Here is a 57186-nt window from a genome sequence, read left to right as displayed (position 1 = left end):
TCCCGATTGCCGTGCTGCTGATCGTGCCGATGGGCGTGCTGGGTGCGGTGTTGTTTTCGATGCTGCGCGGGCTTTCGGCCGACGTCTATTTCAACGTCGGGTTGATCACGATCATCGGTCTGGCCGCCAAGAACGCGATCCTGATCGTCGAATTCGCGATCGAGGAGGAAGAGCGCGGCGAGAGCCCGCTGGATGCCGTCCGGTCGGCGGCACGGCTGCGGCTGCGGCCGATCATCATGACCTCGCTCGCCTTTGCGATGGGGATGGTGCCGTTGGTGCTGGCGAGCGGTGCGGGTGCGGCGAGCCGCATTGCGGTGGGCACCGGTGTGCTGGGCGGGATGGTTGCCGCGACGGTGCTTGGCATCTTCCTGATCCCGCTGCTCTACCTGATGGTGCGCCGCCTTGGCCGCGGCAAGCGCAAGGACAAGCCCGAGGAACCCCTGCTCCCGCATGATCCGCAACACGGCGGGGAGCCTGCCCAATGAAGCGCCTCATCACTCTTGCGCTGGCATCGACCATGCTGGCCGGCTGCGTCAATCTGGCGCCCGATCACACCCGCCCGGAGCTGGCGACTGCGCCCGCCTTTGATCCTGCCTACCGCCCGGACGGCACGGTGGTCGCATCCCAGCTGTCCTATCAGGAGTGGTATCGCGACCCGCGCCTGCAAGACCTGATCGCCAGCGCGCTCGCCAACAACCGTGATCTGATGGCGGCGACCGCCCGGATCGAGCAGGCGCGCGCGAGCTTCCGCATCGAGAACAGCCGCCGCTTGCCGAGTGTTGTGGCAACCGCCAGCGGCACGCGCACGCGGCAGGCCACGGCGGGCAACCCGGCAATCGCGGCGGGGGGCGGCAATCTGCCCGCGTCCTTCACCTTCAACCGTTATGACATCGGCGTCGGGGTGAGTTCATTCGAGCTCGATTTCTGGGGCCGGGTCAAGAACCTGAGCGAAGCGGGCCGGGCGAGCTACCTCGCCTCGGTCGCGACGCAGCGGGCGTTCTACCTGTCACTGATCGCCGATACCGCCACGACCTATTTCGAGATCGTCGAGACCGAAGAGCAGATCGTTCTGGCCGAAGCAACGGCGGCGAGCCGCCGGGAGGGCTTGAAGATTGCCAAGCTGCGGCTGGATGCCGGGGTGACGTCGGCGCTGCCGTATCGGCAGGCGGAAACGCTGCTGACACAGGCCGAACAACAGATCGCCAGCGAGCGATTGGCGCTGGCGCAGTTGCGCAACCAGCTCGCGGTGCTGGTGGGCGGGACTGTGCCGGACAATCTGCCGCAAGGCCTCTCGCTCGCGGCGCAGGCGGATGGGCGGCGGCTGGCGGCGGGCTTGCCGTCCGAGCTGCTGCTGGCTCGGCCCGACATTATCGCGGCCGAGGAACAATTGCGCGCCGCCCGCGCCAATATCGGCGCAGCGCGCGCGGCCTTCTTCCCGTCGATTTCGCTGACCAGCAATATCGGCCTGACCTCCACCAGCCTCGGCAACCTGTTCGATGGCGATGGCTTGGGCTGGAGCTTCGGGCCTTCGATCTCCCTCCCGATCTTCGATTTCGGCCAACGCGAGGCCAGCCTCGATCTGGCCAAGGCACGGGAGGTCGAACAGGTGGCGACCTATGACCGCACCGTGCAGCAGGCTTTCCGCGAAGTGTCCGATGCGCTGGCCGGGCGCGAATATCTCGCCCAGCAGATCGCGACCTTGGAACGGGCGCGGGCGGCGCAAGTCGAAATCGCTCGCATCGCGCGGGCGCGGTATCGCGAGGGCGTGGCCGATTACCTCGAAGTGCTGGACGCCGAACGCAACCTGTTCAGTGCCGAGCAGCAGTTGCTGGCGACCCGCCGCGCATGGTTGCAGAACGGCGCGACGCTGTTCGTGTCGCTGGGTGGCGGCGCGGGATCGGGCGAGCAGGGCGATTGACACGCCTGTCAGGCGCGCATCCCGAGCCTGCCGAGCCATTCCAGCGTTTGCCGGGCTGAGCCGGGCGGGGTCGTGCCGGCCAGTTCCAGAGTGACCGCGCCGTGCAAGGTCGACCAGATCAGCAGTTCCAGTGCCCGCGCTTCGGCTTCCGCCATGCCGCTGCCGATCAACCCGTCGCCATAGACCGATAGCGTCGCCCGCGCCCGCGCGACGGCGCGGCCCAGCGCGCTGTCGCTCCCGTCCTCCTGCTGATGCTGTTCGAACATCAGGCGATAGGTGTTGGCGTTGCTGAGCGCGAAATCGAGATAGGCGCGCCCGGCCGCAGCGGCTTTGGCTGCGGCATCGCCCGGAGTTGCGGCATAGGCGGCCTCCAGCTGATCGGCGAAACGTTCGAAGCCGCGGATGCGCACAGCAGCGAGGATATCGTCGCGGCTGGCGAAGTAGCGATAGGGCGTCATCGGGCTGACCCCGAGCGCGGCGGCGATCTGCCGCATCGAGACCTGCTCGGCCCCGCGCTCGGCAAACATCACCTCGGCCACATCGCACAGCTGCGCCTGAAAGCGGGCAAGGTCATCATCGGTCAGCGCGCGGGACAAAGGGGATCTCCGTATCAGGGCTGAGCATAGCGTGGCGCGCTTGACTTCTCAATCTTACAGTGTAAATTTACAGTGTAAATGAATTGCGAGAAGGGGCTTGCCATGACCACCATCGAAACCGACTACCTGATCATCGGCGGCGGCGCGGTCGGCATGGCGTTTGCCGATACGATCATCGCCGAGACCGACGCGCACGTCACCATTGTCGACCGGCAGGCCAAGCCCGGCGGGCACTGGAACGATGCCTATGGCTTTGTGGCGTTGCACCAGCCCTCGGCGTTCTACGGGGTGAATTCCTTGCCCTTGGGAGAGAACCGCAAGGACACCCACGGCGCGAATGCGGGGCTCTACGAACTGGCATCCGGCGCGGAGGTGAGCGGCTATTACGACAAGGTTATGCGCCAGCGACTGCTGCCATCAGGGCAGGTCACCTATCTGCCGTTGAGCGAGTATCGCGGGGACGGCCGTATTGTTGCGCTGATGTCGGGCGAGGAAACACAGGTGACGGTGCGCCGCAAGACGGTGGATGCGGCCTATAACAGCCCGACCATCCCCGCCAATCACACCCCGCGCTTTGCCGTGGGGGAGGGCGTGCAAGTGGTGCCCCCCGGTGCGCTGCTGCGCCTGTGGCGCAAACCGGAGCGGCCCTCGCGCTTCGTTGTGCTCGGAGCCGGCAAGACCGCGATGGATGCGGTCGGCTGGCTGCTCGCAATGGGCACGCCGCCGGATGCGATCCAGTGGGTCAAGCCGCGGGAGAGCTGGCTGATCAACCGCACCTGCACCCAGCCCGGCGCGGAGTTCTTCGATTCGGTGTTCGGCGGGCAGCTGGCGCAGATGCAGGCCTTTGCGGAAGGCACTTCGCCGGACGACGTGTTCGCGCGGCTCGAAGCGGCGGGCATGATGCTGCGGATCGACTCTGACGTCACGCCCACCATGTTCCACTACGCCACGATTTCGATCGGCGAGGTCGAGCAATTGCGCCGCGTCACCAATGTCGTGCGCAAGGGCCGCGTCAAGGCCATCACCGCCGCAACGATTGAACTGGACCAAGGCAGCGAACCGGCGGCGGCGGATGCTCTCTACATCGATTGCACCGCCTCGGCGGTCGAAGTGCGCGCGCCGGTTCCGATCTTTCAGGGTGACCGGATCGTGCCGCAACTGGTGCGGGTGCCGCAGCCGTGCTTCTCGGCAGCCCTGATCGCCTTTGTCGAGGCGCATTATCCCGATGATGCCGCCAAGAACGCGCTGTGCCGCACGGTGCCGTTCCCGCATGATCTGACCAGCTATTGCACCACCAACATCGTCAACCTGATGAATCAGGGCGCATGGTTCGGGGACGAACGGCTGGGGGCGTGGATCCGTCAGAGCCGGCTCGACGGTTTCGGCAAGATCGCCGCCAGCGTTGACCGCAGCGATAGTGCGCGGGTGGCAGTGCTTCAGCAGCTGCGTCAAATGGGCCCGCTGGCGGTGCAGAACCTGATGCGCTTGGCGAGCGCCGCGGCCTAGAGCGGCAACCGCTCTAACGGCCTCTGCGGCTGTTTTCGCGGCGGCTCTTGCGCACCAGTTCGGCCATGCGGATGCTGGCGCCCGCCACAGTCATGCGCGCATGATCCGCGCCGACCGATGCCGCGGTCGCAGCGGCCTCGGCAAACAGGCGGCCGCCCACCGACACCACGGTCGGATGATTGGCCGGGACCAAACGGCTGTGCTCGACCGCGCTGCGCAGGCGGTCCAGCGATTGCTGGCGGAACAGGGCATCGGACAGGCCGATGTCGATCGCATCGGGCTTTTGCGCGCCGAGCTGGTTGAGCAAGGCTTCCTCGGTGTCGGGGAACGCCATCTCCACCTGCCAGCCTGCATCGGTGAACTGGTCGGCCAAGAGCGCCGTGCCCAGCATGTGCGGCTCCCCCGGCGCGGTGGCCAGCAGGATGCTGTAACGGCTGCTGCGGATCCCCTGCGGGGCTGTTTCATACCGCACCGCGTGCCCTGCCATCTGCAACATGCTGATGGCGATCGTCAGTTCGAGCTCGGTGCAATCATCGGCCAGCCAGGCATCGCCGAGCGCGCGAGCCGCAGGCTCGATCAGCAGGCTGAGCACCGCATCGCTCGTCCAGCCCTGTTCGGCGAGCGCTGCCATCAACCCATTGAGGCCGATATCATCGCCATCAAGCGACATCCGCACGGCCTTGCCAACATGATCGGCCACGGCGGGCGGCAAGTCGAACTGGCCGCCGACCGGATCGGGAATGCGGCTGACGTTGCTGCTGAGGAACATGTCCCAGCCCGTGAACAACCGGGTCGGGGCCATGTGCTTGCTGAGCACCTCGATGTCGCTGTGACGCTGATCCCGGGCAACCGACGACCAGATGGCTTCCAAGCCTTCGGGCGGGCCTTCGAGGGTCTGGAGAAACCGGCCTTCTTCGAACAACAGCATCCCGGTGACGCCGACGCTGCGATTGCGCGCGCGGGCTTGCCGGGCGAGCGATTGCAGCTCGGTTGCGTCAGGAATTTTGGTCGCGGTGCTCTGATAGGTCAGGCACCCGATCCAATTGTCTTGCGCGCCTTGAAGGTTGTCCGTCCCGGCCATTCACCCATCCCCACTGCACCTGTACGAAAGGGTCAGTCGAGCATCGCGGAGAACGAAGTCCGCACAGGCCCGGCGCGATCCCTCCGCCGCCTCATGTCTTGCCCTGGCAAGCGGTCCGGCATCTTGCGCACCGGTCGTTCCGCACCTGGGTTGCCGCTTAGCCAATGAGGCCGGGCGACTTCGGCGTGCCCGTATGATCATGCGGCGCCCACACATTGTGTGCAGAAAGCTGCGGTCGGCCTACAGGCAGACCGTGCTGCCGTAGCGGGATCATCAGGAGGGCCGGTAGTTTCGTCAAGTGATATATCCCGCACCCCCTTGCCCGATCGCGCAACAATCGCGGCTTTCCGCGGTATTGCACCCTCAGATTGACCGATGGTCCCGCTCTGCCGGGAGCCTCGGAGCGCGGACATCGCCTGCGATCCACCGCGACGGGCCCTGCACAAGCCTGAGTCGGACCCACACTGTGAGCGCAACATAGGTGATGGTGAATAGTCACTGACCTGCCAGTCAGGGCCGGGCCGAGGCCGTCCCGCGCATCGCTGCCTGGCAGCGCCAAGATGTCGGACCGGACCATTCCTCGGCCAGGAGACAAGCAATGAACCTTATTATTGTCATAATCGTCGGCGGCATTCTCGGCTGGCTCGCCAGCATCGTGATGCGGACCAACGCACAGCAGGGCATTTTCCTCAACATCGTGGTCGGCATTGTCGGCGCGTTGCTTGCCGGGTTCCTGATCTCGCCCTTGCTCGGCGTTGCGCCGATCACTTCGGGGGCATTCGATATCAGCGCATTGCTGGTTTCCTTCCTTGGCGCGCTGATCCTGCTCGCCATCGTCAATCTCGTTCGCCGCGGTTCGGTGCGTTGAACAAAACAAAGGAGCACGTCACATGAAGAAGATCATTACTATCGCCGCGCTTGGCGCATCGGCCCTCGCCCTCGCCGCCTGTGCGGAGAGCAAGCAGGAAGAGGCGCTCGAAGCCCAGGCCGACGACATCCGCGAAGCGGGCGAACAGACCGCCGATCAGATGGAAGACCGTGCCGACACGCTCGACCAGACGGTCGACGGGGTGGATTCGAAAGCCGAGCAGAACCTTGAGAACAAGGCGGATGCCGTGCGCGACACCACCGAAGCCAAGGCTGACGCGCTTGAGGAAAAGGCCGACAACCTTCCCCAGTAAAGCCCTTGGGCTTTAGACGGCGCTGATTGCGAGGCACATCCGCAGCGCCAGCTGTGGGCGGGCCTGTCCAGTGGACAGGCCCGCCCATGATCAGGCCTCGGGCAAGGCGTTCGCGCCGTCGATGATTGCCCGGATCGCCGCGCGGCCGCGATTGATGCGGCTCTTGACGGTGCCGATCTTGCAATCGGTCTTGATGGCCGCCTCCTCATAACTCATTCCCGCCCCCGCGATCAGCATCAGCATTTCGCGCTGCGGATTGGGCAATTGGCCCAGAGCCACCTCGATATCTTCAAGATGCAGCCCTTCTTCCTGATCGGGCTGCTGGATCAGGATCCGCTCAGCGGCCTCAGGGTCCCACGGGGTCAGCCGGCTGCGCTTGCGCGCGGCGCTGTAGAACTGGTTGCGCAGGATCGTGAATACCCAAGGACGGAACTTGCTGCCCGGCTGGAAGGTATGGCGCGATGACCAGGCGCGAACCATCGTGTCCTGCACCAGATCGTCGGCCATATCGCGCTGACGGCACAGCGACTGCGCAAAGCGCCGCAGCGCCGGGAGCGATGCGGTCATTTCATCGCTGAAGGCGAAGGCAGGGTTTTCACAGGAACTGGTCGGGGCTGGCTTGTGCATGGCACCTTTCCGTCATGTTTCTCTCCCCTGCCTCTCTTGGGCCACCTTCCGTCCTTTTTCCCTATACTCGGCAAGGATTTGCGCGCCCCGGACGCGTGCGAAGCGCTAAACCGGGTCACTGGCCTATGTGAGTTCGTCCCCCGGTCTCGCGTCCTATCAGTGGCAGCCTCCCGCCGCGTGCGCGGCTGATGTGAAAGGATGGACCATGCGTATCCCATTGCTCATCGTCGCCAGCCTGCTGGCGACGGCCTGTGACAGCCCCGGCTCTGACGAAAACATGGCAGCCAGCGGTGTCGGCCAAGCTGAAAACGACGCCGACAACGCCTTGTCCGAAGAAGCCCCCACATCGCTGGCCTTCGTGCAGGCCGCCGCCATGTCGAACCTCTATGAAATCGCCGCTGCCAACATCGCGCTCGACAAGGCCGAAGCCGGGTCGGTGCGCGATTTTGCGCAGATGATGGTCGCTGAACATTCGAAGGCGCTGGAGACGCTTGAGGATGCCGTGGGAAGTTCGGGCCAGACGCTCGCATTGCCGATCAAGCTTGACGCCGATCATCAGGCCAAGGTCGACATTCTTCAAAGCCTTCAGGGCGCCGCCTTCGACCGCGAATATCTGAGCCAGCAAATGACCGCGCACCGCGAGGCGCTGACCTTGCTCAAGGCCTATGGCGGGGAAGGCGAGCTTGCGGAGCTGCGCCAGTTTGCCCAAGGCGCGATCCCGACCGTGCAGAAGCACCATGACTGGCTTGAGAAGAACACCCCGCAGCCGGGCACGGCGATGGCAGGCGGCCAAACCACACCGACGCCTTGACGAGATCGCCCGTCCGACAAAGCACACCCCGTGTGGCGGCGCGCCGCACGGGGTTTTGCTTGCGGGTCTTCAATCGGCGTTGACGGCTTTGGGCAGCAGGCGCGCGGCGGGCTTTGGTCCGGCCTCTTCCAGCGCAGCCAGGAAGGTCTTCGACCACCAGTGAACGTCCTGTTTGACGATGCAGTCGAACATCGCCTTGTGCCGCTCCTGCCGTTCGGCAAGCGGCATGGAAAGCGCGCGGGCGATGCCATCGGCCATGTCTTCGCTGCTGTGCGGATTGACGATGACCGCGCCTTCCAGCTGCGCGGCAGCCCCGGCAAAGCGTGACAGCACCAGCACACCGGGATCGGCGGGATCCTGCGCAGCGACATATTCCTTGGCGACCAGGTTCATCCCGTCCCGCAAGGGCGTCACCAACCCGACCCGCGCCGCGCGGTAGATGCCGAACAGTTTCTCCCGCGCGTAGCCGTGATTGACGTAACGGATTGGCACCCAGTCAATCGTTGCGAATTCGCCATTGATGCTGCCCGACAGCGCATTCAGTTCCGCGCGGATCTGTTGGTAGCTCGGCACATCCCCGCGGGATGGCGGTGCGATCTGAAGCAGCGACACCTTTTCGCGCAATTCCGGGTGGTTGGTGAGGAACTGCTGGTAGGCAATGAAGCGCTCCTGCAAGCCCTTCGAATAATCGAGCCGGTCGACACCCACGATCATGTCGCGTCCGACCGCGCTGACCATCAGCTGGGTCTGCGCCTGCTTGGCCACCAAGGTGTGGGCGGCGCTGCAGAAATCGGCGGTGTCCAGCCCGATCGGGCAGACGAGCGCTCGCGTGCGCCGCTCTCCGAAACTGACGAACTCGCCGTCAATCTCGGCATCAAGATGGGCAGTGACATAGTCCATGAAGGCCTGCCGCCATTCGTCCGACTGGAACCCTACCACATCGTAATCGAGCAGGCTTTCGACCAGCTCGCGGTGATTGGGCAGCGATATCAGCAGGCTTGGCGGCGGCCAGGGGATGTGGAGGAAGAAGCCGATCCGATTGCGAAAGCCACGCTCGCGCAGCTGCTGGCCGAGCGGCAGGAGATGGTAGTCATGCACCCAGACGAGATCGTCCGGCTCGATGAGCGGGGCGACCGTCTCGGCAAAGCGGTGATTGACCCGCGCATAGCCGCCGGCAAAATCGCGCGCGATCTCGGTGAGGTCGAGCCGATAGTGGAACAGCGGCCACAAGGTGCGATTGGCAAAGCCGTTGTAATACTCCTCGATGTCCTGCGCTTCGAGATCGATGGTCGCTGTGGCGACGCCATTGGCGCGGCGAAAGGTGATCTGGCCGGTGAACTCGTCGGTTTGTTCACCCGACCAGCCGAACCAGATGCCGTTGCTGGCGCGCAGACCTGCCGCCAAGGCGACGGCCAACCCGCCGCGATTGGCGGTCTCGCCTTCGGTTTCGATCTGCACGCGGTTAGAAATGGCAATCAGGCGAGGCATCGGCGACCCTCCGTTATGGGGCACGGCCGCAGCGGGTGCGACCTGGCAGGGGTAAAGCCGGGGCGAACGGAGTCCGCGAAGTCCAGCGACCGTGCGACCCTTGCCCGAACCGGGCAAACCAAAAAATGGCCTATGTGGTAAATTTGGCCGAGGGCCGGTTACGCCAGCAATTTGCGGATGTGGCGCATCACTTCGGCGGGTCCAGCCAGCACGTCATCGGCGTGCGCGGCGATCTTCTGCCCCACCGCAATCCCGCGCCCGCCCAACTTGCGGGCGGCAATGATGGCCGGAATGTCTGTCAGGTCGTCACCGATATAGACCGGACAACTTCCGGCAAAGCGCCTTCGGTCCATGATCTGGCGCACGGCCTCGCCCTTGTTTGCGCCGGGCAAGAGCAGTTCGAACACCATATCGCCGGGCTGGATCGCAAGGCGATGATCCTCAGCGCATTCCCTGGCCCAATCATGCACTGCCTCGCGCAGCGTAGGCGCGAGGCGGTAATGCAGGCCGAGGCCGAAGGTCTTGAGTTCGATCACCACGCCCTTGTGCGCGCCAAAGCGCTTGTGGGTCTCGCGCGCCAGTCGAGCGAACAGCGCCGAGTGTTCGGGCGCGCTCAGCAGGCCGTCGCTGCGCAATTCGAGCCCGTGGCTGGCGGCGACCGTGACGCCGCTCAGGCTCTCCCCCCACAGCGCATCGAGCTGTTCGAGCGAGCGGCCGGAAATGATCGCGACGCGCCCGTCCAACCGTGCCATCGCCTCGGCCATCAAGGCGCGCAGATCGTCACTTACCGCGATGGCATCGGGCGTGGCAGTGATCGGCACCAGCGTGCCATCGAAGTCGAGCAGCAGGGCGAGGGGGTGCGGGTGCATTATTGCGCCTGCTCAGGTGCATGCCGGGGTCTCCGGTTTGGCTCTGATGCGGTATCGGCGCGGATACCTGCGAGCACGGGTGCGGCACTGAGGCCATGGACCAGGGCGGAGAGCGCAATCGCCACCAGCACGATCAGCCACAAGTCGGCCAGCCCCGGCAAGGGCGCCGCGCTGGCGGCAAAGGCGAGGTAGTAGAGGCTTCCGATCCCGCGCACGCCAAAGGCGGCGGTGACAAAGCGTTCGCGCGGCGGCAAGCCCGATCCGCCCAGCGCGACCCACCCGCTCAACGGGCGGACAAGGAAGATGAGGCTTGCCGCGATAGCGATGTGCGTCCACTCCACCCTCGCTGCATAGGTGCCGAGGGCCGCCCCCGTCATCAGCAGCAAAACCGCTGTCAGTGCGTGTTCAATGGCGAGGTTGAAGAGGTGGAGATTGCTGTGGAAGCTGTGCTTGGCCTCGACCCGGCGGAACGCCATCCCGCCCACGAAGCAAGCGATAAAGCCGTAGCCGTGGATGAACTCGGCCGCGCCGTAGCATACCAGCACGCCCGCCAGTGCGAGGACGCCTGACCCGGTTTCGGCGAGGATATTGCCCATCGGCCAGCGAAACACCACCTGCCCGAGCAGCCACCCGGTCAAACCGCCGCTGACCGTGCCCACTGCGATCCGGTAAGCGACATCATAGCTGAGCCAGTGGAACGCTTCGGTGCCCGAAATCCCGCCCAGCCCTGCAATGGCGAGGTAGACGAAGGGGAAGGCCAGCCCGTCATTCAGCCCGGCTTCGGTGGTGAGCGCGAAGCGTACCGGATGCTCGCCGCCTTCGGTTGGCGGGCCGACCTGCAAATCGCCCGCCAGCACCGGATCAGTGGGCGCCAGCACAGCGCCCAGCAGCAGCGCGCTCGCCAGCGGCAGGCCGGCTGCCATGCCCGTCAGCACCATCGCGCCGATGGTCAGCGGCATCGCCACTGCCAGCAGCCGCCACGTCACCCGCCAGCGCGCAAAGGGACGCACCACATCGAGCCGCATGCCCGTGGCAAACAGCGCGACGATCACCGCCATTTCGCTCAACGTCTCCCACCATTGGGGATGGCTGATGGGGGTGAACAGCGGCGGCGCCTCATCGATCGCCAGCGCGCAGACAAAGCCGGCAAGGATCAACAGCGCCGACGCGGTCGGCTCGCGGCCCGACACGAACCGCGGCAGCCAGAATGCTGCCAGAATGGCCAGCCCGGCGAACAGCAGGAATTCGTGGTAGGACATGAATAGGTGACTGCCATTGGTCCCGCGGGAGGAGCGAGAGCCGAGGGCATGGCGTGGGCAACGGACCCGAACACTAACCGGGTATAGAAACCCTCCCGAGGCGACCCTGACGGTTCCCTCAAGCCGTGGCTGCGAAGCCCCCCAAAAAACCCCGCCCATCGCTGGGCGGGGAGTATATTGGGGCAATGACCGGGCCAAAAGAAAGCCGAACGCAGCCCGGGTCATCCGATGACCGGAAGGATCGGGACCTTCTGGTAACGTTATCTCTGCCCAGCCCACATACTGCACGCTCTAACCTAAATTGGACTCGTGCAAATTAGGGTGCCCGGACGGCGCTCGCGCTGCCATATCAGGCCTCTGCGCTGCGCATGGTGACAGATCCTCGTCTTTGTTTTCAGCCATCACGGAACAATATCGGTCAAACCGAATTGTGTCGTGTAGCCAGAGAGGCCACGTTGTGGGACTTTGCTTCGCCCAGTTTACCGATCAAGGTGGTTGTCCAAGTCAGTGTGCCGCTTTTTTCCGGTGAGCCGAACACAATTCGTCCCCCGACGTAACTTTTGAGTGAGAGAAGAAACGGCTAGTCAGGGATATTGCATATGACGCAACACTCCCGAGGAGGACGCCAGTGTCCAATGCTTTTTTACAACGCCTGACGCACGCGGCCGCACTCTCGGATGAGGAGCTGGCCGCTGTCGAAGAATTATGCCGGCAGCCCAAGGATATCGCGGCCAAGAAGTATCTCTCGCGCGATGGGGACGAGATGGTGTCCTTCCCCGTCGTGTTGAGCGGTTGGGCTGCGCGCTACCAGATCCTGCGCGATGGCGCGCGGCAGATCACGCGCTTGCTGCTGCCGGGTGATGCCTTCTATTTCGATTCGTCGCCCGATGGTGTCGCGATCGAGGAGGTCATCACTCTCAGCGCGTGTCGTATCGTCAACATTCTGCACGCCGATATGCGGCGGGTGATCGACCGTTTCCCGGCAGTGGGTGAAGCGATGCGCAGCTATGGCAGCATGGAAAATGCCGTGATGGCATCATGGGTGGTCAATGTCGGTCGCCGCGATGCACTGGAGCGGATGGCGCATCTGATTTGCGAAGCGCATTACCGGCTTTCGCTGGTCGATCCGAAGCTGGAGGAGCAGATGTTCTTCCCCCTGACGCAGGACGATCTGGCCGACGCGCTCGGCCTGACCCCGGTGCACATCAACCGCAAGCTGCAACAGTTGCGTCAGGATCAATTGATCACGCTGCGATCAAAGCAGCTGATCATTCATGACCTGCGGAGCCTGCAACAGGTCGCCGGGTTCGACAGCGCCTATCTCGCACCGCGCACTCAGACGCCGCGCAATCGCGAACCGCTGAAGGCGATCGCGGCGTAACGGTCCTCGGCGATGAGGGAATTGGTGAGCGCAGTGGGATCACTGCGCTCACCGCACATTGTGCTAACCCGCGCGTGTCGCAAGCCCCGCAATAACGCTGATGACCCGGTGAAGGTCGGCCGGCTTGCTGATGCAGACGCTGGCGGCAAGGTCATCAGGCAGCATCCCCGCATCATAACCGGTCAGGAAGGCAAACGGGATTGCCCGCGCCTGCAACTCGCGCGCGAAATCGAACGTGTGGCTATGGCCAAGGTTGATGTCGATCAGCGCCGCATCAATCGGCCCTTCGGCGAGCAGACTCGCTAGATCGGGCACGATCGCGGTGACGGCGACGACCTTGGCACCGGCTTGCTGGAGCATCTGCTTGCAATCTTGTGCCTGGTAGTAATCATCCTCGACGATGATGATGCGGCACCCGGAGAGCACTCTGTCAGTCATGGCAGCGCCCCAGTCAGGAACGGGTCTCGAGAATGCTGCCGGAATCCGTCAGCGGAAACTCCAGCTGCGCCAGCACGCCAGTGTCGTGAATATCGAAGCGTCCTTCGCCCTGCAATTCGTAGGGCACGCGCTCCTCGATCAGGCGCCGCCCGAAGCCCTTGCGATTGAACTTCGTTTTGCGCTGCGGGGCGGTTTCCTGCCAGCGCAAGGTCATCCAGGGCTTGCCGTTCTTTTCGAGAGTCGTCCACACGATCCGAATATAGCCGGTATCGCCCAGCGCGCCATATTTGATCGAGTTGGTTGCCAGTTCATGGACCGCGAGTGTGACAATCTCGGCGGCATGGGGCGACAGCGCGATGGGTGGTCCGTCCAGATGATACTGGTGCGGCTGGGCGGCGTGGACCAGCAATTCCTCGCGCACGAGCTCGGCCAGATCGACGTTGCGGCCGGGTGAGCGGGTGAGGGTGCTCTGGGTCCGGCCCATCGCCTGCAAGCGTCCGATCAGGTGATCGACATAGTCGCTGACATTGCGATGGCTGGGTGCCGACAACCGGGCAACCGAACGGACCATGCCGATCAGATTGCGCACGCGGTGCTGCAATTCGGCGACGAGCAGCCTTTGCCATTCCTCCTCGCGACGGCGCTGGGTGGTGTCGACCATGGCCCCGAGCATTCGCACCGGCTTGCCGTCGTCGTCAAACAGGAATCGGCCGCGCGCAGAGAGCCAGCGAACTTCACCGGTCGGATGGCACACGCGATATTCGTTGAGATATTCGCAACCGCTTTCCATCGCGTCCCTGATCTTGCCCTCGGTGGCGCTGCGATCGTCGGGATGCACGCGGTCCGACCAGATTTCATAGCTCGGCACGATCTCGCCCGGCTCGTACCCTTCCATGCGGAAATGTTCGTCAGACCAGGTCAATTCACCGGTTTCGACATTCCAGTCCCATAGCCCGACCTTGCCGATTTCGCTCGCCACCCGCAGCATTTCTGCGCCGTGGGACAGCTGCTGTTCGACCTGACGGCGGGCGGTGATGTCGGTGGCCATGCCGAACCATTCGGTGATCTCACCGTCGTCGCCCAGCACCGGGATCGCGCGCGATGAAAGCCAGCTGAGAGTGCCGTCGGCGGTCAGCACGCGGTGTTCGATCTTGATCGGCTGGCGGTTGCGGATCGCCTCGGCGAGCGCAGCTTCCACCATCGCCCGGTCGCTCTCGGGGACGAAGTCTTCAATCCAGTTACCCGCCGCGCCGCGATTGCCGAGCAGGTCCCGGCCGCCGACCTGCTCCATCTCCGTACCTTGCGGGTTCATGCGGAAAATCAGATCGGACGTCGCCTCGATCAGGGATTGCAGGCGACCTTCGCTGTGACGCAGGGCGATTTCCATCGTCTTGCGAGGGCCGATATTCTCGAACAGGATTCCGACCTGATAGGGCGCTTGCTCGCCAATCGGGAAAGCGAAGACGTCAAACCAGCGCCCCATGGCGGAGGATTCGCTCTCGAACCGCTTGGCCACCCCGCTCAAGGCGATGGCACCATAGGTTGCCGGCCAGTGATCCTCGATATCGGGCTGCATCGAGCGCATGGTACGACCGATCGGGTCGATCAGGCCGGTATGACCGACAAAAGCGTCATTGGCTTCAAGGAAGCGGTAATCGACCGCCTTGCCCTCGTCATCGAAGACGACCTCAATGATGCAGAAGCCCTCATCGATTGCGTCGAACAACAATTTGTAGCGGGCGTCAGCTTCGCGGCGCCCGGCACGGGCGACGTGTTCGCTGGTGATGTCACGGATTCGCACCATGATCGCACCGCGTTGGCCATGATTGATCGGGGTGAGTGCAATTTCATAGACCAGCGGCTGATCTGATCCTTCCTGAACCAGCGTCTCGGACGTTGCGTTGGTGAGAGCGCGGGAAAAATGTTCCGACCACTGGGTCGCGTGCCTTGGGAACCGCTCCCGCAGGCTTTGTCCGGTAAGGTCGTCCAGCTTGAACAGCTTACAAAAAGCGGTGTTGGTCGAAAGATAGCGCCAGTCGCTTTCCTGATCCTCCACAACTTCCAGTGGTTCAAGAACGCACACCGCATCAGGCAACGCCTTGAAGACGGTGCTGAACAGGCTTTCGGCAGCTGCGTGTGAAAGATCCGGCATTAAATCGCCTCTCGAGCGGGGCATAAGCGATTGGGCAGTGCGCGGGATTAACATAAGTTGGTCAGGCGAACAGCACGTGCGAGGCTCCTAACGCACGATAGGGACACTGGCTCCCAGAGGCCGAGAATGGTTCGTATGCAAAGGAGCATATTATGCGAATGATTTTCACGATGCTCGCTGTTGGCGGCGCGGCCTATGCGCTTTCCCGCAAGCTGGCTGAACGCAACGTCAGCCACGGCAATGCCGCCTATGCGGGCAACCAGCCGCGCCAGTCCCACGGTGACGTCCGCGATTCCGGCCCCGAAGCGATGCGCGATCCCCCGGTACGCAAGTGGACGAACGTGGACGAAGCCAGCGACCAGAGCTTTCCCGCGAGCGATCCGCCCGGCAATTACTGACGCCAAAGCGGCGGAACGTGGCGAGGCGCGATACGACAGGCCGGATTTCCAAGGCATTCGGTCGCATGTTTCGTCGCCAGAATGGTGATCTGGGTTAGTGTCCCTTATTTCGTATTCGCTTTGAAGCGGGCTGGATGCTCCAGCCTGATCTGAGTCGGGACCAACGCGAATGGCCACAATGACCGATGCCGGGACGGAACCCTTGTTCCGGCTGCTCAGCCGCTACATGGCGCTCGACCAAGCCGACCGCGTCGCGCTTTCGGCGCTGGAGACAGGCCCGCTCCGCCGGTTCAGTGCGCGCAATGACATTGCGCGTGAGGGGGAGAACCCCTCGGTCGTCCGCCTGCTGGTGTCGGGCTGGGCGTGCCGTTACAAGGACTTGCCGGATGGGCGCAGGCAGATTGTCGGGTTTTTCCTGCCGGGCGATTTCTGCGATCTGAATGTCTACATCCTGCACGAGCTCGACCATTCGATCGGCGCGCTCACGAGCGTGAAGTTCTACGAAATCCAGCCTGAGCAGTTTCAGGAGGTGATCGACCAGCGCCCGAACCTGATCCGCGCTCTGCTGTGGCACGAAATGGTCTCGTCGGGAATCCAGCGTCAATGGCTGCTGTCGATCGGGCAGCGCTCGGCATTGGAGCGGCTCGCGCATCTGTTCGTTGAGCTATACTACCGGCTGCGGGCGGTGGGCCTAGCAACGGGGCTGACGTTTGAGTTGCCGATCACCCAAAACCACCTGGCCGAAGCCAACGGGCTGAGTCCGGTGCATCTCAATCGCACCTTGCAGGAAATGCGGCGCGAGGGACTGATCGAATTGTCCGACCGGCAGCTGAAGATCAATGACCTTAAACACCTGAAAGAGGTGGCCATGTTCAACAGCAACTACCTGCACTTCAACCGGACCTAGCACAAGCTGTCGTCTCGGTGCGCCCGCTGGTCGCACGCTCAGGTAGGTTTGGAACTCAGGTTATGGGTGATTGCTCCATTTCCGTCTGTGCTCCAGCCGGATTATCAGGAGCATCGGGCATGGGTGCGAGTGAACAACAATGGCGGCAACAGGCACGGGTGTCATGGTGATCGACTGGGTGACGATTGTCGGCACCATCGGCGCTTGCGCTTCGGTGGCGAGCTTTACGCCGCAGGCCTGGAAGATCATTCGCGAACGATCGACCAAGGGGCTGTCGCTCGCGATGTTTGCGCTGACGGCGCTGGCGTTTGCGGCTTGGACGACGTTCGGCGTGCTCCAAGGCGAATGGACGCTGATCATCCCCAATGCGATCTGCCTGTGCTTTGCGTTGTTCATTCTCGGCATGATCGCGCTGCCGCAGCGCAAGACCGAAGAAGTCGCCGAAGCGCTCGATCCGGTGGAGTGATGGCCCCGCAATCATAGCGGGGCCATCGGATCGGCTTAGTAGGTCACACCGTAGTAGGAATAGACCTGCTGGCCGTAACCGGCATTGTAATCCGGTTCGTCATTGTCGGCATAGCGGGGTGCATCCTGAAGCCGATCCTTGTCGAGATCGACCACATAGCCGCTGTGATCCGTGCTGTAGTTCAGCATCTTCCACGGGATCGGATAGTAATCGGCGCCGATGCCGAGGAACCCGCCGAATTGCATCACGGCATATTCGGCCTTGCCCGACCGCTTGTCGACCATGAAGTTGTGCACGGTGCCGAGCCGTTCGCCGCCCATATTGTAGACAGCCGTGCCTTCGACCTTGTTCGAAGCGATCAGTTCGCGGGTTTCGCCGGTATTGATGGTATCTGCCATGGGAATGTCCTCCGTTAGTAGGCAGTCACGATGCTGCGGCTCGGGCGGACTGGCGGCACTCACATAAATCACCCACCTGCGCCCGCGTCCGCGAACCGCCCCAAAGCTGCGGTGGAGGGCAGCTGCGACAGGGCCGTGCGTCTGCATGGCCTGTTCGGGCGGGAGATTTGTGCCTAAGAGAGCCGCGCTCGCCCTGGGTTCAGGCGCGGGGCGGACATGCTTCGACCACTTTTCGCCCTTATCGTGTCCGGACTCCCGATGGCCCCCACCGCCCAGATCGAGCAGGCCTATCTCGCCAACCGGACACGCTTGCTGCGCTTTCTGCGCGCGCGCGGCGCGGGGGATGCGGCCGAGGATCTGGTGCAGGAGCTGTGGCTCAGGCTGGCAGCCGCGCCCGACCCGGAGGCCGCCAGCGGGATCGGCTACATGATGCGCGCGGCTGACCGCCTGATGATCGACCGCTACCGCGCGGAGCGTCAGGGCACCTTGCGTGACCGGGCGTGGTCCGAAGCCCAGCCCGGCCTCACCGACAATATCGCGCCAGCGCCCGATGCGACCCGCATCATCGCCGCGCGCCAGCATGTCGCGCTGATCGAGCAGGCCTTGACCGAGGTGGGGGACCGGGCCGCCGCGATCTTCCGCCGTCACCGGATCGAAGGCGTCACCCAGCGCCAGCTCGCCGATGAATTCGGGGTCAGCCTGAGCACGGTCGAGAGCGATTTGCGCCGTGCCTACGGCAGAATCGTGGCTGTGCGGGAGGTGATCGATGAGGCATGAAGCGATCGGCTCCGTCTTGTTGGCAGGAGAAACCATGTGATGAGACCTGACCAGCCGATCCGCGAACAGGCCCTCGCATGGGCGATGTTGACGCGCGAGCCCGACTTTGCCGATTGGGACGGCTTTACCGCCTGGCTTGAGGCGGACGCTGAGCATGCGGCTGCCTATGATGCGGTGCAATTCGCGCTCGATGAGGCGGATGCGCTGCTGGACACCGTGCCTGAGCCTCATGTCCCCCCCGCCGCCAATGATAACCTGCCGGGCGGCTGGCTGACCACGCGCCGCGCGTGGTTGGGCGGGGCGATTGCCGCGTCGCTCGTGCTCACTTTCAGCTTCATGTTCGGGTTCGGCTCGCGGGGCGAGACGCTCTACGCCACTGCCCCGGGCGAGACGCGGCTGATCGCGCTCGACGATGGCAGCACGGTGGAACTGGGCGGTGGAAGCCGCTTGGCGGTGCTGGGTGATCGCGCGGCCCGGCTGGACGACGGGCAGGCGCTGTTCACCATCCGCCACGATGCCGCCGAACCTTTCGTGCTGACGGCGGGCGCCGACCGATTGGTTGATGCTGGCACCGTGTTCGATGTCCGACTCGCGGGCCAAGCGCTCGATCTCGCCGTGGCCGAGGGCGCGGTGATCGTGAATCCTGAGGCGCAAGCGCTCAGGGTGGATGCGGGCGAGCGGGCGGTGCGGACGGGCGAGCGGTATTGGGTCGGGCGCATCGATCCGCAGGCGGTTGGCGAATGGACCCGCGGCCGGATCAGCTTCGAGGCGGCGAGCCTCGCCGAAATCGCCGCTGAATTGACCCGTGCCACGGGCATTGCCTTCACCGCAGCCCCCAGTGACATTCGCCTTGCCGGTAGCATCGCGCTGGATCAGGTGCGGGCCGATCCCCGCGCACTTGAAGCGCTGCTCGGAGTGCGGGTCACGCCGCGCGGCAAGGGCTGGGTGATCGCGGCCGAGTGATCCTGTGAGAGCCTTCGCCCCTCTTGTGATCGTTGCTGCGCTTGCCGCGCCCGCGCCTCTGGCGGCGCAGCCGCGCCAGCTGGCGATTCCGGCGGGCACGGTGTCGGAGGCGGCGATTGCGATTGCACGGGCGACCGATGCCAGCATCGTCATCGCTGACCCTGGATTGGGGCGGCAGCGGGTGGCCGGGATCAGGGGCCGGATGGATGCCGAAAGCGCGGTGAGGACGCTTGCCCGGGCAAGCGGGATGCAGGCGGTCAAGGTCGGGCCGAAGGCATGGCGGCTGGTTGCCGCGCCGCCCCGCCGCGCTTCCATGATGCCGCGCCCACGTCCGCTGCGCGTCGCGGCCCCTGCTGCCACGACTGCGCTGCCGCCGGAGACCGAAGGCGCGCCGATCATTGTCACCGCCAGCAAGCGCGATTTGACCTTCGCTGAAATCGCCGGGCAGGTGACCCTGCTCGACGGCGCAGTGCTCGAACGCGGCGGGGTGGGCGGCACCGAGAAGATCATGCAGCGCGCGGCCACGGTCAGTTCGACCTATCTCGGCAGCGGGCGCAACAAGCTGTTCATTCGCGGGATCGCGGATTCGAGCTTTACCGGGCCGACGCAGGCCACCGTCGGCCAGTATTTCGGCGACCTGCGCCTCAGCTACAACGCGCCCGACCCTGATCTGCGCCTGTCCGATATGGAGCGGGTCGAGATTCTCGAAGGGCCGCAGGGTACCCTCTATGGCGCAGGCTCGCTGGGCGGGATCATCCGGCTGGTGCCACGCGCGCCGGAAGCGGGGGAGACCAGCCTCGTCGTCTCGGGCGGGGCCAGCGCGATTGCCAATGGCGAACCCGGCGGCGATCTTCACGCAACCATGAACTTGCCGCTGGTGGGCGAGACCGCGACCTTGCGCGCCAATATCGATCTCGCGTCACTCGGCGGCTATATCGACAAGCCCGAAATCGGCGGCCGCAATGTCAACCGCACCGCGATCCTCTCGGGCCGCGCGGCGCTGCGGGTCGACCTCGCCCCGGGCTGGAGCGCGGATGTGATCGTGCTGGGCCAGGATACGGAGGCGGAGGACAGCCAATATGCCGACCGCAGCGGCGAACGGCTGGTCAGTTCGGCGCGGGTCACTGAAGGCTCCGCTGCGCAATATGGGCAAGGTCAGCTGGTCATCACGGGACAGATCGGCGAGGTGCGGATCAAATCTTCCACCGGGATCGGGGCGCAGGACCTGACCGAGCGTTACGACGCGACCGAGCCCGGCGGCCCGCCGCGCCTGTTCCGCCAGCGCAACGAAACCCGCATGATCGCGAACGAGACCCGGATCTGGCAGCCGGTCGGCGATCATTTCGGCTGGGTGCTCGGCACCAGTGTCATCGACAACCGCAACACGCTGACCCGCGCGCTTGGCCCGGCGGGGGAACCTGCGGCGGCGGCCACCGGCGTCGAAAACACCGTGTTCGAGATCACTGGCTATGGTGAGGCGAGCTATCGCCTGTTTCCGGCCGTGACGCTGGCGGCGGGCCTGCGCGTCACCAATGTCGAAATCGGCGGCGAGGGCGAGAATGTCGCCCTGCAAGTCGCGCTCGCGGGCCGTGCGGTCACGGCCGAGCGGCGCGAGACCGCCTATCTGCCATCCGCCTCGGTGCTGGTCGATATCGCGGAAGATGGCCGCGCCTATCTCCGCTATCAGGAGGGGTTCCGTCCTGGCGGGCTGGCGGTCTTTGGCGATTTCGTGCGCCAGTTCCGCTCCGACTACGCCCGCACCATCGAGCTCGGCGGCGGCTGGGGCCTTCCCGGGCGCGGGCCGTTCGACCTTGCGGCCAGCATTTCCTACACCCGCTGGCGCGATATTCAGGCCGATTTCATCGACGATGGCGGCCTGCCGTCGACCGCGAATATCGGCAATGGCACGATCTGGGCGGCGAGCGTTTCGGGCAGCGTTCGCCTCGCTCCCGGCCTGCGGGCGGAAGCGGGTGCGACGCTCAATGACAGTGACGTGGACGAGCCGGTGCTGATCGCGCTCGCCCGCCTCAGCCGCATTCCGAACATCGCGCGCTTCTCTGGCCGGGCGGGGCTGGCTTGGCGGCGTGCCTTCGACAATGGTACCGCAATCGAGGCGGATGGCTGGGTCAGCTATGTCGGCAAATCCCGGCTCGGGATCGGGCCGGAACTGGGCGAGTTGCAGGGCGACTACCTCGATAGCGGGCTGATCCTGCGCTTCGGGCGCGAGAATGCTGGGCTGACGCTTTCCGTCACCAATCTCGCGGGGAGCGAGGGCAATCGCTTCGCGCTCGGCACGCCGTTCACCACCGGGCGCGAGCAGATCACGCCGCTGCAGCCGCGCACGATCCGCATCGGGTTCGACACGCGCTTCTGATTTTTTTTCGCGCAGCAGCCAAGGCTGCGCGGCTGCGCCTCCGTCTCTTGGTGAAACGCACCAGGAGAATACCCCGATGACCGCCCTGCACCGCACGCTTCTTGCCGGTACGGCGCTGGCTGCCCTTGCGCCGCCGCTCGCCGCACAGACCGTCATCAGCACCGCGCGCACCACGCCGGTCGTGACCTCGACGGTGAATGGCGGGCAGCCCAATGATGTGCGGATCGAGACGGCAGGCTCGGTCACGGTGACCAGCGGGACAGCGGTAACGGTCGACAGCAACAATGCGGTCGCCAATGCGGGCACTATCACGATCAGCAACGCCAATGATGCGACCGGCATTCTGGTGTCCGGTCCGCGCACGGCCACCATCACGAACACCGGCACGATCACGATCGACGAGACCTATACTCCCACCGACAGCGACAATGACGGCGACATCGATGGGCCGTTCGCGCTGGGTAGCGGCCGCACCGCGATCCGCATTGATGGTGCGCTGACCGGCAATCTCGTTCACTCCGGCACCATTGTGGTCGAGGGCAACAATTCCGCTGGCATCCGCGCCAGTGGTTCGATCACCGGCACCTTCACCCATGACGGCAAGACCACCGTGACCGGCAACAATTCGGTTGGCGTGGCGGTTGGCAACGTCTCAGGCAATGTCCGGCTGGCGGGAGAGATCACCGTGCGCGGGGCCAATGCGCAGGGCGCGGTGCTGGGCGGCAATCTTGGCGGCGCGCTGCGGGTGCAGAGCGCGATCACGGTCAGCGGCTATCGCTCGGTCCCGGCCCCTGCCGACGTCTCGCGGCTCGATGCGGACGATCTTCTGCAAGGCGGCAGCGCGCTGGTGATCGAAGGCAATGTCGCCAAGGGCATCATCTTTGAAGTCGCACCGGCCGATCTCGTCACCACCGATAATGACGAGGACAAGGACGGGATCGAGGATGCCAAGGAAGGCAACACCCGTATCCTCGCCTATGGCGCGGCGCCTGCGGTGCAGATTGGCGGGACGAGCACTATCGCCATCGGTGCGACCGAGGGCACACCCAACAATTTCGGCATCGTCATGGCGGGCACGATTCTGGGCGACGGGGTCTATAGCGGCGTCAACGGCACAGGCATGCGGATCGGCGGGCGCGGCGGCAATGTCACCATCGCCAACGGAATGCAGATCAACGGCCAGATCGGCGCCGCCGCGCGGGGAGCCAACGCGACCGCTCTGGAGCTGGCCGCAGGCACGAGCGTACCGACCCTGAGCAACGCGGGCACTATTGCCGCGACGGTCTCCGGCACCACCACGGGCGATGCAACTGCGGTGTTGATCGGAGCGGGCGCATCGCTCCCGGTGCTGCGCAACGCCAAGTCGATCACCGCGACCACGGTGTCCGGCGGCGGAGCCTTCGCCATTGTCGACCGGTCCGGCACGCTCGGCCTGATCGAGAACAGCGGCGCAATCAGCGCAAGCGGCGCGCTGGCGACGTCGAACCGCAATGTCGCAATCGACCTTTCGGCCCGCACGGGTGACAGCATTGTCCGCCAGACCGTGGTTGCCGCGGGCAATACCGCCCCCTCGATCATCGGCGATATCCGCTTTGGCAGCGGGTCCGACCTGCTCGATCTGGCGGACGGCGTGGCGAGCGGCACTGTCAGCTTCGGCGGCGGCACCAACCGCTTCCAGATGAGCGGCGATGCGGCCTTCAGCGGCACGGTCGATTTCGGTGGCGGGGCAGGCACCTTGTCGATTGCCAACACCGCCGGGTTCGGCGGGCGGCTGGTGAATGCGCAGAATGTCGCCATCGGTCTCAGCGGCGGGACGCTCGCGCTGAACGGCCCGACCACCATCGCCAGCCTCGATGTCGGCGCGACCGGTGTGATCGGCGCGACGCTGGGCAGTGGAGCGGGCAGCGACACCGCGATCACCGTCACCGGCAATGCGACCTTTGCGAGCGGCTCCAAGATCCGCATCCGCCTCTCCGATCTCAACACCGCCGGTGGCACCTATGCGGTGATCTCCGCCGGCAGCCTGACCGGCGCGAGCAACCTGACCGCGGATTCTGCGCTGGTGCCGTTCCTCTACAAGGCCGCGCTGGCGGTGAATGGCAACACCATCAACGTTGCGATCAACCGAAAGGCGACCGGCGAGCTTGGCCTCAACACCGCCGAAAGCGCAGCCTTCGACAAGCTTTTCATCGGGCTCGCGGAGGACGACAAGGTCGCCGACCTGTTCCTTGGGATCGGCACGGCGGACGTGTTCCAGGCCTATGTCGCCCAGACCCTGCCCGATTATGCGGGCGGCACCTTTGAGGGCCTGTCGAGCGGTCTGCGCGCCTTTGACCGGCACTTCATGGACCCCAACTCGCCCTTCGATGAAGAAGGCAAGTTTCGCATCATCGCCGATTTCGCCAACTGGAATTCCGAAAAGGACCGCGGGCAATCGGCGGCCTTCGATCTCAACGGCCTCGGCTTCCGCGGCGGGGTGGAATACCTCAGCAAGCTCGGCGCCATTGGGGTGACGGGCAGCTGGCTGTGGAGCAAGCACACCTCCGGCCCGTTCGACAATTCGGTGCTGGGGGACAGCTACGAAGGCGGCATCCACTGGCGCGGCAAGTTCGGCCCGGTGATCGGCTTTGCACGCGTCGGCGCGGGCAAGTCGGACTTCTCGGGCAGCCGCGTGTTTGCGGGCGGGACCGGGGACGACGCGGTCAACCTCACCATCAACCGCGACTGGAGCGGCGATTTCGTTTCGGCCAGCGGCGGCGTGTCGATTGAAGGCGGCGGGCAGTTCTTCTTCTTCCGTCCCTCTCTGGTGGTCGATTACCTGCGTTTGAAGGAAGATGGCTACGAGGAAACCGGCGGCGGCGATGCGCTGGACCTGACGGTCGAGGGCCGGTCGAGCAAGGAAGTCGGCATCAATGGCGGCGTCACGGTCGGCGTCGATATGTGGGGTATGCAGGCGCGCGACACCGGCTGGTTCCGCATCGAAGCCGAAGGCGGTTGGCGCGAATTGCTCACCAGCGATCTCGGCGTCACCCGCGCGAAATTTGCCGATGGCGCGCAGTTCACGCTGACCCCGGAAGGGCGCGACAGCGGCTGGTACGCCCGCGCCCGCGCGCTGGGCGGGGACGGAAGTTACAAAATCGCCGGTGAAGTCGGGCTGGAAAACCAGTTCGGCAATATCGGCTACAGTTTGCGTGCGTCGATCCGCTTCGGCTGGTGACGCGCGCGGGTGCCGGCTTTCTATGCCCCCCCCGCACGTTGGGCCGGCACCCACCTTCAAATCAGCCCCGCGCCAATTCCAGCCGGGCGATCAATGCGCCGATGTCGGCGACGGCCAGATCATGGGCCGCGATAAGCTCGCCGATATCGTCGATCCGCGCCATCTCGCCATCATCGCGCATGATCGAACAGATCACCGCGGCATCCCCTGCACCGGCCATTCGCGCGAGATCGATCGCCGCCTCACACGCCGCCGCGCGCTCCAGCACGCCGCCGGCCCGCGCGATCAGCGGGAAGACATGGCCGGGCGAGTGAATGTCGGCGGAGGTCGCGCCATCAGCCATCGCGACCTTGACGGTATGCGCCCGGTCGGCAGCGGAAATGCCGGTGGACACGCCCTCGGCCGCTTCGATCGAGCGGGCAAAGGGCCGCCCGGTCTGACGCGCGGTGCCGGGGTTGACCAGAGTGAGGCCCAACTGCTCGGCACGCGCTGGCGTAACCGCCAGACAGATCAACCCGCGTCCGTGGGTCGCCATGAAGTTGATCGTTTCGGGAGTGACGTGCTTGGCGGCACACATCAGGTCGATGTCCCCACCGCGCAGCCGGTCACCCGAAATCACCACGATCCGCCCCGCGGCAACAGCGGCAAGTGCCGTGTCCAGACACGCGCTGGTCACGCCAGATCCCTCCCGGCCGCAAAGCTCTTGGCGCCGAGCACCACCTGCTTGCCCACCAGCTCCAGCTGACCCCGCGCGCGTTCATCCAGGCACTCGCCATCGGGCGAGAACAACCCACGATAGGTGCGGATCGTCGCGCCCATCGGGGTCGGCCAGCCGCGCAAGGCATGGGTGATCGCGCGCATGGTGAGCAGAGTGCTCATTGACGCCTGATCGCCAAACGCGGTCGCAATCAGCCCGACCGCGCGGCCATCGAGATAGGGGCGTTCGTCCCGGGCGAGGTCCTCAAGGTAATCGAGCGCATTCTTGACCACGCCCGAAATCGTGCCGTGATAGCCCGGCGCGGCAATCAGCAAGCCATCGGCCTGCCGCACCGCTTCGACCAGCTCCGCGCCCATCGCTGCCGTATGGCCGGGGCCGAGATAGTGCGGCAATCCGGCGCAATATTCGCCGCCGAACACCGTCACCTCAGCCCCTTCGCTCGCGGCGATTCCGGCGGCGAGGCGCAGCGCCTGCTCGGTGGAGGAGCCGGGATTGACCGTACCGCCAAGGGCTACGATTCGGGTCATGCGGGGGTAATCCTTTCGGTGATGTAGGCAGCGAGCCGCGCGGTTTGCGCGTCCGTGAAATGCAGGCCCAGCTTGGTCCGTCGCCACAGCACATCAGCGGCAGTGCGGGCCCATTCGTGAGCGACGAGGTAATCGACTTCCGCGGCCGTCAGCCCGTGGCCGAAAGCCTCACCCAAGTCGGCAGGCGAGGTCGCATCGCCGAGGATGGTCGCGGCGGAGGTGCCGTAAAGCCGGATCAGGCGGTGGGCCTCGCGCGATCCCAGAAAGGGATAACGCGCGGCCAGATCGCGGGCGAGGGCGGACGCATCGAACCGCCCGAAATCGCCACCAGGCAGAAACGCCTTGCCCGTCCAATCCTCGCCTTCCAGCACGGGGAGGAAGGGCTCAAGCTGCCGAATGGCCTCGGCGGCGAGTTCGCGATAGGTGGTGATCTTGCCGCCGAACACCGAAAGCAATGGCGCCGCCCCGTCGATTCCGCCGTCGAGTTCGAAGCTGTAGCCACGGGTCGCTGCCTCGGGCTTGCCCGAGCCATCGTCGATCAGCGGGCGTACCCCGGAATAGGTCCAGACCACATCGGCGGGGGTGACGGGCTGGCGGAAGTATTCCGAAGCGCCCGCGCACAGGTAGGCGATTTCCTCCGCACTGGCACGCACTTCGTCGAGGCTGCCGTCGTGATCGACATCGGTGGTGCCGATCAGGGTGAAGTCCTGTTCATAGGGGATCGCGAAGAAGATCCGCCCGTCGGGCAGCTGGAAGAAATAGGCGTAATCGTGGTCGAACAGCTTCTTCACCACGATGTGCGAGCCGCGCACAAGGCGCATCTTCTGCGTGGTCGGTTCGCCCGCGCGGCCCAGCAGGTCGAGCACGCGCGGTCCGGCGGCGTTGACGACGGCGCGGGCGTGGAAGGCCTCGCCCCCCGCCTCGATCCGCCAATGGTCGCCCGCGCGGGTGAGCGCTGTCACCTCGCAGCGGGTGCGCACATCGGCTCCGCGATCCGCCGCGTCGCGGGCGTTGAGCACCACCAGCCGCGCGTCATCCACCCAGCCATCGGAATAGGCAAAGGCGCGGGTATATTCCGGCTTGAGCGGCGCGCCGGCCGGATGCCGGGTCAGGTCAACCCCCTCGGCAGAGGGCAGATATTTGCGCCCGCCGATATGGTCATAGAGGAAGAGCCCCAGCCGCAGCAGCCAGCGCGGGCGCAGGCCGGGGCGGTGAGGCAGGATGAAGCGCAGCGGCCAGATGATGTGCGGCGCGATGCCCCACAGCACCTCGCGCTCGGTCAGGGCCTCGCGCACGAGGCTGAACTCGTAATGTTCGAGGTAGCGCAGCCCGCCGTGGATCAGCTTGGTGGAATTGGAGGAGGTGCCTTCCGCCAGATCGCCGCGCTCCAGCAGCAGCACCTTGGCCCCGCGCCCGGCGGCATCGCGCGCGATCCCGGCGCCGTTCACGCCGCCGCCGATGACGGCAAGGTCGAACACCTCGGGCATCAGATCATCCACCACGCAAAGCCAAGCGCCACTGCGAGCGACGCAATAGTCGCCGCCAGCACCGGCATCACCGACCGCCAGCCGAGGCCCAGCAACAGGTCGGTGCGCGTTCGCATCGCGGTGGCGGTGACGGCCAGCAGCAGCAAGGTCTTTGACAGGGTCAGCGCGTGGCCCGCGAGATCAGCGGGCAGGGTGACCAGCGAGTTCACCCCCACCAGCGCCAGAAACGCCAGAATAAAGCCCGGCAGCAGCGGCACCCGCGTCCGGCCCACGCCTTCGGGCAACGGTTCGGCGCGGGCGATCCACAGCGCGGCGAGCGTCACCAGCGGGGCGAGCAGGGCCACGCGGGTCAGCTTCACCACTGTCGCCTGCGCGCCCGCTGCGTCCGACACGGCGAAGCCTGCGCCAATCGCCTGCGCGACATCATGGATCGATGCGCCGACGAGGAACCCGGCCTGCGCATCGCTGAAGCCGAGCATCCGGGTCAACGGCGGATAGGTGACGAGCGCGATTGCGCTGGCGGCGGCAAGGATGACCAGCGTCAGCGTGAAAAGCGCCTGATCGATCCGCTCGCGCCCGATCACGCCATACAGTGCCAGCGCCGCCGAAGCGCCGCAGATCGCGGTCGCCCCGCCCCCGAGCAGGCCGACCGATGGGCTCTGCCCGGTCAGACGGGCGGCGGCGAGAGCAGCGATCAGCGCGGCGCCCATCACCAGCGCGAGCCCGAGGAACGGCACCAGGCCCATCGCCATTACCTGCATCGCGGTGACCTGCACCCCGAGCAGCACGATCCCGGCGCGTAGGCCATGGCGCGACACCCAGTCGAGCCCGTCATGGGTGCGCGGGTCTGCGGCCGCAAAATTCAGCGCCAGACCAAGCAGCAAGCCCGCCAGAATGATCGGGACCCCGTAGTTCTGGCTGAGCCACGCCGCTGCCGCCCCGGCGATGGCACAGATCGCCAGGCCGGGGACGAAACGCGACAGCGGCTTCTTCTCGGCTTTGGCAGCCGCGGCAGCCGCCGTATCGGCGAGCATGATCTCGCCGAACAGGTCGCCGGCAAAAGCCTCGTAATCGGGGCGCGCTTCGCGCTTCATGCCGTTCAGCCTGCCTTATGTCTCACGGTGTCATAACCCTACTTCGCAAGCCTGCTGAATGCAACCGCACCGCAGGCCAGTGCGGCTATTCAGCCCGATCCGCCGCTTCGTCCTCCGGCCGCTGGATCACCGGCAGCAACCACTGGAACCACGCCAGCGCAATCAGATAGGACGAGGCGGCAAAGATGAACAGCGGCACGAAGCCGAAGCCGGCATCGAGCACCCGGCCGGTGATCAGGGAAATTGCCACCCCGCCCATGTTGCCCATGAACGCGCCGAACGCCGTCACCCGCCCGACCTTGGCGTTGGGGACGACATCGGTGATGGTCGAAAACAGCGAGAGCGAGAAGCCCTGATGCCCGGCCATCACCACCCCGATCATCACGGCCACCGGCCAGAAGGCATTGAGCTCCAGCACCAGCGGCAGGGGCGCGACCAGCAGGGCCGAGGCGAGCATCACGCCCTTGCGCACCCGGTTGGGGCTGTGTCCCCGCTCCAGCAGCCGGGTCGACACCCATCCCGCGAGCAGCGCGCCGAGGCCGGATCCGGCAAAGGCAATCGCCAGCGGCACCGCCAGTTCCAGCGTGGTGAGGCCGAATTCCTTGCGGTAATAATCGGCGAGCCAGAAGTTGATGAACCACCAGGTCATGTCCGAAAGCGCCTTGGCGCCGACGATGGCCCAGGTCGCGCGGTTGGCGAGGATGGCGCCGTAACGGGCGCTCTCGCCGCCCGGGTCGGGACTGTCCGCCAGCGTGCGCTCCCGCAATTGCGCGACGCCGCGCGCCAGCCATATCCATGCGAGCAGCGACAGAAATCCGCCAATGCCGCCCGCCACCAGCGCACCGCGCCAGCCCACGGCCAGCGCAAGCGCCGGGATGACGAAGGGCATCGCAATCGTGCCCGCGCCCGCCAGCATGGTCGTAAAGCCGAAGGCGAAGCTGCGCTTGTCCGGGGGGAACAGGCTGGCGACAGTCTTGATCGTCAGCGGGGTCTGCACCGCCTCGGTCACGCCAAGCCCGACGCGCGCGGCGACCACCTGCGCGGTCGAGATCGCCCAGCCGTGGGCCATCGCCGCAAGGCTCCATGCGGTCGCGCCCACCTGCATCGAACGGTTCACGCCGAGCCGGTCGACCAGCCAGCCAGTAAACAGGAAAGCGAAGGCGGCGGAGAATTGGGTGACCGCGGCGAGATCGCCGAAGTCACTGTCGCTCCAACCGAAATCGGCCATCATGTCGGGCTTCAGGATCGCGATGATCGGGCGGTCCATCGCATTGAAGACCCCCGCGATGCACAGCACCGTGAACAGTGACCAGCGCAGCCGCGCGGAAATGGGCGAGGAAGGTTGGGCCATCACGGGTTCCTAGAGTTCATGCACACAGCAGGGCAAGCAAGGGCAGACAAAAAGGGCCGCCGGATCGCTCCGACGGCCCTTGTTGATGTCAAGTTGCCACGCGGGTCAGAACGTCCGCACGCGCAGGCTGATGCCGAAGTAGCGATCAGCATCACGCGGGATCTGCAAGCGGCGTCCGTTCTCGATATTGAGCAGCACGTAGCTCTCATCGGTGATGTTGCGGGCGTGGAAGGTCAGACGGTACTTGTCGTCCGGATCGGAGAAACCGACCGAGGCGTTCCAGATGCCATAGGGATCGATCCGGGTGGTCGGCGACTGGCCGAGGTCCGAGAACTGTGTGCTGGTGTGGCGGTAATCGGTGTTGAGGTACAGCGTCACCCCGCCCAGTTCCTTGGTGTAGTCCCCGCCGATGGTGTAGACGAACTTCGGCGCCAGCGGCAGGACGGTGCCGTTGCGTGCGTCGGGCGCGTTGGTGGTCGGGTTCGGGTTGAACCGCTTGACCCGTGCATCGGCATAGGCGGCGCTGGCGCGCAGGTTCAGCCCGTCGATCGGGTTGACGATGAGGTCGGCCTCGAAACCTTCGCTCTTCACCGTGCCGGCGTTGGTCAGGTTCGAGATCGTCGCGGTGTTGACGACGATGAAGTTGTTGGCCTGGAACCCGTCATATTCGACCGTGAAGGCCGCGACGTTGAGCTGCACGCGGTTGTCGAGGAATTGCGTCTTCGCCCCGATTTCAAAGCTGTCCGACAGCTCTTCGGAAATCGGCACCGCGTTGTTCGGCGCGGTGTGGTTGAAGAACACGTTGAAGGCCGGACCCTTGTAGCCGCGGGTGTACGAGCCGTAGAGCATGATGTCTTCCGACGGCTTGAACTGGACGGCCGCGCGGCCTGACAGGTTGCCGTTGGTGGTTGCGCCGCGGCTGGTGTTGGTGCCGTTGCCGCCGCTGGCGATCGTGCCGCCTGCCGGGTTGCCATTGGTGCCCGGGCCGGTTGCGGGCAGACCGGTGGTGCGGTTGACTGCCGGTGCGCGGGTGTGGGTGAATTCAAGGTCATCCCAGGTGTAGCGCAGCCCGCCGGTCAGCGAGAGCTGATCGGTGATCTGGTAGGTGGCCTGACCGAACAGCGCATAGTTCTTCGACCGCACGTCGCTGCGCGAGGTGGCGAATGGGAACAGCGTGTTGGCGGTGTCGGTGAGATTGCACGGGATCGCCCCGCCCGGCAGCGCCGCGAGGGTCGAGGTTGCGCAGGTCACACCCTGGCGGGTGAAGTCCTGGGTGTTGTCCGACTGCCAAGCAAAGGCGCCAACCTGATAGAAGAACAGCTTCGACTGGTCCGAGGCGAGGCGGATTTCGGCAGAGACCTGTTCGGTCTTCACCGTGCCGACATCGTGCAGCTGCCCGGCTGTGGTGATCGCGCGCGGCAGGAAGTCACCGTCGCGATTCTCAGTGTTTTCCCAGTTGCGATAGCCGAGCACGACGCTGAGCGTGTGGGTGTCGGTGATCTCGAAATCGCCGGTGCCGGTCAGGCTCCATTGTTGATCCTGCGTGCTGGTGACGAGGTCATTGTTGATGAAGCGCTGGTTCTCGCCAATCGCCACGCCATTCGGCAGGCCGAGCAGCGCATCCTGCGCCGCGCCGCGGCTGGCGCCGGTCACATCGACGCAGCAATCATCATCAGCCTTGTAGTAATCCGCGATCAGGCGAACGGTGTTGCCGCCGTCGTCATAATCCATGATCCCGCGCACGCCGTAACGCTCGTAACCATTGACCTTGTCGTTGCGGCCGCCGTTGATGTTGGTGATGTTGCCATCGAAGCTGCCGTAGAAGCCGGTCAGACGGGCGCTCAGGTTTTCACCCAGCGGGCCGGAAATGGCGGCGCGCAGGCGGTATTCCTCGCCCTCGAACCAATCGGCACTGGCTTCGGCTTCAAAGGTGTCGGTGCCGCCCTTGGACACGATGTTGACCAAGCCGGCCGAAGCATTGCGCCCGAACAGCGTGCCCTGCGGACCGCGCAGCACTTCAAGCCGCTGGAGGTCGACGAGGTCCATGAAGGCCTGACCCGAACGCGACAGCACGACGCCGTCGACAACGGTGGACACAGACGGTTCAGCCGCGACGGAGAAGCTGATCGTGCCGACGCCGCGCATCACGATCGCGCTGTTGGCGCTGGTGGTGCCCTTGCGGAAGGTCACCGAAGGGACGACGGTCGAGATATTCTCGAGGCTGATGACCCCCGCCTGCACCAGGCGGTCGCCCGAAACCGCGGTGATCGCGATCGGCACGTCCTGGACGTTTTCCTCGACCTTCTGGGCGGTTACGATGATCTCTTCAACCTGCGCCATGGCCGGCGCGGTGTGCATCAGCGCCAGCGAACTGGCGGAAATGGCGAGCGTTTTGAGCGCAATTCGGGTGGTGGCGGACATCGTAGTTCTCTCCCCTGCATCGTGATCGGGTCTTTCGGGCGATAGCAAAGACCATCGCCCGTGCGGTCGATCTTTCGGCGCTCGGGTTGCGCTTTCCGCTGCGATCTGTCAAGCGGTGTCACAACGGGCCAAGCGATAGGCCGGTGAGGAAACCTGGGACGAAAATGGTGGCACTGACGCCATGCGAGAGGGGATTTGACCTGCACTTGGCCGGGCGCGCCGTGCTGTGTCATCGCTCTGAATATCCCGCAATTTCCGTGGCTTCTGGCGATCCCGTGGTGACGATGGTGCGCGGCAATTTCCGCCTGTCGGATACCCCTGTGGCAGCAAGGCCACTGTCGGTCTGCGAAGTGGTGGGAGCGGGCGCGGTCGTGCTCTCCAGTGACGATGGCGCCGCGAAAGTGGCGCTGAGTCTTGCGCCCGATGCACCGCGGCTGATTGTCACCGCGCTCACTGAACACGACCGCATCACGCTCGATATCTCGCAGGCCCCTGATGATGTGCTGTGGGGCGGGGGTGAGCAGATGAGCTATCTTGCTCTGAACGGCCGCTCATTCCCGATCTGGACCAGCGAACCCGGCGTCGGCCGCGAACCCGGCACGCCGCTCACGGATCAGGCGAGCGCGGACGGGTCGTTCGCGGGCGGGGATTACTGGACGACCAATTATCCCGAACCCACCGTGCTGTGCTCGGGCGGCTGGGCGCTAAGCCTCGCCAATGCCGAATATGCGGAACTGGACGCCCGCGTGCCCGGGCGGCTGCGCCTGCACGTGTGGTCGGGTGCTGTCACGATCGACCTGTTCGAAGGTGTGCCTGCCGACCTCACCCGTCAGCTTGGGGCAAGATTCGGTCCGCGTCAGGCGCTGCCCGAATGGGCGTTGGGCGGGGCCATCGTCGGGCTCAAGCAGGGCGAGGGGAGCTTCGACCGGCTGGAGCGGCTGATCGAGGCAGGCGCTGCCGTCTCGGGCCTGTGGTGCGAGGACTGGGTGGGCATCCGCGAGACCAGCTTCGGCCGCCGGTTGTTCTGGGACTGGCAGTGGAACGCGGACCGCTACCCCGATCTGCCCGCCCGCATCGCCGCCCTGAAGGCGCGCGGCATCCGCTTCCTCGGCTATGTGAACCCCTATCTCGCGGTCGACGGCCCGCTCTATCCTGAGGCCGCCGCCAAAGGTTACTTCGCCCGCTGCCTCGACAGCGACGAGCCTTACGCCGTCGATTTCGGCGAGTTCCACGCAGGGGTGGTCGACTTCACCAACCCCGATGCCGCCGCATGGTTCGCCGAGGAGGTGATCGGCAAACGGATGCTCGATTTCGGGCTTGATGGCTGGATGGCGGACTTCGGCGAATATCTCCCCACCGACCTGCGCCTCCATTCGGGCGACCCGATGCAGGAGCACAACCGCTGGCCGGTGCGCTGGGCGGAAGTGAACGCCCGCGCCGTCGCTTCTCGCGGGCGCACCGGCGATGTGCTGTGGTTCATGCGCGCCGGCCACACCGGGGTGCAGGCCCATTGTCCCTTGCTGTGGGCGGGCGACCAGTCGGTCGATTTCAGCCGCCATGACGGCATCGGCACTGTGATCACTGCCGCGCTGTCTTCGGGGCTGGTCGGCAATGCCTTCAGCCATTCGGACGTTGGCGGTTACACCAGCCTGTTCGGCAATGTCCGAACCCCAGAGCTGATGCTGCGCTGGTACGAGCTAGGCGCTTTCAGTCCCGTGATGCGCACCCACGAAGGCAACCGCCCCGACGACAATCTCCAGATCGACAGCAATGCCGAATTGATCGATGGCTTTGTCAGGTGGAGCAAGGTCCACGCGCGGCTTGCGCCCTATGTCCGGCATCTCGTCGCCGAGGCGCAGGCCACGGGCCTTCCGGCCCAGCGCGCGCTGTTCCTCCACTATCCCGAGGATCGCGAAACCTTCACGATCCAAGACCAGTTTCTCTATGGTGCGGACCTGATGGTTGCACCGGTGATCGAAGCGGGAGCGGTGATGCGCAGGGTCTATCTGCCAGAAGGGGAATGGCGCCACCTGTGGAGCGGTCAGGATTACGCCCCCGGCTGGCATGACGTTGCCGCACCCATCGGCGAGCCGCCCGTCTTCTACCGGCCGCAAAGCACCTTCGCGCCCCTGTTTGCGGAGCTCGCCCGATGAGCCGCGCCAATATCCGCGATGTCGCCGCCCGTGCGGGCGTGGCGGTCAAGACCGTCAGCCGCGTGCTCAACGGCCACCCCTATGTCAGCGCCGAACTGCGCGAGCGGGTGGAAAAGGCGATGGCCGAACTCGACTACCGCCCCTCGGTGGCGGCGCGCATCCTCTCGGGTGCCAAGTCCAACCAAGTCGCGCTGATCTACGACAATCACAGCCCCTATTACATGTTCCAGATCCAGAAGGGTTGCTGGGAGGTGTGCCACGAAAACGGCATCCGCCTGCTCGCCCAGCCGGTCGACGTTGCCGATCCGCGCGTCGGCGATCAGGTGCGCGGGCTCGTCAGCGAGACCCATGTGGACGGCATCATCCTGTCCTCGCCCGTCACCGATTGCGATCCGGTGCTGCGCGCGCTGGAGACGATGGACGTGCCCTTCGTGCGCATCTCGCCGGGCACCAACCACGCGCTGACATCATCGGTGTTCATGGACGACGCGCAGGCGGCCGACGACATGACCACCCACCTGATCAACGCCGGGCACCGCCGCATCGGCTTCATCAAGGGCCACAGCAACCACATGGCCTCCGACGATCGCCTGTTCGGATACCGTCGCGCGCTGGACCGCGTGGGCATCCCGTTCGAGCCGCAACTGGTGGTCGACGGCGAGTTCGACTTCGATTCCGGCGTGGCGGGCGCGAAGGCGCTGCTCGATCAGCCCGAACGACCGACCGCGATCTTCGCCTCGAATGACGACATGGCCGCAGGCGTGCTCGCCGTGGCGCATGATCGCGGGATCAATGTGCCGGGCGATCTGTCGGTCGCCGGGTTCGATGACACCACGCTCGCCCGCACCGTCTGGCCGCCGCTGACCACCATCCGTCAGCCGATGGCCGATCTGGCGCGCACCGCCACCCAAATCCTGATCGCAGGCGGGGACATCACCCACAAACGCCTGCCCCATGACCTTGTCGAGCGCGCTTCGGTCGCTCCGCCAAAGAGGAACCCCTAGATGAGTGAACTGCCCCTTCCGCCTGCCACCCGCACCCTTGGTGCGAGCGGCATTGAGGTGTCTCCCCTTGCCTGGGGGATGTGGCGGCTGACCGAGGATGGCCGCACCGCGGCCGAAGCGGCCAAGCTGGTGCATGCGGCGCTGGATGCCGGGATTACCTTCCTCGACACGGCGGACATCTATGGCTTCGACGGCACAGGCGGGTTTGGCGATGCCGAGGTGCTGCTGGGCGAGGTGCTGGCCGCCGAACCCTCGCTGCGGGGCCGGATGGTGCTCGCGACCAAGGGCGGTATCCTCCCGCCGCTGCCCTATGACCAGAGCGCGGATTATCTGAAGTCGGCGATCGACGCCTCGCTGCGCCGCTTGCAGGTGGACAGCGTCGATCTATGGCAAATCCACCGGCCCGATATTCTCGCCCATCCGCAAGAGGTCGCGCGCGTGCTCGACGATGCGCTGGCGAGCGGCAAGATCCGCAGCCTTGGCGTCTCGAACTTCACGATGGCGCAGACCGCCGCGCTCAACCACTTCCTTGGCACCAAGCTGGCGACGACCCAGCCTGAAATCAGCCCCCTGCGGATCGACTGTTTCGAGAATGGCGAGCTCGATCAGGCGATGATGCTGGGCCTCACGCCGATGGCCTGGTCACCGCTGGGCGGCGGCAGGCTCACCGCGCCCGAAACCGCGCGCGACAAGGCGGTCGCCGCTGCGCTCGATGCGGTGGCCGAGGCGCAGGGCGTCTCGCGTACGGTCGCGGCCTATAGCTGGCTGATGGCGCATCCGGCGGGGATCATCCCGATCATCGGCTCGCAGAACGCCGCGCGCATCGCCGAGGGGGCGCAGGCGCTCACCGTGCGCTGGACGCGGACCGAATGGTACGCGGTGCTGGTCGCCGCGCGGGGTGTGCCGCTGCCCTAGTTACCCCTGCCCGTTCGCCCTGAGCTTGTCGAAGGGCTGCACTTTTCTTGCCGTTCAGCGCCTGACCTCAAGAAAAGCAGTGCTTCGACAAGCTCAGCACGAACGGGGAGAAGATTGAAATAGAACGGAAATTGGGATGGGAACGAAGCCATGACTGAACAGCAATGCGAAATCGCGTGGTTCTCCGCGCTGTGTGACGACGATTACGAGTTCCTCGGCGTCCCCGATCCCTATCTCGCCTCAAGCTGGGAGCATTGCCGCAACCTCGTGCTGCGCGCGGAAGAGGGCGGGTTCGACAACATCCTGCTGCCCTCGGGCTACCAGCTCGGGGTCGACACCACCATCTTCGCCGCGGCCGTCGCCACGCAGGTCAAGCGCATCAAGCTCCTGTGGGCGACCCGCATGGGCGAGGACTGGCCGCCGCAGCTCGCACGCCGGATCGCGACGCTGGATCGCATCCTCGGCCCGAACGCGGCCGGCACCGGCGGCCGGCTCAACGTCAACATCATCTCCTCCGACATGCCGGGCGAGAAGATCGAGTCCGGCCCGCGCTACCGGCGCGGCACCGAGATCATGAAGATCGTCAAGACGCTCCTGAACGGCGAGCATCTCGATTTCGACGGCGAGTTCTACAAGCTGAAGCTCGATCCGCCGCGCATCACGACGCTCAGCGGCAAGTGCCCGCCGTTCTACTTCGGCGGCCTCAGCCACGAGGCGCGCGAATGTGCGGCCGAGGCGGCGGACGTCTACCTGATGTGGCCCGACACGATGGACAAGGTGCGCGAGAATATCGCCGACCTCAAGGCGCGCGCGGCGAAGTATGGGCGCACGCTCAAGTTCGGCTACCGCGTCCACGTGATCGTGCGCGAGACCGAGGAGGAAGCGCGCCACTACGCCGACCGGCTGCTCTCGAAACTCGATGATGAAGCAGGCCGGGCGATCCGCGAGAAGAGCCTCGATGCCAAGAACTACGGCGTCCAGCGCCAGCAGGAACTGCGCGGGGCGGCGGATGGCGACGGCTTCGTGGAAGAGAACCTGTGGACCGGCATCGGCCGCGCGCGTTCCGGCTGCGGGGCGGCAATCGTCGGCACGCCCGATCAGGTGCTCGCCAAGCTGCGCGCCTATCAGGCCGAAGGGATCGAGGCCTTCATCCTCTCGGGCTACCCGCATATGCAGGAGGCCGATCTGTTCGCCCGCCATGTGCTGCCGCATATCCAGCACGGCCCGTTGGAGATGTAGAACGGCGCTTTGCGGGGCGCGGAGTCGCTGGTGCGATTCCGCGCCCCTTGCGCGTCTGTTGACGCGCTTTGACGCGTTTTCGGCGGGTCTTGCCGTGTTTCACGTGGAACATGACGCTAGGGCGCGGCGGGCTTGCGGCACGCCTCGTCAAAACCCTCTTTTCCGCATCCCTACGCCGTGACAAAGCGTATCGCAAAGGCAGAAACCGCAGTCTGGAGAGAGACCCCATGAACCTCGAATTCACCCCCGAAGAGCAGGCCTTCCGTGACGAAGTGCGCGCCTTCATTGCCGAGAACTATCCCAAGCACCTCGCCGATTTCGGCATGAGGGAGGATATGGCGCGCGAGGACTTCGTCGCGTGGCACAAGATCCTCGGGGCCAAGGGCTGGTCGGTTCCGGCGTGGCCGGTCGAGTACGGCGGCACCGGCTGGACCCCGACCCAGCGCTACATCTGGTCGGAAGAGAACGCTCGCGTGAACGCGCTGATGCCGCTGCCCTTCGGCGTCTCGATGGTCGGCCCGGTGATCTACACCTTCGGTTCGGAAGAGCAGAAGGCCAAGCACCTTCCCGGCATCCGCAGCGGCGAAGTGTGGTGGTGCCAGGGCTATTCGGAACCGGGCGCGGGCTCGGACCTTGCGAGCCTCAAGACCACCGCCATGCGCGACGGCGATCACTACGTCATCAACGGCCAGAAGACCTGGACGACGCTCGCCCAGCACGCGGACTGGGGCTTCTTCCTGTGCCGCACCGATCCGACCGCCAAGCAGCAGGAAGGGATCAGCTTCATCCTCGTCGACATGAAGACGCCGGGCGTGGAAGTGAAGCCGATCAAGCTCTTGGACGGCGGCTATGAGGTCAACGAGACCTGGCTGACGGATGTGCGCGTGCCGGTCGAGAACTTGGTTGGCGTCGAGAACAAGGGCTGGACCTACGCCAAGTTCCTGCTCGCGCATGAACGTTCGGGCATCGCGGGCGTGGCGCGCTCGAAGCGCGGCGTCGAGAAGCTGCGCGAGATCGCAACCCACGAAACCCTCGATGGCCAGCCGCTGATCAAGGATTTCGACTTCGCCAAGAAGGTGAGCCAGCTCGAGATCGATCTCGCCGCGCTCGAAATCACCGAACTGCGCACGCTCGCGGGCGAGCAGGCGGGCAAGGGGCCGGGGCCGGAAAGCTCGATCCTCAAGATCAAGGGCACCGAAATCCAGCAGCGCCTGACCGAGCTGACGCTCGAGGCAGTCGGCACCTACTCCGCGCCCTACATGGGCGGGGTGTCGAACGACAACGGCTCGAACGAGCACCCGGTCGGCCCCGACTATGCCCAGCATGCGGCGGCGACCTATTTCAACATGCGCAAGACCAGCATCTATGGCGGATCGAACGAGATCCAGCGCAACATCATCACCAAGATGATTCTGGGTCTGTAAGGCCTTCGTCTCCCCTCCCCGCGGGGAGGGGCTGGGGGTGGGGGCTCTGCCGTCGATAGGGCAGGCCCCCCATCCCAACCCTTCCCCCGAGGGGAAGGACTAATCAGGTTTCAACCTCGAATGGTGCAGCAAGCACCTGAGGACGGGAGAGAATTCGTGGATTTCAACTTCACCGAAGAACAGGGCATGGTGCGCGACGGCCTCTCGCGGCTGGTGCGCGAGCAATATGGCTTTGAAGAACGTCGCAAGGCGATTGCGTCGAGCGAAGGCTGGCGGCCCGAGGTGTGGGCGCAGCTGGCGGAGCTCGGCATTCTCGGCATGCCCTTCAGCGAGGCCGACGGCGGCTTCGGCGGCGGCGCGGTCGATGCGATGGTCATCATGGAGGAGTTCGGCAAGGGTCTGGTGATCGAGCCCTTCCTTCCCACCGTGGTCTGCGCGGGCGGGTTCCTGAAGCACGGCGGCACCGCGGCGCAGAAGGAAGAGCACATCGGCGCGATCGTTTCGGGCAGCGCGGTGTTCGCCTTCGCCTATGCCGAGCCCAAGGGCCGCTATGACTATGCCGACCTCGAGACCACCGCGAAGAAGGACGGCGCGGGCTATGTCTTGAACGGCCACAAGGCGGTCGTGATCGGCGCGCCCTGGGCGAGCCACCTCGTCGTTACCGCGCGCACCGGCGGCGAGCGGCGGGATCGTTCGGGCGTTTCGGTCTTCGTGCTGGCAAAGGACACTCCGGGCGTCACCACGCGCGATTACGTCACGGTCGACGGCCGCCGCGCCTCGGAAGTCTATTTCGAGAACGTCGCGCTCGGTGCCGAGGCACTGATCGGCGCCGAGGGCGAGGGGCTGGCGCTGATCGAGCTCGTCACCGACGAAGCCATCGCAGCGCTGTGCGCCGAGGCCTGCGGGGCGATGAAGGTCGCCCATGCCATGACAGTGGAATACAGCCGCCAGCGCAAGCAGTTCGGCGTGCCGATCGGCAGCTTCCAGGTGCTCCAGCACCGCATGGTCGACATGTACACCGCCTACGAACAGGCCGTTTCGCTGACCTATCTCGCGACGCTGCGCCTCGGCTCTGACGAGCGCACTCGCAAGCTGGCGGTCAGCGCGGCAAAGGTCGGCGTGGGCCAGTCGGCGCGGCTGATCGGGCAGGAAGCGGTGCAGATCCACGGCGGCAACGGCGTGACCGACGAATATGCCATCGGCCACTACTTCAAGCGGTTGGCGATTTTCGACAGCGAGTTCGGCAATGTCGACCACCACCTGAAGCGCCACGTCGCGCTGAGCTGAGGCGCAGGCCTGCATGAATAGCGCCCCGCTCTCGGCCATCCGAGGGCGGGGCTTTTTCGTGGGCCATGTAACCGCCCGCCCGGTAGCGGCGAACCGGCGGGGATGAGAGCCGACGAAGCCTCGCTCGCCCGGTTGATGGCGCTGTCGCAGCAGGGCGACAAGCAGGCCTATGCCGCGCTGCTGGAGGCCTGCCGTCGCTGGCTGCGGGGCTATTACAGCCGCCGGATCGCGCCCTCCAGCCTTGACGATCTGGTGCAGGAAACGCTGATTGCGCTGCACAGCAAGCGTGCCTCGTGGGATCCCTCGCGCCCCTTCCTGCCGTGGCTGGCCGCGATTGCGCGCTACCGCTGGGTCGATCACCTGCGCCGCCTGTACCGCGCCGACGAGCATGAATTGCACGAGGAGCTGATCGGCACGGACGAGGAGCCCGCCGTCGCCGCGCGCATCAGCCTCGACCGCTTGCTCGGCCTGCTCCCGCCCGCGCAGGAACGCGCCATCGCGCTGGTCAAGATCGAGGGGCTGAGCATCGCCGAGGCCTCGGCTGCGACCGGACAGAGCGAAGCGCTGATCAAAGTGAATATTCACCGGGGGCTGAAGAAGCTGGCCCATATGATTGAGAAAGAATGACAATGCAGCGTAGTTCTGAAACCCTGATTGCTGAGCTGGTCGGCGGTCTAGAACCGGTCAAGCCGCTGCGCTTTGGGGCGGGCATGGCGCTGGCGCTGGGGTCTGCGACGGTTGCAACCCTGATCGTCATTGCTCTGTTCGGCCTGAGGGCTGATCTCGCGGCGGGCGTGGTCAACCCGATGCATCTCGTCAGCACCGGGCTCTATCTCGGCCTTGCCCTGGCGGCGACAGTGACGGTGGTGGTGATGAGCCGCCCTCAGGTCGGCAGCGATCACAGCGGCTGGCGCTGGGCGGCGGGGATGGCGGGGCTGTTGCCGCTCGCAGGAGTGATCGTAGGGCTGAGCCGGGGCGGTCAGGCGGCGCTGGCGCAGGGCATGGATCACGGGACCGATTGCTTTGTCATCGGCGGCGCCGCGTCGCTGCTGGTTTTCGCCATGCTGGTGCTGTGGCTCCGCCGCGGCGCGCCGACCGCGCCGGACCGCGCGGGGTTGGTCGCAGGCGTGGCGGCGGGCGCCTTTGGCACCTTTGCCTTCTCGCTCCACTGCCCGGACAATGACATCGTCCATATCGGCGTCTGGCACAGCACGGTGGTGCTGGCGATGGCGGGGCTCGGCCGCATCATGGTGCCCCGCCTGATCCGCTGGTAAGGCTCGCCGCGCCAGCGCTTAATCGCGGCCCTTGGGCTTGCCCTTGAACTTGCCGTGCGGCTTGCCGCCAGCCTTGGCGAAGTGCTTCGGCTTGGCAAAGCCACCACCGGCGGCGGCGCCGGGGCCGACGGGCTTGGGTTTGAACGGGCGCTGCGGGGCAGGGCCATTCGCCTTGCCGCGCTTGGCATTCTCACGTGCAGCCATGCGCGGCGGCTCGTTCGATTGCTCGATCGCGACATAGCCGCCATTTTCCTCGCTGCCCGACGTGGCCGCTACCGCCTCGGCAAACTTGCCGGCAATCGCGCGGGGGATCTGGAAATAGGTCTCCGCCTGAGCGATGCGGATCGCGCCGATTTCGTTGCGGGTGATATGCCCGCGGCGGCAGATGAGCGGCATCACCCAGCGCGGATCGGCGTTCTGGCGGCGGCCGATATCCATGCGGAACCACACCGTATCCTCGAACCCTTCGCGGTGGCGCGCCTTCTGCGCCGCACGCTGTGCGTCGACGCTTTGCGCCAGCAGCTCTTCCGGCTCGGGCATCGACGCGCGGTGCGCCTGCACCAGCATGGCCGCAATCTCCTGCGGGCTTTTGGTTTCGAGCAGCTTGTCGGCCAGCTCGCGATCACCATCGGTGACGTCGACCGGCTGCATCAGCTTGTCGAGCAACCGCACCCGGTCCTGCGCGATAATATCCTCGCGGCTGGGTGCATTGATCCACTCGGCGTTGATCTTGGCGTGGTGGAGCATCGATTCGACCCGGCGGCGGCGCGGGAAGGGGACAATCAGGGCGGCAATGCCCTTCTTGCCCGCGCGTCCGGTGCGGCCCGAACGGTGCTGGAGCGTTTCGGCATCGCGCGGGATTTCGACATGGATGACGAGGCTGAGCGAGGGCAGGTCGATCCCGCGCGCGGCGACATCGGTCGCCACGCAAACGCGCGCACGGCGATCCCGCAGGGCCTGAAGCGCCTGGTTGCGTTCCTGCTGCGAATGTTCACCCGACAGCGCGACGACGCCGAAGCCACGTTCCTGCAAGGTCGCGTGGAGGTGGCGGACATTGTCGCGCGTGGCGCAGAACAGGATCGCGGTTTCGGCTTCGTGGAAGCGCAGCAGGTTGACAACCGCGTTCTCGATCTCGGACGGCGAGACGGTGACCGCCTGATAGGCAATATCGCCGTGCCCGCGTTCGGTGCCGCCGGTCTGGATACGCAGCGCATCGCGCTGGTACCGGCGGGCGAGCGCTTCGATCGGGCGCGGCATGGTGGCCGAGAACATCAGCACGCGCCGTTCGTCCGGCGTTGCGTCAAGGATTTCCTCCAGCTCATCGCGGAAGCCCATATCGAGCATCTCGTCCGCTTCATCGAGCACCACGGCAGCCAGCGCCGACAGGTCGAGCGCGCCGCGTTCGAGGTGATCGCGCAGGCGGCCGGGGGTGCCGACGACGATGCTGGCCCCGCCTGCCAGCGCGCGGCGTTCGACCTGCGGGTTCATGCCGCCGACGCAGGTGGCGATGCGCGCGCCTGCCGATTTGTAGAGCCAGTCGAGCTCGCGCGCGACTTGCAGCGCCAGTTCCCGGGTCGGGGCAATCACCAGCGCCAGCGGGCCGGCGGCGCGGCGCACACGGCCATCTTCGTCCAGCACTTGATCGGCGAAAGCGAGGCCGAAAGCGACCGTCTTGCCCGAGCCGGTCTGCGCCGAGACGACCAGATCGCGGCCATGCGCGTCCGGCTCCAGCACAGCGGACTGCACCGGGGTCAGCGTTTCATAGCCGCGTGTGGCCAGGGCCTCGGCGAGGCCAGAGGCGATATGGGGAAATGGCATGGGGAGAAGGCTTTCAGACAAGGGCGCCGCCACAAGGGGCAGGCGGAGAGACAAGGGGGACAGCGGAGCGCGGATCGGGCCACCTGGCCAACCGCGCGCAGAGCGTCGATGCGCGGCCCCTTACACAGTTTCGGGGTGTTTGGCTTGCAATTAAATGACGCGGGGGTTTTGCTATACCTATTCTGGTGCGGCGGCGGCCAGCATATCCATCAGATTGCGTGCCGCCTCGCGGTCTTCCTCATGCGCGAAAGCGACATCCAGATCGGGCGCATCCCCCAGCACCATCAGCAGCGTCCACAAGGCAAAGCGCTGCCCGCGGTCCTGCGTCATGCCGAAATCGACCCGCATCCGTTCAACCCCGTCCGGCAGAGCGGCAGGGGACACGGCCTCGAGATCGCGGGTGCCGAAATAGCGTTGCAAGAGGTCAGCCATGTCCATCCTTGCGTGCCTAGCGCAAGCGGGTGCGCTTGCCTACCGCGCGAAAGGCGTCAGGCGGTGGCGCGCACAACCAGTTGCGGAGGCAGGACGAGGCTTTCGGTCTTCTCGCCCGCCAGCCGCCGCAGCAGCAGTTCCACCAGCCCGCGCGCGCCCGCTGCGATATCCTGCCGCACGGTGGTGAGCGGGGGCACGGTCTGGCGAGCGATCGGCAGGTCGTCGAACCCGGCGAGCTTCATGTCGCCCGGCACGGCGATCCCGCAGGCGCGCAATTCGGTCAGGCACAGCGCCGCGAGCGTATCGGTGGCGGCGAAGATCCCGTCGATCTGGCTGGCGCGGGTCGCGAGATGCTGAGCGATTTCCTCGCTCGCGCGGTCGGGCGAGAGGTGGGTGGGCAGGGTGATGATCGGCGGCAGGCCCATGCGCGCGGCAATGTCCTGCGCACCGGCGAACCGCGCGGCGAATTCCATCGCGGTGGTGTCACCGAGAAAGGCGAGGCGAGTGGCTCCGGCGGCGATCAGGCGTTCGGCGGCCAATCTGCCGCCCAGGCGGTTGTCGGTGCCGACCACGCAATGCCGCTGGCCTTCCTGATGGTTGCCCCACACCACCATCGGGCCATATCCCTCGGCGACATCCTCGATCCGGTCGAACTGGTCGGACTGACCGATCACGATCACGCCGTCGATCATGCCCGAACCGATGAACCGGTCGAGCCAGTCGGCATCGTCTTCCGGTACCACCCGGCGCAGCATCAGGTCATAGCCTTCGCGCGTCAGCTCGTCGGCGAGGTGGCCGAGCAGGGTCATGAAGAAGCTGTCGGAGATTTGTTGGCGGCTGTCATGGCCAAGCGGGATGACCACGCCGATCACCCCGGTTTTCTGACGGCGCAATCCGCTCGCCATCTGGTTGGGGCGGAACCCGTGTTCGCGCGCGAGCGCTTCGATCTTCTCGCGGGTCTTGGTGTTGACGAGGCTCTTGCCCGCCAGCGCGCGGCTCACCGTGCCGGGGGAGACGCCCGCCAGCCGCGCCAGATCGGTGATGTTGCGCACCATCACGCGGGTGGTCTTGTCCTCTTCCATCGTCAGCTTGTCGCCAGCCCCTGCCTGCGCGGCTGCCTGTGCCCCGCATCCACCAGCAGCGTAGCCAGCGCGCCCGCCAGCATCAAGACGCCGCCCAGCATCAGTACGTGGCGCGGATCGCCGCCCAGCAGCGGGCGGTAGATCAGCGGCATGGTCAGTGTCTGGATCAGCATGGGAATGACGATGAACAGGTTGAAGATGCCCATGTAGATCCCGTTGCGCTGCGGCGGGATGCAGTCGGCCAGCATGACATAGGTGTTGCCCATCATCCCGGCCCAGCCGATCCCGATGCCGAGCATCAGAGCGAATAGCACAGCGGGAGTCGAGGCCCCCGGAATCATCAGCATCGCCGCCCCCGAGGCGGCAAGACACACTGCATGGACATGGCGCGCACCGAAGCGCTTCACCACCGGGATCAGTGCCAGCGCGCCGAGGAAGGCGATGAAATTGTAGAGCGCGCCGGCCTGCTGCGCGGTCAGCGTCGCTTCGCGGAAGGCGGTGCTCGCGGGATCGCTGGTGTTGTAGATGCTGCGGCCCACGGCGAAGGTGATGTACTGCCAGTACGCGAACATCGCGTACCACTGGCACAGCATGGCCCCGGCCAATTGGCGCATCGGGCGCGGCATTTCGCGGATCGCGGCGCCGATTTCGGCGAAGGTGGAGCGGATGGTGAGCGGCTTGGCGACCAGGTCCGCTTCCTCCTCCGGCGAAAGCGGCAGCTCGCGCACCCGGAACACCGACCACACGATCGTCGAGATCGACAGGATCGCGCCGATGATGAAGGCGATCCGCACAATCACCGGGATGCCATTGGCGTCGAGCACATCGCGCGCCACGACCGCGGTCAGCAGGCTGGGGGCAAGGTAGGACAGCGTCTGCGCCAGCCCGGTAAAGGCGCTCTGGGTGAGAAAACCGGTCGAGCGCTGGTCGGGGGCGAGCCGGTCCGCCACATAGGCGCGGTAGGGCTCCATCGTGATGTTGTTGCCCGCATCGAGGATCCACAGCAGGCTGGCGGCCATCCACAGGGCGCTGGAATAGGGCATGGCGAACAACGACAGCGAGCAGATCACCGCGCCGATCAGGAAGTACGGCGTGCGGCGGCCGATACGGGTGTTGGTCCGATCACTCATCGCGCCGACGATCGGCTGGATCAGCAGCCCGGTCATCGGGCCTGCCAGCCACAACAGCGGCATGGTCGCCTCGTCCGCGCCGAGGAAGCCGTAGATCGGCCCCATATTGGCCTGTTGCAGCCCGAAGCTGAACTGCAAGCCAAAGAAGCCGATGTTCATTTCGATGATTCGCAGCAACGAAAGCCGTGGCTTATCGATCATGTCCGCCTGTCCGATCCTCTGTTCCGCACGATCATGTCGCCGCGCTGTGCTTTTGAAGTGACATGATTCCACGCAATTTGCAAACGATTGCAAGATTCCTGTTGCAATCGTTTGCAGGAAAGTTAGGGCTGCATCGTCGTCGCCAAAGAAGCGCGCACCCGAGAGGAGAGAAAGCCATGAAATTGCGTACCGCGCTTTGCGCCAGTGCAGCCGTGTCGAGCCTGCTGATGAGCCCGGCTCTGGCCCAGGATGTTGTCGCCACCGATGCCGCGACCGAAACCGAGGGCGAGGAAATCATCGTCACGGCTGTGGCCCGCGGGCAGAACCGGATCGAAAGCTCGGTCTCGGTCAGCACCATCGGCTCGCAGGCGATCACCAATCTTGCCGCGCCGTCTTCGGCTGACCTCATCCGCCAGATCCCCGGCATCCGCTCGGAAGCCTCGGGCGGGGAGGGCAACGCCAATATCGCGGTGCGCGGTATCCCGGTGTCGACCGGCGGTGCGCGCTATATCCAGCTTCAGGAAGACGGCCTGCCGATCCTCGAATTCGGCGACATCATCTTCGGCAATGCCGACAACTTCCTGCGCGCTGACCGCTCGGTCGCCCGCGTCGAAGCGGTGCGCGGCGGTTCGGCCTCGACCTTCGCCTCGAACGCACCGGGCGCGGTGATCAACTTCATCTCCAAGACTGGCGAACAGGAAGGCGGCGCGATCCAGGGCTCGGTCGGCCTCGACTTCGAGACCTATCGCCTCGATTTCGATTACGGCGCGCCGCTGGCGGACGATCTCTACTTCCACGTTGGCGGCTTCTACCGCACCGGCGAAGGCCCGCGCGACATTGGCTACAACGGCTATGACGGCGGCCAGATCAAGGCCAACATCACCAAGGAATTCGACGGCGGCTATATCCGCTTCCACGCGAAGTATCTCGACGACCGCACCCCCACCATCCTGCCGCAGCCGGTGCGGGTGACGGGCAGCGGGGGCAACCCCGATTATCAGGCGATTGCCGGCTTCGATCCGCGCACCGCATCGCTTTACAGCCCGTTCCTGACGCCGGCGCAGTCGCTCGATGGGAACAACAATCCGGCGAGCTATGATTTCCGCGATGGCCTGTCGGTGCAAAGCCTCGCCTTCGGGATCGAGAGCGAGTTCGATGTGGGCGGGGGTTGGACGCTCACCAACCGGTTCCGTTTTGCCGACAATTCCGGCAGCTTCCAGTCGCCCTTCCCGGCGGGCGCGGACACCGCGCAGACCATTGCCAATGGCATCGGCGGCGCGGGTTCCAGCATCGTTTTCGCCAGCGGGCCGAATGCCGGGCAGACCGCCAATGCTTCGACCATCGGTGGCAATGGCTTGCTCGCCAACATCGTCGTGTTCAATGTCCGGCTGAACAGCCTCGACAATGTCACCAATGATTTCCGCGTCAACAAGGCGTTCGACATCGGGGGCGGCACGGCCAATTTCACCAGCGGCTTCTACCTGTCGCGCCAGACGATCAACACCGATTGGCTGTGGACCAGCCACGTCCAGACCGTGCAGGGTGACGGGCAGGCGGTGCTGGTCGACATCCGCAATGCGGGCGGCAACCTTGTCACGCAGAACGGCACGGTGGGTTACAGCGCCAGCTTCTTCGGCAATTGCTGCCGCCGCAATTATGACGTTGATTACAGCACCTATGCGCCCTTCGCCTCGCTTTCGCTGGAACTTGACCGGCTGACCATCGACGCCAGCATCCGCTATGATTTCGGCGATGCCAGCGGGACGATTACCGGATCGGACAGCGGCTTCGGCACCGGGATCGGCAGCTTCGATTTCGACCGCAACGGCACGATCAGCCCGGCCGAAGCCCAGACCGCGATCTTGCCGCTCGGCAATGCGCGGCCGGTGAATTACGATTTCGACTACTTCAGCTTCTCGCTGGGTGCGAACTACCTTGTGACCGACGATCTGGGCGTGTTCGCCCGCTACAGCCAGGGCGGCCGCCACACGGCTGACCGCAGCCTGTTCTCGCCTGCGGTGAGCGCGGTCGATGGCAGCCTGCCGGGCGGCGATCAGGGCGTGGTGGCCACGGTCGATCAGCTGGAGTTGGGGCTGAAGTATCAGGCCAATGGCCTCTCGCTCTTCGCCACCGGCTTCTTTGCCAAGACGGCGGAAACCAACGTGGAGCTCGCCCCTCTGGAACTGTTCGACACCGAATACGAAGCCTACGGGATCGAGCTGGAAGGCGCCTATCGCACCGGGCCGTTCACGCTGTCGGCCGGGGCGACCTGGACCGATGCCGAGATTGTCGATGCGCTGGCGGCCAATACCATCGGCAACACCCCGCGCCGTCAGGCCGATCTCGTCTATCAGGCGACCGCCCAATATGACGCCGACATGTTCACCATAGGCGCCAATGTGGTCGGCACCACCGAAAGCTTCACGCAGGACAATAATGATCTGGTGCTGCCGGCCTTTGCGCAGGTGAATGCTTTCCTGGCCTTCCGCCCGATCGAGCGGATCGAGGTGGGTCTGAACGCGCAGAACCTGTTCAACGCCACCGGGTTCACCGAGGCGGAGGAAGGTTCGATCCCCGCCAATGGCATCGTGCGGGCGCGCTCGATTGCCGGGCGCACGGTACTCGCTTCGGTGCGGTTCGACTTCTAGGAGCCTCACCGGACGCACACGGGCTGGCCGCCATTCTCCCCGGCGGCCAGCCTGTTTCTTGTTGCACGAATTGGGATAGATTGCCGCCATGACGAGCGCCTGGACAGCCGATCACGTGGGCCGGATTAAGCCGGGGCAGGGCGGCGTCATCCCGCCGGTGGTCACGCCGGACCGTTCGGGTCTGGATGCCGGGCGGCTCTATTGGGACATGTGGCCGGTGCAGGACATGCACGGCGCGCCTGCGCTGATGGCCGGGCGGGAGCTGTGGATGGCGCTGACCGCGCCCGATCGCGGCGATCCGGCGCTCCGCCATTTCGAAGCGAAGATCCACTGGATTGAGCGGCGTGGCGAGGGTTGGCATGATCGTGGCCCGGTCTTGCCCGATCGCGCCGTCCCCTATGAACGTGAATGGGCTGGCTCCGCGCTGCTCGATCAGGGCGTGGTCACGCTGTTCTTCACCGCCGCCGGAACGGCCGAGAAGGCTGGGGGCTACCAGCAGGAGCTGTGGTCGGCCAGCGCGCCGCTGGGTGCGGACGGGTGGCCGGGAGAATGGTCGTTTCCTACCCCGCTGGTGACGGGATATGGCCCACATTACATGCCCGCCGATGCTCACGAGGGCGAGGCCGGAAAGATCAAGGCGTTCCGCGATCCGGCCTATTTCCGCGATCCGGCTGACGGCGGTGAATACCTCGCCTTCACCGCCTCGCTTGCAGGGTCCGGCAGTGCGTTCAACGGGGCGTTCGGCTTGGCGCTGAAGGGGGCAAACGGATGGATCCTGATGCCGCCGTGCCTCCATGCAGAAGGCGTCAACAACGAGTTGGAGCGCGCCCATCTGGTGTATCGCGCGAAACACTACTACGCCTTCTGGTCAACGCAGACCGCGACCTTCGCGCCGGGTCTGCGCCATGCGCCGGGGGGATTGTACGGAATGGTGGCGGACAGCATGGCAGGCCCGTGGCGGCCGTTGAACGGAACGGGACTGGTGCTCGCCAATCCGGTTGACCGGCCGTTGCAGACCTATAGCTGGTTCGTCGACGCCTCGTTGACGGTTTGTAGCTTTGTCGATGTGCTGCCCGATGGCACTTTTGGCGGCGTCCCCGCGCCTTTGCTCCGGCTGGCTCTGGATGGCGACCGGGCGACTGTCCACGCGGCAGAGCAGGTCGCCTGATGCTGGGTGCGATCGAGGCAGGCGGCACCAAATTCGTGCTGGCCGTTGGCCCCTCGCCTGACCGGATCACTGCGCGCCACACCATCCCGACCCGCGATCCGGCGACCACGCTGGCCGAGGCGGCGGAATGGCTGGCCGGGCAGGGCGGGATCACCGCGCTCGGCATTGGCAGCTTCGGCCCGGTTGAACTGGATCGCACCGCGCCGCGCTGGGGCTTCATCACCACCACTCCCAAGCCGGGTTGGGCAGACTGCGACGTCGCGGGCTATCTCGCCGGAGCGCTGGGCGTTCCGGTGGGCTTCGACACGGATGTCAACGCGGCCGCTCTGGCCGAACATGCGGCATCGGGATCGACCGGCGGGAGCCTCGCCTACCTCACCGTCGGCACCGGGATTGGCGGCGGGTTGGTGCTGGACGGTCGGCCGGTCCACGGCATCGCTCACCCCGAAGTCGGCCACATCTACCCGCGCCGTCACCCGGATGATCGCGATTTCCCCGGCACCTGCCCGAGCCACGGCGATTGCCTCGAAGGCCTCGCCAGCGGTCCGGCGATCATGGCGCGCTGGGGGACGTCGCTGTCGCATCTTCCGGCCGATCACCCCGGCCACGCGATCATCGCCGATTACATCGCGCAAGCCTGCCACATGCTGTTCGCCAGCGTCGCGGTCGAAGAGGTGGTGGTTGGCGGCGGGGTGGCGAACACGCCCGGCCTCGTCGAGCGGGTGGCCCAGCGCGCCCGGGAGCTGGATGCAGGCTACCTTCCCGGCACCGCTCGCCACTGCGTCATCCGCCCGCGGCTCGGCAGCGATGCCGGGATTACCGGCGCGATGATGCTCGCCAAGGCCGCCGCTGCCGAGGCTTGAACCCTCTTGCATCCCTCGCGATAAGGGCGCGAGGGAGAGATGCCGATGTTCCGATGGCTTGCCGCGCTCGCCGCACTGATCGGGTTTGCGATGCCGCTGGCCGCCGAGGAGACGGGCCGCTTCGTCGAATACCGCGATGTCGCCGCTGAGGGCCTGCCCGCCCAGCGCCTCTCGATCTGGCTGCCGCCGGGCTATGACGCATCGGACGCGCGCTACCCGGTGCTCTACATGCATGACGGGCACAATCTGTTCGACGTGAAGAACAGCAATTTCAACAAGATCTGGGCCGCGGACAAGGCCATGCTGGCGGCGGTGCAGAGCGGCACGGTCGAGCCGCATATCATCATCGGCATCTGGGCACCGGGGCCGGACCGCTACCGCCAGTATCTCCCCCGCAGCGCCTATGACGCCGCGCCGCCTGCGGTGCGCGCGCAGATGGACGCGACCGCCGGGGGCGCGGTGATCTCCGACCGCTACCTCGCGTGGATTGCCGGGCCGCTCAAGGCGTGGGTCGATGCGAGTTTCCGCACCCGTCCGGGGCGCGATGACACCGCCATCGTCGGCTCCTCGATGGGCGGGCTGATGAGCTGCTACGCCTTCCTCGAACGCCCGGAGGTCTTCGGCCGGGCGGGCTGCGTCTCCTCGCACTGGCCTGCGGTCGATCCGCGCGCGGTGGCGGGGATCGACAGCGAAGTCAGGCAGATGTGGGACGGCTGGTTCGCCGCAAGGCTCGGCCAGCCCGATGGTCGCCGGGTGTGGATGGACCACGGCACCGCGACGCTCGACCAATTCTACGCGCCCTACCAGCAGATCGTCGACGCGCGCTTCACCAGCGCGGGCTGGCAAAAGGGCCGCGACTGGGAGAGCCGGGTCTACGAGGGCGCCGAGCACGAGGAGAATGCCTGGGCGGCAAGGTTGCCCGAGGTATTCGGGTGGTTGCTGGCGAAGGATTGATGGCTGCCAGTCCCTCCCCGTTCCAACGGAATGGGGAGGGACTTAGATTACCGCAGCGCGAATGCCTCTTTCGCCAGCCGCTCCACCACCGTCTTGTCCGGCGCGCCCTTGGGTGAGACCCAGCTGCCGCCGACGCACAGCACCGGATCGAAGGCGAGCCACTCGGGCGCGTTCTCCAAGCTGATCCCGCCGGTTGGGCAGAAGCGGCACTGGCCGAAGGGCGCGGCGAGCGCCTTCAGCACGGGGAGGCCCCCCGCCGCCATCGCCGGGAAGAACTTGAACCGGTCGAGCCCCAGATCGAGCCCGCGCATGATGTCGCCCGCATTGGCGATGCCGGGGAGGAAGGGCACGCCGCTCGCAATCGCCGCCTTCCCGAGGTTTTCGGTGAGGCCGGGGGAGACGATGAACTCGCTCCCCGCTTCGAGCGCCGCATCAAGCTCGCGCGGATTGGTCACCGTCCCTGCACCGACAATCGCGCCCGGCACCTGCTTCATCGCCCGGATCGCCGGCAGCGCCGCAGGAGTGCGCAAGGTCACCTCAAGCACCCGCAATCCGCCCGCCACCAGCGCTTCGGCGAGCGGGACGGCGTGGTCGACATCGTCAATCACAATGACCGGAATGACCGGCGCGGTGCGCATGATGGCGTCAATATTCATGGGTTACATTCCTCCGGTGGCCAGCATCGCGCTCGCGCCTTGTTCGGCCCCGTCGGCGAAGCGGCGCATCATGCCGAACAGCTCGCGGCCCGTTCCGCTGTCTGCCGCCGGATCGCGCGCAGGTTCTCGGCTCGCCAGATCGGCATCGGTGTTGAGATCGCCGGTGACCGCGCAGACCCGCACCACATCGCCATCGCGCAGCCGCGCGAGCGGTCCGCCGCCCAGCGCTTCCGGTGTGCAATGGATCGCCGCAGGCACCTTGCCCGAAGCGCCCGACATGCGGCCATCGGTGAGCAGCGCGACCTTGAACCCGCGATCCTGCAACACGCCCAACGCCGGCGTGAGCTTGTGAAGTTCCGGCATCCCGTTGGCCCGCGGACCCTGGAAGCGGACGACGACCACAACGTCGCGGTCAAGCTCGCCTGCCTTGAAGGCGGCAGCGACTGCCGCCTGATCCTCGAACACGCGGCAGGGGGCTTCGATGGTCCAGCGGCTTTCATCGACCGCCGAGGTCTTGAAACACGCCCGCCCGAGATTGCCTTGCAGCAGCCGCATCCCGCCATCGGGCTTGAACGGGTTGCTGACCGGGCGGAGCATGGTGTCGTCCATGCTGGGCCCAACCTCCCGCCAGACCAGTGCCTCGCCATCAAGGCCGGGTTCCTTCGCATAGTCGGAGAAATCGCCGCGTCCGACGGTGAGGATGTCGGGGTGGGCCAGACCCGCCGCCAGCAGCTCGCCGATGACATAGCCCATGCCGCCAGCGTTGTGGAAGTTGTTCACATCGCCCGAGCCGTTGGGATAGACTTGCGCGATCAGTGGCACAGCGCCCGACAATTCGCTCAGGTCGTCCCAACCGAAGATCACCCCCGCTGCGCGCGCCATGGCGGGCAGGTGGATCGCATGGTTGGTCGAGCCGCCGGTCGCCAGCAGGCCCACCGCGGCGTTGATCACCGCCTTTTCGTCAACGACAAGGCCGAGCGGGCGGTAGTCCTCGCCCTTGCGCCCGATCTGCGCGACGCGGTGCACCGCCTCGCGGTCGAGCGCCTGGCGCAGCTGGGTGCCGGGCTGGATGAAGGCGCTGCCGGGAATGTGCAGCCCCATCATCTCCATCATCATCTGGTTGGAATTGGCCGTGCCGAAGAAGGTGCAGGTGCCGGGGGAATGGTAACTCGCCATCTCGCTCGCCAGCAGTTCGGCGCGGGTTGCCTTGCCTTCGGCGTAGAGCTGGCGAACGCGCTGCTTTTCCTTGTTGGGAATGCCGGTGGGCATCGGGCCGGAGGGCACGAAGATGGCGGGCAGGTGGCCGAAGCGGAGCGCGCCCATCAGCAGGCCGGGCACGATCTTGTCGCAGATGCCGAGCATCAGCGCGCCGTCATACATCGCGTGGCTCAAGGCGACCGCTGCCGACAACGCGATCACGTCGCGGCTGAACAGCGACAGTTCCATGCCGGTCTCGCCCTGCGTCACCCCGTCGCACATCGCCGGCGTGCCGCCTGCGACCTGCGCGGTGGCGCCGATCTCGCGGGCGTAGATCTTCAGCCTGTCAGGGTAGCGGCCATAGGGTTGGTGGGCCGAGAGCATGTCGTTGTAGCTGGTGACGATCCCGATGTTCGCGCCCCGGCCCGAAACCAGCGCCGCCTGATCTTCCAGCGCCCCGGCATAGGCATGGGCGAGGTTTGAGCAGGAGACGGCGCTGCGCTCGCCCATATTGTCGCCCTCACGCTTGATGAGGTCGAGATAGGCGCTGCGGGTGGGCTTCGAGCGCTCGATCACGCGCTGCGTGACGTAGTGGAGGGTGTCGTTGATGTTACTCATGCCACGTCACTCCGTCGCGTTCCGCCAGCGCGATGGCCGCACTCGGCCCCCAACTGCCGGCGGTATAGGTCTTGGGGGTGAGGCCTTCTGCTTCCCACCCGGCGCGGATCGCATCGACCCATTCCCATTGCGCCTCGACCTCGTCGCGGCGGACGAACAGGGTCTGATCCCCCTCGACCAGATCGAGCAGCAGGCGTTCGTAGGCAATCCGCCGCACCGCGCCCGAGAAGACATCCGGCATGGCGATATTGAGCGGGACCTGCCGCAGGCGGATGCCCTCGCGGTCGAGGCCCGGCACCTTCGCCATCAGCGAGAGGGTGATGTTCTCTTCCGGCTGGATGCCGATAACGAGCCGGTTGGGCTGCATCGTCGCGCCCTTGCCCGCAAAGATCGAGTGCGGCACGCAGCGGAACTGGATCACGATCTCGGTCACGCGTTTGGGCAGGCGCTTGCCGGTGCGCAGGTAGAAGGGCACGCCCTTCCAGCGCCAGTTATCGACATGGCCCTTGATCGCAACGAAGGTTTCGGTGTCGGAATCCTTGCCCAACTCCTCGTCATAGCCGGGCACCGCCTGCCCCTGAATCGCGCCTGCGCGATATTGGCCGGTGACGGTCTCGTTGGCGGCGACGGGGCGCAAGGCGCGCAGCACCTTCACCTTCTCGTCGCGCACGGCGGTGGCGTCGAAATGCGCAGGCGGCTCCATGGCGACCAACGCGAGCAGCTGGAGCATGTGGTTCTGCACCATGTCGCGAAGCGCCCCGGCATCGTCGTAAAACGCGACGCGGCCTTCAAGCCCCACGGTCTCGGCGACCGTGATCTGCACATGTTCGATATGCGCCGCGTTCCACAGCGGTTCGAACATGATGTTGGCGAAGCGCAGCGCCAAGAGGTTCTGCACCGTCTCCTTGCCGAGATAGTGGTCGATGCGGAAAATCCGGCTTTCGGGGAAGGCCCCCGCCACCGCGTCGTTGATCTCGCGGCTGGAGGCCAGATCTGTCCCGAGCGGCTTTTCGAGGCACATGCGGACATTGTCGCCCGTCAGCCCGGCCGATTGCAGCCCCTTGATGGTAGGGCCAAACAGGCTCGGCGCGGTCGAGAGAAAGATCGCGAGGCCGCGCGCAGGCGTGCCGACCTTTTCGGCCAGAGCGTCGTAACCTTCGAGCGTGGTGGCATCCAGCGTCTGGTAGGCGAGCCGGTTGAGGAACTCCGCCATCCGCCCGCGCCGGTCCGCCGGGAGATACTTCTCGAGCGCCGCGCGCGCGAAGTTGCGATACTCGCCATCGGTCATGCTGCTGCGGGCGGTGCCGACGATCTTGAGATCAGGCGCCAGCAAGCCATCGGCATCGAGCGCGAACAGGCTGGGCAGCAGCATCCGCTGGGCAAGGTCGCCCGTGGCTCCGAACAGCAGCAGGCGGTCGGCGGTGAAGCTCATGCGCGAAAGGCCCCTTTTTGGCGTCGCGCCCAACCTAGGCGCACGGGGGTCTAACTGCCAGCTTCGCGCATACTTATTCAACTGCCCTCGCGTGTCCCCCCGCCTGCGCGGGGATGACGAGAGAGGTTCAGGCAGGACGGCGTGCAAACACTCCGAAGCCCGCGATGATGGCGTAGCAGGCCGCAGGCAGAACCAGCGCGAAGGCGAGGCTCGTGGCATCGGCCAGCGCGCCGTACATCGGCGGGATGATCGCCCCGCCGCAGATCGCGACGTTGATGATCCCCGATCCGTCCGCCGCGCGCGGGCCCAGCTTCTCGCAGGCGAGGCTGAAGATGGTCGGGAACATGATCGCATTCATCAGGCCCACCGCAAGCAGGCTGTAGCCCGCAACCACGCCGGTGCTGTTGGCCGAGATGGCGATCAGGGTGATCGCGCCCGCCGCAACCGTTGCCAGCGTCAGGCCGGGGCTGACGAAGCGCAGCACCGCCGAGCCGATGAACCGCCCGATCAGCGCGCCCAGCCAGTAGAGCGTCACCATCCACCCAATCACGCTTTCGGGTTGGCCGAGGATCTCGCCTTGCGCGAGGTAATTGATGATGAAGCTGCCGATCGCGACCTCCGCGCCGACATAGAGGAAGATGCACGCCGCGCCGTACCCGAACCGTGGGCGCTTGAGCAGCGCAAGGCCATCAGCAAGGCTGGTCTGTTCATGCTTCTCACCCTTCAGGCGGTTGCGGAACATCCACACCGCGCCCGCCACCACCGCCAGCGCTGCGGCAAGGCCAAGATAGGTGCTGGTGATGATCGCGCTTTCAGTCTGGCGATAGGTCTGCAAGGCCTCGCCCGACAGCTCGGCGGCGGTGACATTCGCGATCGAGCCGAGGATGATCCCCGCGCCGACCAGCGGAAACAGCGTCGTCCCCAGCGAATTGAACGCTTGCGCAAAGGTCAGGCGGCTGTGGGTGGTGCGCTCCGGCCCCAGCAGGCTGATCAGCGGATTGGCGACGATCTGCACCAGCACCACGCCCGTGGCGAGGATGAAATAGGCAAACAGGAACATCGGGAAAGCCGCCGTCTGGCTGGCCGGAATGAACAGCAGGCAGCCCGCCATCATCGTCGTCAGGCCCGCCACGGCCCCGCGCATGTATCCCAGCCGCTTGACCAGCATCGCGCCCGGAATGCCGACCACGGCATAGGCGATGAAGAACCAGAACTGCACCAGGCTCGCCTCGAAGAAGCTCAGCGTGAACAGCTCCTTGAGCTTGGGGATGATGACGTCGTTGAGG

49 protein-coding genes (2 of these 49 running past the window's edge) are annotated in these 57186 nt (G+C 65.7%); 26 read left to right on the top strand and 23 right to left on the bottom strand.

Annotation, left to right across the window (positions count from 1 at the left end):
* Both ACLBKT_RS10425 and ACLBKT_RS10420 read left to right on the top strand, forming a co-directional pair.
* A protein-coding gene (locus ACLBKT_RS10425; protein ID WP_410182849.1) for a multidrug efflux RND transporter permease subunit crosses the window boundary here: on the top strand, nt 1-485 show its 3' end. The gene continues 2758 nt to the left of window position 1, outside the view; only the last 485 of its 3243 coding nucleotides appear in the window; its start codon lies off the left edge, out of view; its stop codon occupies nt 483-485.
* Entirely contained in the window at nt 482-1918 is a 1437-nt protein-coding gene (locus tag ACLBKT_RS10420) for an efflux transporter outer membrane subunit (RefSeq protein WP_410182848.1), read from the top strand. Before ACLBKT_RS10425 ends, ACLBKT_RS10420 begins: the two co-directional genes overlap by 4 nt.
* A gap of 8 nt (nt 1919-1926) precedes the next feature.
* Here ACLBKT_RS10420 and ACLBKT_RS10415 read toward each other — a convergent pair whose 3' ends face one another.
* A complete protein-coding gene (locus tag ACLBKT_RS10415; RefSeq protein WP_410182847.1) occupies nt 1927-2514 on the bottom strand; it encodes a TetR/AcrR family transcriptional regulator in 588 nt (195 codons plus the stop codon).
* Between the two features lie 102 nt (nt 2515-2616).
* Between ACLBKT_RS10415 and ACLBKT_RS10410 the strand changes: the two genes are divergently transcribed.
* A complete protein-coding gene (locus ACLBKT_RS10410) occupies nt 2617-4020 on the top strand; it encodes an NAD(P)-binding protein (protein ID WP_410182846.1) in 1404 nt (467 codons plus the stop codon).
* Between the two features lie 13 nt (nt 4021-4033).
* Here ACLBKT_RS10410 and ACLBKT_RS10405 read toward each other — a convergent pair whose 3' ends face one another.
* Nucleotides 4034-5101 (bottom strand): BLUF domain-containing protein, encoded by a 1068-nt coding sequence (locus ACLBKT_RS10405; protein ID WP_410182845.1) that lies wholly within the window; start codon nt 5099-5101, stop codon nt 4034-4036.
* 598 nt (nt 5102-5699) lie between these two features.
* On the opposite strand from ACLBKT_RS10405, the gene ACLBKT_RS10400 reads away from it, so the two are divergent.
* Both ACLBKT_RS10400 and ACLBKT_RS10395 read left to right on the top strand, forming a co-directional pair.
* Nucleotides 5700-5969, top strand: coding sequence for a GlsB/YeaQ/YmgE family stress response membrane protein (locus ACLBKT_RS10400; RefSeq protein WP_410182844.1), 270 nt, complete (start codon nt 5700-5702; stop codon nt 5967-5969).
* A 22-nt stretch (nt 5970-5991) separates the two neighbouring features.
* Nucleotides 5992-6282: a hypothetical protein gene (locus ACLBKT_RS10395; protein WP_410182843.1), complete on the top strand. Its 291-nt coding sequence runs from the start codon at nt 5992-5994 to the stop codon at nt 6280-6282.
* A 90-nt stretch (nt 6283-6372) separates the two neighbouring features.
* On the opposite strand, the gene ACLBKT_RS10390 is transcribed toward ACLBKT_RS10395, so the two are convergent.
* A complete protein-coding gene (locus tag ACLBKT_RS10390) occupies nt 6373-6909 on the bottom strand; it encodes a sigma-70 family RNA polymerase sigma factor (RefSeq protein WP_410182842.1) in 537 nt (178 codons plus the stop codon).
* A 205-nt stretch (nt 6910-7114) separates the two neighbouring features.
* On the opposite strand from ACLBKT_RS10390, the gene ACLBKT_RS10385 reads away from it, so the two are divergent.
* Nucleotides 7115-7720 carry a DUF4142 domain-containing protein gene (locus ACLBKT_RS10385; RefSeq protein ID WP_410182841.1) on the top strand — a complete coding sequence of 202 codons (606 nt, stop codon included), beginning with the start codon at nt 7115-7117 and terminating at the stop codon, nt 7718-7720.
* A 69-nt stretch (nt 7721-7789) separates the two neighbouring features.
* Here the strand turns inward: ACLBKT_RS10385 and otsA are convergent, their stop codons facing one another.
* The 3 genes from otsA to ACLBKT_RS10370 all read right to left on the bottom strand — a co-directional run bounded on the left by otsA (nt 7790) and on the right by ACLBKT_RS10370 (nt 11336).
* On the bottom strand, nt 7790-9208 hold the full coding sequence (gene otsA, locus ACLBKT_RS10380) for an alpha,alpha-trehalose-phosphate synthase (UDP-forming) (RefSeq protein WP_410182840.1): 1419 nt from the start codon (nt 9206-9208) through the stop codon (nt 7790-7792).
* Nucleotides 9209-9366: 158 nt separating this feature from the next.
* Nucleotides 9367-10077, bottom strand: coding sequence for a trehalose-phosphatase (gene otsB, locus ACLBKT_RS10375; protein ID WP_410182839.1), 711 nt, complete (start codon nt 10075-10077; stop codon nt 9367-9369).
* Nucleotides 10077-11336: a cation:proton antiporter gene (locus ACLBKT_RS10370; protein ID WP_410182838.1), complete on the bottom strand. Its 1260-nt coding sequence runs from the start codon at nt 11334-11336 to the stop codon at nt 10077-10079. The genes otsB and ACLBKT_RS10370 overlap by 1 nt, the downstream gene beginning before the upstream one ends.
* Before the next feature lie 628 nt (nt 11337-11964).
* Between ACLBKT_RS10370 and ACLBKT_RS10365 the strand changes: the two genes are divergently transcribed.
* Nucleotides 11965-12717 (top strand): Crp/Fnr family transcriptional regulator, encoded by a 753-nt coding sequence (locus ACLBKT_RS10365; RefSeq protein ID WP_410182837.1) that lies wholly within the window; start codon nt 11965-11967, stop codon nt 12715-12717.
* A 63-nt stretch (nt 12718-12780) separates the two neighbouring features.
* Here ACLBKT_RS10365 and ACLBKT_RS10360 read toward each other — a convergent pair whose 3' ends face one another.
* Together ACLBKT_RS10360 and ACLBKT_RS10355 are read right to left on the bottom strand one after the other, a co-directional pair.
* The gene (locus ACLBKT_RS10360; RefSeq protein WP_410182836.1) at nt 12781-13155 is read right to left on the bottom strand and encodes a response regulator; all 375 of its coding nucleotides are present in this window, start codon (nt 13153-13155) and stop codon (nt 12781-12783) included.
* A 13-nt stretch (nt 13156-13168) separates the two neighbouring features.
* Complete coding sequence (locus ACLBKT_RS10355) at nt 13169-15307, bottom strand: PAS domain-containing protein (RefSeq protein WP_410182835.1); 2139 nt, start codon at nt 15305-15307, stop codon at nt 13169-13171.
* 152 nt (nt 15308-15459) lie between these two features.
* On the opposite strand from ACLBKT_RS10355, the gene ACLBKT_RS10350 reads away from it, so the two are divergent.
* The 3 genes from ACLBKT_RS10350 (at nt 15460) to ACLBKT_RS10340 (ending at nt 17078) form a co-directional block, all read left to right on the top strand.
* Nucleotides 15460-15705 (top strand): hypothetical protein, encoded by a 246-nt coding sequence (locus ACLBKT_RS10350; protein ID WP_410182834.1) that lies wholly within the window; start codon nt 15460-15462, stop codon nt 15703-15705.
* Between the two features lie 178 nt (nt 15706-15883).
* The gene (locus ACLBKT_RS10345) at nt 15884-16612 is read left to right on the top strand and encodes a Crp/Fnr family transcriptional regulator (protein ID WP_410182833.1); all 729 of its coding nucleotides are present in this window, start codon (nt 15884-15886) and stop codon (nt 16610-16612) included.
* Between the two features lie 139 nt (nt 16613-16751).
* Nucleotides 16752-17078 (top strand): SemiSWEET family sugar transporter, encoded by a 327-nt coding sequence (locus tag ACLBKT_RS10340; protein WP_410182832.1) that lies wholly within the window; start codon nt 16752-16754, stop codon nt 17076-17078.
* A gap of 35 nt (nt 17079-17113) precedes the next feature.
* Here the strand turns inward: ACLBKT_RS10340 and ACLBKT_RS10335 are convergent, their stop codons facing one another.
* The gene (locus ACLBKT_RS10335) at nt 17114-17476 is read right to left on the bottom strand and encodes a PRC-barrel domain-containing protein (protein WP_410182831.1); all 363 of its coding nucleotides are present in this window, start codon (nt 17474-17476) and stop codon (nt 17114-17116) included.
* Nucleotides 17477-17734: 258 nt separating this feature from the next.
* On the opposite strand from ACLBKT_RS10335, the gene ACLBKT_RS10330 reads away from it, so the two are divergent.
* The 4 genes from ACLBKT_RS10330 (at nt 17735) to ACLBKT_RS10315 (ending at nt 24807) form a co-directional block, all read left to right on the top strand.
* A complete protein-coding gene (locus ACLBKT_RS10330; RefSeq protein ID WP_410182830.1) occupies nt 17735-18253 on the top strand; it encodes a sigma-70 family RNA polymerase sigma factor in 519 nt (172 codons plus the stop codon).
* Nucleotides 18254-18292: 39 nt separating this feature from the next.
* Nucleotides 18293-19216 carry a FecR family protein gene (locus ACLBKT_RS10325; RefSeq protein WP_410183678.1) on the top strand — a complete coding sequence of 308 codons (924 nt, stop codon included), beginning with the start codon at nt 18293-18295 and terminating at the stop codon, nt 19214-19216.
* 4 nt (nt 19217-19220) lie between these two features.
* Entirely contained in the window at nt 19221-21590 is a 2370-nt protein-coding gene (locus ACLBKT_RS10320; protein WP_410182829.1) for a TonB-dependent receptor, read from the top strand.
* 76 nt (nt 21591-21666) lie between these two features.
* Complete coding sequence (locus ACLBKT_RS10315) at nt 21667-24807, top strand: autotransporter domain-containing protein (protein WP_410182828.1); 3141 nt, start codon at nt 21667-21669, stop codon at nt 24805-24807.
* 61 nt (nt 24808-24868) lie between these two features.
* Here ACLBKT_RS10315 and ribB read toward each other — a convergent pair whose 3' ends face one another.
* The 6 genes from ribB to ACLBKT_RS10285 form a co-directional block, all read right to left on the bottom strand.
* Nucleotides 24869-25483, bottom strand: a complete 615-nt coding sequence (gene ribB / locus ACLBKT_RS10310) for a 3,4-dihydroxy-2-butanone-4-phosphate synthase (RefSeq protein WP_410182827.1) — start codon at nt 25481-25483, stop codon at nt 24869-24871.
* The gene (locus tag ACLBKT_RS10305; protein ID WP_410182826.1) at nt 25480-26052 is read right to left on the bottom strand and encodes an NADPH-dependent FMN reductase; all 573 of its coding nucleotides are present in this window, start codon (nt 26050-26052) and stop codon (nt 25480-25482) included. Before ACLBKT_RS10305 ends, ribB begins: the two co-directional genes overlap by 4 nt.
* The gene (locus ACLBKT_RS10300; RefSeq protein ID WP_410183677.1) at nt 26049-27539 is read right to left on the bottom strand and encodes a glycerol-3-phosphate dehydrogenase; all 1491 of its coding nucleotides are present in this window, start codon (nt 27537-27539) and stop codon (nt 26049-26051) included. The genes ACLBKT_RS10305 and ACLBKT_RS10300 overlap by 4 nt, the downstream gene beginning before the upstream one ends.
* On the bottom strand, nt 27539-28633 hold the full coding sequence (locus ACLBKT_RS10295) for a YeiH family protein (RefSeq protein ID WP_410182825.1): 1095 nt from the start codon (nt 28631-28633) through the stop codon (nt 27539-27541). The genes ACLBKT_RS10300 and ACLBKT_RS10295 overlap by 1 nt, the downstream gene beginning before the upstream one ends.
* Before the next feature lie 85 nt (nt 28634-28718).
* Nucleotides 28719-29984, bottom strand: a complete 1266-nt coding sequence (locus tag ACLBKT_RS10290; RefSeq protein WP_410182824.1) for an MFS transporter — start codon at nt 29982-29984, stop codon at nt 28719-28721.
* A 105-nt stretch (nt 29985-30089) separates the two neighbouring features.
* Nucleotides 30090-32405, bottom strand: coding sequence for a TonB-dependent receptor (locus tag ACLBKT_RS10285; protein WP_410182823.1), 2316 nt, complete (start codon nt 32403-32405; stop codon nt 30090-30092).
* Nucleotides 32406-32569: 164 nt separating this feature from the next.
* On the opposite strand from ACLBKT_RS10285, the gene ACLBKT_RS10280 reads away from it, so the two are divergent.
* The 8 genes from ACLBKT_RS10280 (at nt 32570) to ACLBKT_RS10245 (ending at nt 41701) form a co-directional block, all read left to right on the top strand.
* Nucleotides 32570-34558: an alpha-glucosidase gene (locus ACLBKT_RS10280; protein ID WP_410182822.1), complete on the top strand. Its 1989-nt coding sequence runs from the start codon at nt 32570-32572 to the stop codon at nt 34556-34558.
* A complete protein-coding gene (locus ACLBKT_RS10275) occupies nt 34555-35562 on the top strand; it encodes a LacI family DNA-binding transcriptional regulator (protein WP_410182821.1) in 1008 nt (335 codons plus the stop codon). Before ACLBKT_RS10280 ends, ACLBKT_RS10275 begins: the two co-directional genes overlap by 4 nt.
* Nucleotides 35563-36477 (top strand): aldo/keto reductase family oxidoreductase, encoded by a 915-nt coding sequence (locus ACLBKT_RS10270; protein ID WP_410182820.1) that lies wholly within the window; start codon nt 35563-35565, stop codon nt 36475-36477.
* A gap of 150 nt (nt 36478-36627) precedes the next feature.
* Complete coding sequence (locus ACLBKT_RS10265) at nt 36628-37716, top strand: LLM class flavin-dependent oxidoreductase (RefSeq protein WP_410182819.1); 1089 nt, start codon at nt 36628-36630, stop codon at nt 37714-37716.
* A gap of 227 nt (nt 37717-37943) precedes the next feature.
* A complete protein-coding gene (locus tag ACLBKT_RS10260; RefSeq protein ID WP_410182818.1) occupies nt 37944-39140 on the top strand; it encodes an acyl-CoA dehydrogenase family protein in 1197 nt (398 codons plus the stop codon).
* A 156-nt stretch (nt 39141-39296) separates the two neighbouring features.
* On the top strand, nt 39297-40427 hold the full coding sequence (locus ACLBKT_RS10255) for an acyl-CoA dehydrogenase family protein (RefSeq protein WP_410182817.1): 1131 nt from the start codon (nt 39297-39299) through the stop codon (nt 40425-40427).
* Nucleotides 40428-40529: 102 nt separating this feature from the next.
* Nucleotides 40530-41054, top strand: a complete 525-nt coding sequence (locus ACLBKT_RS10250) for a sigma-70 family RNA polymerase sigma factor (RefSeq protein WP_410182816.1) — start codon at nt 40530-40532, stop codon at nt 41052-41054.
* A gap of 2 nt (nt 41055-41056) precedes the next feature.
* Nucleotides 41057-41701: an NrsF family protein gene (locus tag ACLBKT_RS10245; RefSeq protein WP_410182815.1), complete on the top strand. Its 645-nt coding sequence runs from the start codon at nt 41057-41059 to the stop codon at nt 41699-41701.
* 18 nt (nt 41702-41719) lie between these two features.
* Here the strand turns inward: ACLBKT_RS10245 and ACLBKT_RS10240 are convergent, their stop codons facing one another.
* The 4 genes from ACLBKT_RS10240 to ACLBKT_RS10225 form a co-directional block, all read right to left on the bottom strand.
* A complete protein-coding gene (locus ACLBKT_RS10240) occupies nt 41720-43519 on the bottom strand; it encodes a DEAD/DEAH box helicase (protein WP_410182814.1) in 1800 nt (599 codons plus the stop codon).
* Between the two features lie 177 nt (nt 43520-43696).
* Complete coding sequence (locus ACLBKT_RS10235; RefSeq protein ID WP_410182813.1) at nt 43697-43957, bottom strand: hypothetical protein; 261 nt, start codon at nt 43955-43957, stop codon at nt 43697-43699.
* A gap of 50 nt (nt 43958-44007) precedes the next feature.
* Nucleotides 44008-45033 (bottom strand): LacI family DNA-binding transcriptional regulator, encoded by a 1026-nt coding sequence (locus tag ACLBKT_RS10230; protein ID WP_410182812.1) that lies wholly within the window; start codon nt 45031-45033, stop codon nt 44008-44010.
* A 2-nt stretch (nt 45034-45035) separates the two neighbouring features.
* A complete protein-coding gene (locus ACLBKT_RS10225) occupies nt 45036-46364 on the bottom strand; it encodes an MFS transporter (RefSeq protein ID WP_410182811.1) in 1329 nt (442 codons plus the stop codon).
* A 176-nt stretch (nt 46365-46540) separates the two neighbouring features.
* Between ACLBKT_RS10225 and ACLBKT_RS10220 the strand changes: the two genes are divergently transcribed.
* The 4 genes from ACLBKT_RS10220 (at nt 46541) to ACLBKT_RS10205 (ending at nt 51997) form a co-directional block, all read left to right on the top strand.
* Nucleotides 46541-49012, top strand: coding sequence for a TonB-dependent receptor domain-containing protein (locus ACLBKT_RS10220; RefSeq protein ID WP_410182810.1), 2472 nt, complete (start codon nt 46541-46543; stop codon nt 49010-49012).
* A gap of 88 nt (nt 49013-49100) precedes the next feature.
* On the top strand, nt 49101-50180 hold the full coding sequence (locus ACLBKT_RS10215; RefSeq protein ID WP_410182809.1) for a glycoside hydrolase family 68 protein: 1080 nt from the start codon (nt 49101-49103) through the stop codon (nt 50178-50180).
* On the top strand, nt 50180-51043 hold the full coding sequence (locus ACLBKT_RS10210; protein ID WP_410182808.1) for an ROK family protein: 864 nt from the start codon (nt 50180-50182) through the stop codon (nt 51041-51043). Before ACLBKT_RS10215 ends, ACLBKT_RS10210 begins: the two co-directional genes overlap by 1 nt.
* Before the next feature lie 45 nt (nt 51044-51088).
* Nucleotides 51089-51997: an alpha/beta hydrolase gene (locus ACLBKT_RS10205; protein WP_410182807.1), complete on the top strand. Its 909-nt coding sequence runs from the start codon at nt 51089-51091 to the stop codon at nt 51995-51997.
* 47 nt (nt 51998-52044) lie between these two features.
* On the opposite strand, the gene eda is transcribed toward ACLBKT_RS10205, so the two are convergent.
* The 4 genes from eda to ACLBKT_RS10185 form a co-directional block, all read right to left on the bottom strand.
* Nucleotides 52045-52653, bottom strand: a complete 609-nt coding sequence (gene eda, locus ACLBKT_RS10200; protein WP_410182806.1) for a bifunctional 4-hydroxy-2-oxoglutarate aldolase/2-dehydro-3-deoxy-phosphogluconate aldolase — start codon at nt 52651-52653, stop codon at nt 52045-52047.
* Between the two features lie 3 nt (nt 52654-52656).
* Nucleotides 52657-54468 (bottom strand): phosphogluconate dehydratase, encoded by a 1812-nt coding sequence (edd, locus tag ACLBKT_RS10195; RefSeq protein ID WP_410182805.1) that lies wholly within the window; start codon nt 54466-54468, stop codon nt 52657-52659.
* A complete protein-coding gene (gene zwf / locus ACLBKT_RS10190) occupies nt 54461-55900 on the bottom strand; it encodes a glucose-6-phosphate dehydrogenase (RefSeq protein WP_410182804.1) in 1440 nt (479 codons plus the stop codon). The genes edd and zwf overlap by 8 nt, the downstream gene beginning before the upstream one ends.
* 127 nt (nt 55901-56027) lie before the next feature.
* On the bottom strand, nt 56028-57186 hold the 3' portion of the coding sequence (locus ACLBKT_RS10185) for a sugar MFS transporter (protein ID WP_410182803.1). The gene runs 137 nt beyond the window's last position; the window shows 1159 of its 1296 coding nt (coding positions 138-1296); its start codon lies off the right edge, out of view; it ends in the stop codon at nt 56028-56030.

It is taken from the genome of Erythrobacter sp. W302b (genome assembly GCF_046452395.1).
Taxonomy (GTDB): Bacteria; Pseudomonadota; Alphaproteobacteria; order Sphingomonadales; family Sphingomonadaceae; genus Erythrobacter.
The sequence above is the reverse complement of the archived record's forward strand: the minus strand, read 5'-3'. Positions and strand labels throughout refer to the sequence as shown.

Bases quoted from the DNA above. Each gene is read 5' to 3' on its own strand.
- ACLBKT_RS10330 (WP_410182830.1), top strand. From the start codon at position 17,735: ATGGCCCCCACCGCCCAGATCGAGCAGGCCTATCTCGCCAACCGGACA.
- ACLBKT_RS10390 (WP_410182842.1), bottom strand. From the start codon at position 6,909: ATGCACAAGCCAGCCCCGACCAGTTCCTGTGAAAACCCTGCCTTCGCC.
- ACLBKT_RS10420 (WP_410182848.1), top strand. From the start codon at position 482: ATGAAGCGCCTCATCACTCTTGCGCTGGCATCGACCATGCTGGCCGGC.
- edd (WP_410182805.1), bottom strand. From the start codon at position 54,468: ATGAGTAACATCAACGACACCCTCCACTACGTCACGCAGCGCGTGATC.
- ACLBKT_RS10265 (WP_410182819.1), top strand. From the start codon at position 36,628: ATGACTGAACAGCAATGCGAAATCGCGTGGTTCTCCGCGCTGTGTGAC.
- ACLBKT_RS10385 (WP_410182841.1), top strand. From the start codon at position 7,115: ATGCGTATCCCATTGCTCATCGTCGCCAGCCTGCTGGCGACGGCCTGT.
- ACLBKT_RS10360 (WP_410182836.1), bottom strand. From the start codon at position 13,155: ATGACTGACAGAGTGCTCTCCGGGTGCCGCATCATCATCGTCGAGGAT.
- ACLBKT_RS10225 (WP_410182811.1), bottom strand. From the start codon at position 46,364: ATGATCGATAAGCCACGGCTTTCGTTGCTGCGAATCATCGAAATGAAC.
- ACLBKT_RS10280 (WP_410182822.1), top strand. From the start codon at position 32,570: ATGGTGGCACTGACGCCATGCGAGAGGGGATTTGACCTGCACTTGGCC.
- ACLBKT_RS10405 (WP_410182845.1), bottom strand. From the start codon at position 5,101: ATGGCCGGGACGGACAACCTTCAAGGCGCGCAAGACAATTGGATCGGG.
- ACLBKT_RS10290 (WP_410182824.1), bottom strand. From the start codon at position 29,984: ATGGCCCAACCTTCCTCGCCCATTTCCGCGCGGCTGCGCTGGTCACTG.
- ACLBKT_RS10325 (WP_410183678.1), top strand. From the start codon at position 18,293: ATGAGACCTGACCAGCCGATCCGCGAACAGGCCCTCGCATGGGCGATG.
- ACLBKT_RS10315 (WP_410182828.1), top strand. From the start codon at position 21,667: ATGACCGCCCTGCACCGCACGCTTCTTGCCGGTACGGCGCTGGCTGCC.
- ACLBKT_RS10340 (WP_410182832.1), top strand. From the start codon at position 16,752: ATGGCGGCAACAGGCACGGGTGTCATGGTGATCGACTGGGTGACGATT.
- ACLBKT_RS10285 (WP_410182823.1), bottom strand. From the start codon at position 32,405: ATGTCCGCCACCACCCGAATTGCGCTCAAAACGCTCGCCATTTCCGCC.
- ACLBKT_RS10300 (WP_410183677.1), bottom strand. From the start codon at position 27,539: ATGCCCGAGGTGTTCGACCTTGCCGTCATCGGCGGCGGCGTGAACGGC.
- ACLBKT_RS10295 (WP_410182825.1), bottom strand. From the start codon at position 28,633: ATGAAGCGCGAAGCGCGCCCCGATTACGAGGCTTTTGCCGGCGACCTG.
- ACLBKT_RS10220 (WP_410182810.1), top strand. From the start codon at position 46,541: ATGAAATTGCGTACCGCGCTTTGCGCCAGTGCAGCCGTGTCGAGCCTG.
- ACLBKT_RS10205 (WP_410182807.1), top strand. From the start codon at position 51,089: ATGTTCCGATGGCTTGCCGCGCTCGCCGCACTGATCGGGTTTGCGATG.
- ACLBKT_RS10260 (WP_410182818.1), top strand. From the start codon at position 37,944: ATGAACCTCGAATTCACCCCCGAAGAGCAGGCCTTCCGTGACGAAGTG.
- otsB (WP_410182839.1), bottom strand. From the start codon at position 10,077: ATGCACCCGCACCCCCTCGCCCTGCTGCTCGACTTCGATGGCACGCTG.
- ACLBKT_RS10350 (WP_410182834.1), top strand. From the start codon at position 15,460: ATGCGAATGATTTTCACGATGCTCGCTGTTGGCGGCGCGGCCTATGCG.
- ACLBKT_RS10270 (WP_410182820.1), top strand. From the start codon at position 35,563: ATGAGTGAACTGCCCCTTCCGCCTGCCACCCGCACCCTTGGTGCGAGC.
- ACLBKT_RS10335 (WP_410182831.1), bottom strand. From the start codon at position 17,476: ATGGCAGATACCATCAATACCGGCGAAACCCGCGAACTGATCGCTTCG.
- ACLBKT_RS10245 (WP_410182815.1), top strand. From the start codon at position 41,057: ATGCAGCGTAGTTCTGAAACCCTGATTGCTGAGCTGGTCGGCGGTCTA.
- ACLBKT_RS10345 (WP_410182833.1), top strand. From the start codon at position 15,884: ATGACCGATGCCGGGACGGAACCCTTGTTCCGGCTGCTCAGCCGCTAC.
- ACLBKT_RS10305 (WP_410182826.1), bottom strand. From the start codon at position 26,052: ATGACCCGAATCGTAGCCCTTGGCGGTACGGTCAATCCCGGCTCCTCC.
- ACLBKT_RS10275 (WP_410182821.1), top strand. From the start codon at position 34,555: ATGAGCCGCGCCAATATCCGCGATGTCGCCGCCCGTGCGGGCGTGGCG.
- eda (WP_410182806.1), bottom strand. From the start codon at position 52,653: ATGAATATTGACGCCATCATGCGCACCGCGCCGGTCATTCCGGTCATT.
- ACLBKT_RS10400 (WP_410182844.1), top strand. From the start codon at position 5,700: ATGAACCTTATTATTGTCATAATCGTCGGCGGCATTCTCGGCTGGCTC.
- ACLBKT_RS10355 (WP_410182835.1), bottom strand. From the start codon at position 15,307: ATGCCGGATCTTTCACACGCAGCTGCCGAAAGCCTGTTCAGCACCGTC.
- otsA (WP_410182840.1), bottom strand. From the start codon at position 9,208: ATGCCTCGCCTGATTGCCATTTCTAACCGCGTGCAGATCGAAACCGAA.
- ACLBKT_RS10240 (WP_410182814.1), bottom strand. From the start codon at position 43,519: ATGCCATTTCCCCATATCGCCTCTGGCCTCGCCGAGGCCCTGGCCACA.
- ACLBKT_RS10395 (WP_410182843.1), top strand. From the start codon at position 5,992: ATGAAGAAGATCATTACTATCGCCGCGCTTGGCGCATCGGCCCTCGCC.
- ACLBKT_RS10235 (WP_410182813.1), bottom strand. From the start codon at position 43,957: ATGGACATGGCTGACCTCTTGCAACGCTATTTCGGCACCCGCGATCTC.
- zwf (WP_410182804.1), bottom strand. From the start codon at position 55,900: ATGAGCTTCACCGCCGACCGCCTGCTGCTGTTCGGAGCCACGGGCGAC.
- ACLBKT_RS10210 (WP_410182808.1), top strand. From the start codon at position 50,180: ATGCTGGGTGCGATCGAGGCAGGCGGCACCAAATTCGTGCTGGCCGTT.
- ACLBKT_RS10370 (WP_410182838.1), bottom strand. From the start codon at position 11,336: ATGTCCTACCACGAATTCCTGCTGTTCGCCGGGCTGGCCATTCTGGCA.
- ACLBKT_RS10215 (WP_410182809.1), top strand. From the start codon at position 49,101: ATGACGAGCGCCTGGACAGCCGATCACGTGGGCCGGATTAAGCCGGGG.
- ACLBKT_RS10410 (WP_410182846.1), top strand. From the start codon at position 2,617: ATGACCACCATCGAAACCGACTACCTGATCATCGGCGGCGGCGCGGTC.
- ACLBKT_RS10230 (WP_410182812.1), bottom strand. From the start codon at position 45,033: ATGGAAGAGGACAAGACCACCCGCGTGATGGTGCGCAACATCACCGAT.
- ACLBKT_RS10250 (WP_410182816.1), top strand. From the start codon at position 40,530: ATGAGAGCCGACGAAGCCTCGCTCGCCCGGTTGATGGCGCTGTCGCAG.